A 57,671-nucleotide genomic window follows, 5' to 3' on the forward strand; every position below is an offset into this window, starting at 1 on the left:
GGGGGCACCGTCGAGGTCACGGCCGTAGGCATATCCACCCCAGGTGGTGTAGACCTGGGCGAGATCGTCGTCGGTGCGCCAGCTCTTGGAATCGATGAGCTGCAGCAGGCCCGCGCCGTAGGTCCCCGGTTTCGAACCGAAGATACGGGTGGTGGCGCGGCGTTCGTCACCGTGCCCGGCCAGGTCCGAAAGCGTGTGGGCGCGAACGTAGTTGGATTCCGCGGGTTCGTCGAGCGCGGCGACCAGGCGGACGGCGTCGTCCAGCAGGGCCAGTACGTGCGGGAAGGCATCGCGGAAGAAACCGCTGATCCGGACGGTGACGTCGATCCGCGGCCGCCCCAGTTCCGCGAGGTCGACGACCTCGAGCGAGGTGACGCGACGGCTCGCTTCGTCCCAGACCGGGCGCACACCGAGCAGTGCCAGTACCTCGGCGATATCGTCGCCGGAGGTACGCATCGCCGAGGTACCCCAGACGGAAAGACCCACCGAACGCGGGTATTCGCCGTGATCGGCCAGGTAGCGTTCCAGCAGCGAATCGGCCATGGCCCGCCCGGTTTCCCAGGCCAGTCGCGACGGCACCGCCTTCGGGTCGACCGAATAGAAGTTACGGCCGGTGGGCAGCACATTGATCAGCCCGCGCAGCGGCGACCCGCTGGGCCCGGCGGGAATGAAACCACCGTTGAGAGCATGCAGCACGCGGTCGATCTCGACCTCGGTCCCACGCAGTCGCGGCACCACCTCCGCCGCGGCGAACCGCAGCACGGCAGCCACCGCCTCCCGATCGCCACCGGCGTCACCGAACAGGTCGCCGGAGAACCGTTCGACGAGTTCGTCCACGGCGTCGGGCGACCATTTCGCGGCCTGCAGGGCCACCAGCAGTTCCCGGGCCCGCGATTCCACGGCATCGACCCGTTCCCGCGCTTCGTCGCCGGATTCGCTGAGCCCCAGCGCTTCCCGCAGACCCGGCACCGACATCTCGCCGCCCCACAGCTGCCGGGCGCGCAACATGGCGAGCACCAGATCCACCTCGCTCGCCCCCGCCGGCGCGCGGCCCAGGATATGCAGGCCGTCGCGGATCTGCACATCCTTGATCTCGCACAGCCAGCCGTCGACGTGCAGCAGCATATCGTCGAAGACCTCTTCGTCCGGGCGTTCGGCCAGCCCCAGATCGTGGTCCATTTTCGCGGCCCGCATCAGGGTCCAGATCTGCTGGCGGATGGCGGGCAGCTTCGCCGGGTCCAGCGCGGAGATATTGGCGTGCTCGTCGAGCAACTGTTCGAGCCGGGAGATATCGCCGTAGCTCTCCGCCCGCGCCATCGGTGGAATCAGGTGGTCCACCAGGGTCGCGTGCGCGCGGCGTTTGGCCTGCGTGCCCTCGCCCGGATCGTTCACCAGGAACGGGTAGATCAGCGGTAGATCGCCGAGTGCCGCGTCCGTGCCGCACGCGGCCGACATCCCGAGTGTCTTACCCGGCAGCCATTCCAAGTTGCCGTGTTTACCGATGTGCACCATCGCGTCGGCGCCGAAACCACCCGATTCGATATCGGTGGACAGCCAGCGGTAGGCGGCGAGGTAGTGGTGGCTGGGCGGGAGGTCGGGGTCGTGGTAGATGGCCACCGGGTTCTCGCCGAACCCGCGCGGCGGCTGCACCATCAGCACGATATTGCCGAAGCGCAGGGCCGCGATGACGATTTCGCCGCGCGGATCGGCGGAGGTGTCCACATACAGTTCGCCCGGCGGCGGACCCCACGCCTCGATCACGGCCTCGCGCAGTTCGGCGGGCAGGGTTTCGAACCATGCGGTGTACACCTGCGCGCCGATACGGATGGGGTTGCCTTCCAACTGTTCGGCGGTGAGCCAGTCGGGATCCTGACCGCCGGCGGCGATCAGCGCATGCATGAGCGCGTCGCCGTCGCCTTCGTCGAGGCCGGGCACCGCACCGGCGGCGCCGAGATCGTATCCGGCCGCGCGCAGCTCACCGAGCAGGGCGAGCGTACTGGCCGGGGTGTCCAGGCCGACGGCGTTGCCGATGCGGGCGTGTTTGGTCGGGTAGGCGGAGAGCATGAGCGCCAGCCGTTTCCGTTCGGCCGGGATATACCGCAGCCGAGCGTGCCGGACCGCGATCCCGGCGACCCGGGCGGCGCGCTCCGAGTCGGGTACGTAGGTCGACAGCCCGTCGGCGTCGAACTCCTTGAAGGAGAACGGCACGGTGATGATCCGCCCGTCGAATTCGGGCACTGCGACCTGAGTTGCGACATCCAGCGGGGACAGGCCGTCGTCGTTGTCCTCCCATTGGGCGCGGCCGCCGGTCAGGCACAGGCCCTGCAGTATGGGTACGTCCAGTTCGGCGAGCGCGCCGATATCCCAGGCTTCGTCGTCGCCGCCCGCCGAGGCGGTGGCCGGTTTGGTCCCGCCCGCTGCCAGCACGGTGACCACCAGTGCGTCGGCCTGCCGGAGGGTGTCGAGGAGTTCCGGCTCCGCGGTGCGCAGCGAGGCGCAGTAGATCGGCAGCGGTACCGCGCCGGCGTCCTCGACCGCCGTGCACAGGGCGTCGATATAACCGGTGTTCCCCGCCAGATGCTGGGCCCGGTAATAGACGACGCCGACCGTCGGTTTCCCGGCCACCGGCTCCGGATTTCGGGCGTCCCGTTCCAGCCGGCCCCAACTGGGCAGCTGGACCGGTGGTTCGAACCCGTGACCGGTGAGCAGGACGGTATCGGACAGGAAGTTGTGCAGCTGCCGCAGATTCTGCGGACCGCCGGCCGCCAGGTAGTTGTGCACGTCGGAGGCCACGCCCACCGGAACAGTGGAGCATTCCATGAGTTCGGCGTCGGGCGCCATCTCCCCGCCGACGGCCACCACGGGGAGCCCACTGCCGCGGACCGCGGCCAGCCCGTCCTCCCAGGCCCGTTTCCCGCCGAGGATGCGCACGATCACCAACTCCACGCCGTCGAGCAGGCCGGGTAGATCGTCCACCAGCAGGCGGGCCGGATTCCCCCACCGGTAGTCGGCGCCGCTGGCACGCGCGCTGAGCAGATCGGTGTCGGAGGTGGACAGCAGCAGAATCACAAGAGTGACCTTCCTGGGATGACGCGCCCGTCGGGGTTCGGTGTGCTCGCCGGAGAGGGTCTGGCTGTGTCAGTGGCGCGACCGCACCGGAGTTCCACCGGTTTCCTCGGCACCCGTCGAGCGCTCGCATGGTATCGCGACGGCGGGCCGAGTCCGTCGGCACACCGGGCCGGCGGTCTCGTAGGTCGGGCCGGAGGGTGCCGACGAACCCGCGAAATCCGGTAGCCCAGACAGTTGCCCGGGAGGTAGCCACATGGTTGCCGACAACTGGGTCCACGAATTTAGAGGAATTCGTTGCGGGAAAATTGGACGCTTGCTATGTTGCCTGGGTCACCATCGGCCGCACCGGCCGGGACCGTTCTGGCCGCCCATTCATCGCGGCGGTGAGGGCGTTTTCAACACCACTGAAGGAGTTCACCATGGGTTCCATGGAGGATCTGATCATGGCCCTGATTCCGACTCTCGGCTCGGCCGTGGCGGGCGACGGCCTCTTCGACGTATTCCTGGGCTCCCTCCAGGGCATCATCGCCTGACCGAGCGTCGGCAACCCTCAATTTATCGGAATTCCCACGTGATTTCCGATCGTTCAGCAAGAAAAGGAGAAACGCATGGGCTCCCTCATGGAAATTCTGGGTATGGGCACCGCCAGCGCCGGTGAAATCGGCACGAATCTGGTCAACGCTCTGATCACCATCAGCGGCGGAACGCCGGGCGCCGGCAAGTAGATTCGGCGATCGATTGTGGGGTCCACCCGATTTCTGCGGGTGGACCCCCTCGGCGTGAGCTGGGCGTACCCGAATTCGAACCGATGGACACCCTGCCATCAGGCCGAGGCATATCCCTATTCCCTGCAGGCATGCCCGGACTTGCCGATGGGAAACTCCCGACGACACCGTTAGGCGCAAATGAGTTCCTTCCCGCGGGTCCCCCGGCGAGCGGCTGCGCTGCTCACCGCGGCCGCCTTTCTGACACTCGGCACGGTGGCGAGCACCGCCGCGGACCCGGGCGCGTCCATCGTCTCCCGGACGCCCGGAACCGGACGTTCGGTCGAGCTCACGGTGTATTCCCCCTCGATGCAACGCGATATCGCCCTGCAGGTCCTGCGGCCGGCCGATACCGAAACTCCGGCGCCCACGCTCTACCTGCTGAACGGCGCAGGCGGCGGCGAAGATGCCGCGAGCTGGTCCGCGCAGACCGATCTGGCCGGCTTCTTCGCCGATAAACACGTGAACGTCGTGGTCCCGCTGGAAGGCGCCTTCAGCTATTACACCGATTGGCAACGGCCGGACCCGGGTCTGGCGGAGAATCTCGGAAACAACGGCCGCAATATGTGGGCGACCTTCCTCACCGAGGAACTTCCGCCGGTGATCGATACCGCCTTCGGCACGACCGGCGCGAACGCGATAGCCGGTATATCGATGGCCGCGACCTCGGTCCTCGATCTCACCATCCGCGCACCCGAGCTGTATCGCGCCGCGGCCGCGTACAGCGGCTGCGCGATGACCAGCGATCCGCTGGGGCGGGCTTTCGTCACGCTGGTCGTCAGCCTCGGCGGCGGCGATTCAGAGAACATGTGGGGCCCGGTCGATGGTCCCGGCTGGCGAGAGCACGACCCCTACCTGCACGCAGACCGGCTACCCGATATCCCGATGTACATCTCCAGTGGAACCGGCCTGCCCGGCCGCTACGACACCGCCACCGACCCGCGTCTGCGCGGGGATCAGAAGATGCTGTGGAACCAGCTGCTGGTCGGCGGCGGGATCGAAGCCGCGGCCGACTACTGCACGCGCGCGCTTCAGCGACGCACCCAGGAGCTGGGCCGAACCGATATCGTCTTCGATCTACGACCGGCCGGTACGCATTCCTGGGGGTACTGGGAGGACGATCTGCACCGCTCATGGCCGCTACTGGCCGCGGCGCTGGGTGTCTGATTCCGGACCACCCGGCCGGACATCCGGAAGCCGGCGCCGCCCGTCCTCGTCAGAGGGCGTCGACCAGGTCCCGGAAAGACCGCATCAGGAGTTCCCGGTAACGCTCGGGGTCGGGCATCATCGCCGAATCGGCCTGGAAGGTGATCACCAGTTCGTCGCCTTGCGAGGAGACGAGATGCCGCAGGCCGTCGCCGTCCAGGACCGGCAGCACCCCGAACGCGCGGAGCAGCGGTGCGCCGCGGAAGGCCAAACCCTCGCCGGTCGGCGGAACATTGCTGATAGTGGTGTTGCTAAGCGGGACGGTGTCGACTCCGGCGAACGACCGCTGGGCCCGGGCCCAACCGGCCAGCCGCAGCAGCCACGCCGGCGAGTTCTCCACCCGGGCCGCATACCGCAGAACCGCCGGATCGATGTTGCGGCGGCGTTCCCGGCGAACCGATTCGCGGATCGCGGCCAGCCGCGCCGGTGGGTCGGTGACGTCGGTATGCAGATCGACGGCCATCTGACTGAGTCGGTTCGCCGAGTCCCACTCCGCGATACCGCGCATCGATATGGGCACCATGGCGGCCAGCGATGCCGGCGGCGTCTCCCCCTTCTCGCCGAGGTAGCCGGCCAGCGCGCCGGATACGACGGTCAACATCACATCGTTGACCGTCGTACGCTCCGGGAAGCGGGCGCACGCGGCTTTGACCTCGGATAAGGCCAGTGTCACCTGATCGACCGTGCGGCCGGGACCGGTCGCACGATTGAACCGGGTGGCGGGCCGGGTGGGCAGCGGCTCGTCCAGCAGTCCGGCCGCGGCCCGGGTGCGCACTTCGGTCCGGGCAGCGGCGGCGCGACGCAGGCCGATCGCGAAACAGGCCAGGCGATAGGGAAAGAGCAACGCCGCGCGCACGGCCACGACCGGCGCCCGCCACGGCGCGCCGCCCGCAGCGGCCTCGGCCGTCCGCCCGCCGAACAGTTCCGCTTCCAGTTCACGGGTGGCCACCCCGTCCCCGGCACTGTGGTGGAACTTCAGCACCACTACAGTCGTCGGCCCGGGCGCGCCCGGAACCCCGTGTACTCGGTCGAAGAAGTGAAACTCCCACGGTGGCCGGTCGAGGTCCACCCGGACCGCGGCGATTTCACCGAGTCGGCGCCGGACCGTACCCCAGTCCACACCGGCCGGCTCGACGAGCACATGGTCGGCGATATCGAAGGCCGGGTCCGGAACCCAATAGGGCAGGTCCAAGTCGAACGGCACCCGGCGCAACCGGCGGCGGAACAGGGGGGCGAGCCCGATTCGGTCATGCGCCCAGCGCGCCGCCGCGGCGGTATCGAGCAATTCCGCACCGCGGGAATCGAATACATACACCGCAACGATGGACGAAGGATGCCGGTCGGTTTCGTCGTAGTAGAACACGGCATCGCGTGGCGCCAATTGTTCCGTAACTGCCCGGGTTTCCGCTCCGGCCGTGCCGGCCACGCTGTCCATTCCTGCGCTCATACCTGTTCCTACGGACCGATATCGTGATGGAAAGAATGCCCGCAGGAAAGCAGGCATACCGATCGACACTATCGCGATCACCGGCCGGACCGAGGCGAATCGGATATATTCCGGAACAGCAGAATTCGGACCGGGGAAACAGGTGGCAACAGTCCGCCGGCGGTCGGTTCGCAATTCTGCGCAGGAAATCCTTTCCTTCCCGGCGGAGGACGCCGAGCCCGACCCGATCGACCGGCCCGCGGGCCCGTGCCCACCCGGCACCTCCCCGCAACGACCGGAGCCGGGGAACCTGGCCGGGGCCCGCCTGCGGCCGGGGTGACGGTCCGCGCCGAGCGTCCCGGACAGCGGGGACATAACGCCCTCTATTCTATTGCCGAGTATTAGCTCTGTTCGAAGGTTCGGCATCGGCGCTTCGACGGAGCCGGCCGGCCCGCACGCTGTTCCGGACGCGCGAGCCGGACAAGTCACGGCGACCGCCGAACACCCGGTGCGGACCTCGTATCCTGGTCGGGTCATGTCACGTACCACCGCCGATTCCTGCCCGGGCGTCCTCCGGTTACACGAAGCCGCCGACGGACCACTGGCGCGGGTCCGCATACCCGGCGGCCGGCTGCTGCCCCAGCAGATTCAGGCACTGGCAGCGGCCGCGCACCGGCTCGGCGACGGAAACATCGAACTGACCTCCCGCGGCAATGTGCAGCTGCGCCAGGTACGCGATGCCGCCGAACTCGCCGGCCTCCTGGGCGACGCGGGACTACTGCCGAGCCGGAGCCATGAGCGGGTCCGCAATATCATCGCCTCCCCGCTGTCCGGGCGGATCGGCCCGCATCCCGATATCCGGCCGCTGGTGACGGCGCTCGATACACGGCTGCTCGGCTCCCCACGGCTGGCCGGCCTCCCCGGCCGCGTGCTGTTCACGGTGGACGACGGCCGCGGTGATGTGAGCGGCCTGCGCCCCGATATCGGAATACACGGGCTGGACGACGACCGTTTCGCACTGTTGCTCGCCGGCCGGGACAGCGGGGTCCGGATACCGGCATCCGCGGCGGTCGACACGCTGGTCGCCGCCGCGCACGGCTTCCTGGAGCTCGGGACCGGCCAGTGGCGCCTCCAGGAGATCGACGACGGCGTCGCACGCCTCACCGGCCTACTGGGCTGCTCCCCCGGCACCGAACGTCTGGAAATCGCCGAGGCGGCCGGCCCGCCGATCGGCTGGCTGCCGCAGGACGACGGGCTCGTAGCACTCGGCGCCGGAGTGCGCCTCGGTTCGCTCCCCGCGCGCACCGCCGAATTCCTGGCCGCCATCGAACGCCCGATTCTGCTCACCCCGTGGCGCAGCCTGGTGATCACCGATCTCGAGGAGGGGCCGGCCGAGCAGGCGGTCCGGGTACTCGCGCCGATGGGGTTGCTCTTCGATGCCGACTCACCGTGGCTACAGATCACCGCCTGCGCGGGACAGCCGGGTTGCGCGAAAGCCCATACCGACGTCCGCGCCGATGCCGCGGCCGCGGTCGAAGCGGGCCGCACCACCGCGACCGCAACTGTGGAAGCCCGCGCCGTTTCCGCCGAGGCGGTCGTCACGGCGGGCCGGCAGCACTGGTCCGGCTGCGGCCGGCGCTGCGGCCGGCCGGCCGGACAGATCACCGACGTCACCGCTACGCCGGATGGTTACCAGGTCGGCTTCCCCGCCGACTGAAGCGGGCTCATACGCATCAGAGGTTCCGCCTGCGGCCGCCCCACCGCCGGTCGGCGACGTGAACGCCACGGCTCGGGCCGGGAGACCACCTGCGCGGGAGCCGCCGGCAGGTGGGTGACCCGTACGCGGGACACCCAGCCGCCGACCGGGTTCAGGCTCCGCGGACCCGCTCGATTCCGGCGTAGGCCCGCGGCGCGTAGCGCAGGCGCTCCGGAAGCAGCGGCCAGACGGTCCGCACCGTCGTCGCGAAAAGGCCGAACAGTTTCCGGTCGAGCGGACTCCAGTGCAGGTCGAGGATTTCGCGTGCCCGTTCGGGCATCAGTGCGTTGGCCAGCCAAACGTTGAACGCCATGACCGGCCGCCAGATCACCGACCACACCGGCTCCGGGATACCGGGTACGGCCGGGATCCGGACACTGCCGAGGCGGAGCGCGAAATCGGTGGTCTGGTTGGCTTCCAGCACCTCGTCGATGGTGCGGTTCCAATACTCTTCGAACTCGGCGTAGTCGGCGACCAGCACCCGGTCGGACAGGCCGTACATCCGCCACCAGGTGACGCCCTCGGCGATCAACTGATCCTTTTCTGCGACGGTCAGCGGGGTGCCGAAATGTTCGTTCAGGGCGAGGGTGAGTTCGACGAAGGTGGCGTGGGTCCACCAGTACACGTCGGGGTTCAGCGCGTGGTACCGCTCGCCGCGGGAGTCGGTGCCCTTGAGCGGGCGGTGGTAGTCGCGGACCCGGCCGGCCTGCGCCTCGCCGTCGGCATCGTAGATCATGCCCTGGATCTGCGGCAGGGAGCGGATCAGGCGGTCCCAGGGGTCGGCGAAGAAGTTCGAGTGGTCCTGGAGCGCTGCGCCTACCGCCGGGTGCATGTTCTGCAGGATGCCGGTGCGCCCGAGGAACAGCATGTTCCGCAGGTCACCGGCGTACTTCCAGGTCAGCGAACCGGGTCCGATCGGTGCGCCCACCGGGGCGGACTCGACATCGGTGTTCGGAGCACCCATGGCCGGATCTCCTTCTCTCTCCGAGGTGAAGCTCTGAGATGGATGCTAGTTCACCATTTCATCCTCTCAGGCGATCGGGTGGGGTAAAGCACACCGCTCTCGCCAATCACCGCGTCACGGAGGTCACTTTGTCGTATCGTTGTCCAGACTCTTGTCCATACAGATGTTCATGTGAGTTCGGAGCCATCGTCCGGCGGCGCGGCGGGCCCGGGGCGGCGAGAAAGCGAGTACACGATGAAGACCAAAGGCGCTCTCATCTGGGAATTCAACCAGCCGTGGCAGATCGAGGAGATCGAAATCGGCGACCCGCGTAGACACGAGGTCAAAGTCCAGCTCGAAGCCGCGGGGATGTGCCATTCCGACCACCACCTGGTCACCGGCGGTATCCCGATGATGGGTTTCCCGGTCCTCGGCGGTCACGAGGGCGCGGGCAAGATCATCGAGGTCGGCGAGGCGGTCGAGGACCTCGCGGTGGGCGATCATGTGGTGCTGTCCTTCATCCCGTCCTGCGGTAAATGCCCGTCGTGTCAGGCCGGGCTGCGCAACCTCTGCGATCTGGGCGCGCTGCTGCTCGCGGGCACCTCGGTGACCGACGGCTCGTTCCGGATCCAGGCCCGCGGCCAGGACGTCTATCCGATGGCCCTGCTGGGCACCTTCTCCCCGTACATGGTGGTGCACGAGAGTTCGGTGGTGAAGATCGATCCGTCGATCCCGTTCGAGGTGGCCTGCCTGGTCGGTTGCGGTGTCACCACCGGCTACGGGTCGGCGGTACGCACCGCCGATATCCGGCCCGGCGAGGATGTCGCCGTCATCGGGCTGGGCGGGGTGGGCATCTCGGCGCTACAGGGCGCCGTCCACGCCGGCGCCCGGTACATCTTCGCGGTCGACCCCGTGCCGTGGAAGCGGGAACAGGCGCTGAAATTCGGTGCGACCCACGCCTACGCCACCATCGAGGAGGCCACCGCCGCGTGCGCGGAGATCACCTGGGGCGGTATGGCCAAAAAGGTGATCGTCACCGTGGGTGAGGTACACGGCGAGGATGTCGACAGCTGGATGGGGATCACCGCCAAGGCGGGCACCTGTGTCCTCACCGCCATGGGCAGCCTCACCGAGAACCAGGCCACCCTGAACCTGTCCATGCTCTCGCTGTTGCAGAAGAACCTGCAGGGCACCATCTTCGGCGGCGGCAACCCGCATTACGATATCCCGCATCTGCTGTCGATGTATCAGGTGGGCAAACTGAATCTCGACGATATGGTCACCCGGCAGTATCAGCTCGAGGATATCAACGAGGGTTACCAGGACATGCTCGCCGGGCGCAATATCCGCGGCATCATCCGCTATACCGACGCCGACCGGTGAACGCGACGCCCGCCGGTCGTTACGCGCGCCGCAGGGCGAGCACCGGAATCGTGCGGATACCGCGGGTCTTCTCCTCGTACTCGGCGAATCCCGGGTAGCGGCGGGCCTGTTCGGCATAGATCCGGTCCCGCTCCGTGCCCGATATCTCGGTGACGGTGACCGGATAGGTCTCGGTGCCGCGTTCCACCGTGGCCTGCCCGGCCGCGGTGAGGTTGTGGTACCAGTCCGGGTGGGTCGGCGCACCGGCTTTACTCGCGAATACGTAGATGAGGTCGCCGGGTTTCTGTTCGTCGGGCAGGTACATCGTCGGTGCCACCGATTCCCGCCCGGTTCGGCGGCCGCGATGATGCAGGAGCAGCATCGGCGCCCCCTCGAACGGTCCACCGACGCGTCCCTCGTTCGCGCGGAATTCCGCGATGATCTGTTCGTTCCAGTTGTCGGCCATGTCCCGGATTATGCCGCCGCCCACCCCGCCACGCCCGGCACCGCCGACCTGTGGCGCGCGTCCCGCTACATCCGGCTGTCCGCGGTCGGCGCTTGCCACACTGGGTTTCATGGCGTTCACGAACGATCCCGACGGCGACCGGTTCTTCGCGCTGCGCACCTACCGCACCGACGGTTCCCCGGTGAGCACCCCGATCTGGCTGGCGCCCGCCGGCGGCCGCTGGTACGGGTACACACCGGGCCGGTCCTGGAAAGTCCGGCGGATCCGCGCGCATCCCCGGGTCGACGTCGCACGCTGCACATTCGACGGCACCCCGACGAGCCCCTGGCGTCCCGGCACCGCCCGGATACTGCCCGCGGATCAGGTGCGCACGGCGAAACGGGCGCTGACCGCCAAGTACGGCACCGGGTTCCGGGTCTTCGTCCTCACGACTCTCATCGGCCGCTTCCGGCCCCATGGCGGACAAGCAGTCGGGCTGGAAATCGACGTCCCGGACGGTCTACCGAAGCTGCGGCGCTGAGACCGGGTCGCCTCACCGCAGTCCCGGCGCAGCGTTACTGCTGTACCGCCGTGGCCCGGCGATGGCTGCACGGCACCGGCGACGGCGGCTGCGATCGCGATGCACACCGCAGCCGTGCCGGGACATCCGGCACCGCGGTGAGCCGACGGACCGGTTCACCGCGCAGATGTCGGGCCGAGTTGATATGAATCCCTCGGCGAACCGGACCGACGGGCCGGCATGACGAGAGGCGGCACAACAGCATGATCGGCGACCATCTGGAGGAATTCGGCGGACTGCCGGCCTTCGATTTCCCCGAGCCCGAGCCGAAACCGGTCACGGGGGCATTACCCGCGGCGGCCGCGGTGGCCTGGCGCATCTCCGAAACAGGCTGGGAAGGCGACCGCACCTGGGAAGAGACCTTCACCCGGTTCCTCGATTCCGTGGATACCGCGGCGGTGACGGCGCTGATCGCCGGTAACTGGCCGGACTCCTACGATTCCACGGCCGATGTGGTGATCGAGTCGCTGATCGCGGCCCGGAAGCGGTTGCCCCGGCTGCGCGCGGTCTTCCTCGGCGACATCACTTTCGAGGAGTGCGAGATCTCCTGGATCAAACAAGGACATATCGCACCCCTGCTGGCAGCGTTTCCCGATCTGGCGGAACTCGGTGTGCGTGGTAGCTCAGGCCTGGTGTTCGACAGCGTCCGGCACGAAAACCTGCGGAAACTGACGGTGGAAGCGGGCGGGTTACCGGCCACGGTGGTCCGGGGTATCGCCGCGAGTGAGCTGCCGGCGCTCACCCATCTCGAATTATGGCTGGGCACTGCTGATTACGGCGCCGACGCCGAACCGGCCGATCTGGCACCCGTACTCGGCGGTGAACAGTTCCCGGCCCTGCGGCATCTGGGGTTGCGCAACAGCGAGATCCAGGACCGGATCTGTGCAGCGGTGGGCGCCGCGCCCGTCGTGGCCCGGCTGGAGTCCCTGGACCTCTCGCTGGGTGTCCTCACCGACGAGGGCGCTGCCGCTCTACTCACCGGCCAGCCGCTGACCCATCTGCGCAACCTGGATCTGCACCACAACTATCTCAGCGAGGAGATGGGGGCCCGGCTGCGGGCGGTGCTCGAACCCGCCGGGGTGCAGCTGAACCTGGACCCCGACGATGCGGAGGAGGATTCCGACGGCGACGAGATCTGGCGTTACGTATCGGTCGGCGAATGAATCATGCCGCGACCGCGCGGCTCACACTGTTCCGAGCGATTCCGCCACCGCCAGCAGATCGGCCGGAGTGCCGCCCATGATGCGGGCCGCGTGCTCGGTGATCGCCTCGACCGGCCAGTCCCACCAGCGCGCCCGCAGCAGCGTCTCGACCTCGTCCGGCGCGAAGCGGGTCCGGACGGGGCGGGCGGGATTGCCCGCCACGATCGCGTAGGGCTCGACATCCTTGGTCACCACCGAATGCGCGGCGATCACGGCACCGTCACCGATACGCACGCCGGGCATGATCGTGGCCGACCGGCCGATCCACACATCGTTGCCGATCACCGTATCGGGTGTCGGCTCGATCGCGGTGAAGACCTCGAGCGTGTTCTCCGTCCACGAACCACCGAACATGGTGAACGGGTAGGTGGATGGGCCGGCCATGGGATGGTTGCCGCCGGGCATCAGGAAGGTGGCCCGGGGTGCGATCGCGGTGAACCGGCCGATCACCAGCCGTTGGGGACCGTAGTTGTAGAGGACATTTCCCTGCTGGAACGGCACCCCGCTGCCCTCGTCGTCGAAGTAGGTGAACGCGCCCACCTCGATGAACGGGGAGTCGACCTGATTCGCCAGGAACACCACGTTCGTCAGGTCCGCACGAGTGGACGGATGTAGTTGCATCGGATCGGGCGCGGCCACTATGTCCTCCTGTATCGCACCGAGGCCGGCGCTTGGAGCGCCGGCCGACCGTGCCGACTCTACGGAGCCCGCGCGATAACCGGCCGAACCGGACCGCGAACCCCTGACCGGCCGGCCCCTCCGGCGTCGGTGAGTCCGCGACCCCGGCGTGGTCGAACCCGATCGGGTGATGCCGGGCATCCGCCCGGCCGAGATGCCCGCGCGTGGGAGGACGCAGAACCGGCAACTCAGGAACGGACGCCGGTGCCGGCGCCCCACCCACACCGGCCCGGCCGGCGCGGCCCGGCATAAGGTGTGCCCATGTCCGATACACGCACCGGCTATCTCACCGACGCGGGCGAGATCTATCGCCGATCGTTCTCGATCATTCGCTCCGAGGCCGAACTGGACCGGTTTCCGGCGGATATCGCGCAGGTGGTGGTGCGGATGATCCACGGCTGCGGCCAAGTGGATCTGGCGGGCGATATCGCGTTCACGCCCGGTGTGGTGGCGGCGGCGCGCAGCGCCCTGCGCGGTGGAGCGCCCATCCTGTGCGACGCGAACATGGTGGCGTCGGGCGTCACCCGCACCCGGTTACCCGCCGGCAACGACGTGCTGTGCTGGCTGCGCGATCCCCGGGTTCCCGATCTCGCGGCCCGCCTCGGGACCACCCGCTCCGCGGCGGCGCTGGAGCTGTGGCGCGACCGCCTCGAGGGGGCCGTGGTGGCCATCGGGAACGCGCCGACCGCGCTGTTCCACCTGCTGGACATGGTCGCCGCCGGCGGGCCCGCGCCCGCGGCGGTGCTCGGCATACCGGTGGGTTTCGTCGGCGCCGCCGAATCCAAGGAAGCCCTCACCGAGTGCTCGGGCCTGGAGTATCTGACGGTCCGCGGGCGGCGCGGCGGCAGCGCCATCACCGCCTCGGCCCTGAACGCGATCGCGAGCGAAGCGGAATGACCGTGCGGACCGGAAAACTCTGGGGTGTCGGACTGGGTCCCGGCGACCCCGAACTGGTGACGGTGAAGGCGGCGCGGATCATCGCCGAAGCCGATGTGATCGCGTTCCACAGCGCCCGCCACGGCCGCAGTATCTCGCGGGCGATCGCGGAACCGTATATGCGGCCGGGGCAGCTCGAGGAACACCTGGTGTATCCGGTGACCACCGAGACCACCGACCATCCGGGCGGCTATCAGGGTGCCATCGACGAGTTCTACGCCGCGGCTGCCGAACGGCTGGCCGCACATCTGGCGGCGGGCCGGTCGGTGGCGTTGCTGGCCGCTGGGGATCCGCTGTTCTACAGCTCCTATATGCATATGCATCGGCGGCTGGCCGGCCGGTTCGATGCGGAGATCGTCCCGGGTATCACCTCGGTGAGTGCGGCGACGGCGGCACTGGGGACACCGCTGGTCGAAGGCGAACAGGTGCTCACCGTGCTCCCCGGCACCATGGCGCCCGACGAACTCACCCGCCGGCTCGCCGGCAGCGATGCGGCCGCGATCATGAAACTCGGCCGCACCTATCCGGCCGTCCGCAAGGCGCTCGCCGACTCCGGCCGGCTCGACCGCGCCTACTACGTGGAACGGGCCAGCACCGGCCGCGAACGCATCCTGCCCGCCGGCGATGTGGACGAATCCCAGGTCCCCTATTTCGCGATCACCATCGTGCCGGGGCCGGAACCGACGACGCTGCTGCCCGCCGGGCGAAATCACGAGATAACCGGGGCGGATGGCGGCAACACCGACGGTGCCCCGGCCGTTCGGTCCACTGGGCAGGGTGCCGCGCGACGGCGTGACGGCCACGAGGCGACCACACTCGAACCCGAATCGGGGACGAACGCAGCCTTCGGCACATCCGGGCATCCCGGTTCTGCGCGGCAATCCGGAAGCGGTCCCGGGGAGGTCGTCGTAGTGGGACTCGGTCCGGGCGACACCGCGTGGACCACCCCGGAGGTCACCGCGGCGCTCGCCGCCGCGACCGATCTCGTCGGCTACACCACCTACATCGACCGGGTGCCGGAACGCGCCGGTCAACGCCGCCACGCCAGTGACAACCGGGTGGAATCCGAACGCGCCGCCATGGCGCTGGATCTCGCCGCACGCGGCGGCCGGGTAGTCGTGGTGTCCTCCGGCGATCCCGGGGTGTTCGCCATGGCGGCCGCGGTGCTCGAGGAGTCCGCCGACCCACAGTGGGCCGGGGTGCCGGTACGGGTACTCCCCGGGGTGACCGCGGCGAATGCCGTGGCCAGCCGGGTGGGTGCACCGCTGGGCCATGACTACGCGACCATCTCGCTGTCCGACCGCCTGAAACCGTGGGAGGTGGTGGCGCGCCGGCTGGCGGCCGTCGCGGCCGCCGATATGGCGATCGCTGTCTACAACCCGGCGTCCAGTAAACGCACCTGGCAGGTCGGGGCGATGAAAGACATTCTGCTCGAACACCGCACACCGGAAACCCCGGTCGTTCTGGGGCGCGATGTCGGGGGTCCGCAGGAGTCGGTGCGGGTAGTGCGGCTCGGCGAACTAGACCCCGCCGAAGTGGATATGCGCACCCTGCTGATCATCGGGGCCTCCACCACCGCCGTGGTCGGTGGCGACGCACCGCGGGTTTTCACCGCACGGCGATATCACGGCTGACACCTCGATCCGATAGCATTCCACTATGGAATAAGATCGGGGAAAGGGGATACCGTGGTGAACGGCAATCGGAAGCGGCCGCTGAACTCCACGGCCGCCTCGCTGCTGGGATTCCTGCACGAGGGGCCGATGTCGGGGTGGGATCTGGTGACACTCGCGCAGGAGCGAATCGGCGATTTCTGGACCATCACCCAGAGCCAGGTCTACCGGGAACTGGCGACCATGGACGCGGCGGGTCTGGTGGTGAAGGGGGAAACCGGCGCCCGGGAGCGCACCCCGTATCGGATCACCGAGGCCGGGCGCGCGGAATTCGCCGAATGGATCGCACGCGATCCGAGCGCGGAGACCATCCGATTTCCACTGCTGCTCACCCTGCATTTCGGCGGTCACCTGGACCGCGCGCATCTGGCCGCCATCATCGAAAGCAGTCGTAAGGTGCACCAGGAACGCCTGGACCGCTACCGGACCGAATCAGCCGCGACGATGCCCCCGTTCGCGCGCGCCACCCTCGAGTTCGGGATCGGTTACGAGCGCGCGGTTCTGGACTGGTTCGACCGGCTACCGGAAATCCTGACCTCCTGAGGAACCAACCATCCCATCGCCTGGAAACGTGAACTCCTCGCTCGACAGCTCCGCGGTCGCCCCTCGATCAGTCAGCGCTCGATCAGTCAGCGTCCGATCAGTCAGCGTCGGACCGGGCGGCGATCGGTCGGTCACCGCACGATCAGTCACCGCTCGATCGGTCGGTGCTCGATCAGGCGCCTCTCAGTCAGGCATCGCTCGATCGGGCGGCGATCGTCGGATCGACCAAGGCACACATTGCCATTTGTGAGTGGTTCCCAGCTGGTCCCCGGCCGTGTCCGGCGCCTCAGGCGCCGGTAGCGGTGTTGTCGAGGTCGCGACCGGACAGGTCGCTACCCAACACCCGAGGTCGAATCGGGGTGCCGGCGCGCATACTCGGTCACCCATTGACGTGCCGCGCGCACGGAGGTGACCTCGACGAGCCCGGGAGGCGCCGGCGGCCGGTCGACCATTACCACCGGAATGCCGGCCTCTCGGGCTGCGATCAGTTTGGCCGCAGTGGCCGCACCGCCGCTGTCCTTGGTGACGAGCACCTCGATACGGTGCCGCGCCAGCAACGCGCTTTCCGCCTCCACCGTGAAAGGCCCCCGGGCGAGCAGGATCTCGTGACGCGGCGGCAACGCGACCTCGGGTGGATCGATGGCGCGGACGAGATACCACGGGCGAGTGTATCCGGCGAAGGCGCCGACCCCCTGCCTGCCGATGGTGAGCAGGATCCGGTCGCCGGTATCCGCGGAGACCCGGGCGGCGGCGGCCAGGTCCGGGACCCGCAGCCAGTGGTCGCCGGGATCCGCGGTCCAGCCCGGGCGGTTCAGCCGGACCATGGGCCGCCCCAGCTGCGCGCTCGCGCGGGCGGCATGTGCGGTCATGGTCGCGGCGAACGGATGGGTGGCATCGACAATCAGCTCGATCGCGTTGTCGGTCAACCAGTTCCGCAGGCCCTCGGCCCCGCCGAAACCACCGACCCGGACGGTTCCGCCGGGACGGACCGGATCGGATATGCGACCGGCGAGCGAGGACACGATCTCGAGTCCACGCTCGCCGGCGAGTGCGTGGGCGAGTTCCCGGGCCTCCCCGGTCCCGCCCAGCAGCAGGATTCTCAGGGCTGCCCGCTGAAGTAGGCGATGGCCGAATCCAGCAGCGGCGGCCCACCGGCCACCGCAAGGCCGATACCCGCGCCGATGATGGCGCCCGGGAGCAGGCCGATACCCAGGAACAAGAAGCCGACAGCCGCGCCGATGGCAGCGCCCACGGCCGCCCCCAGCGAGGCGTCCTGCAGTTCGTTCATGAACCACTGCTGGGCACCGATGAATTGGGCCTGCGCCGGCGCACCCGCCACCGGGGTGGCCTGCGGGGTGAGGGTCAGCCGGCTGTTGTCCTCCTCGATGGTGGCGGCAACGGCGACCACTTGATCACCTGTCTGCTGGCTCAGCGGAATACTGGTGAGGCGTTCCCCGGCGGCATTGGTCAGCACGACCGCGTTGTTGGCGGCGTCCATGCTGAACGTGCCCCCGGAGACGGTGGTGATCAGCGATTTTCCGGCCTCGGCGAGGGCCAGGGTGTAGTCGACGCCGCGGTCGTGGCCGGTGACCTCCGAAACCGCGTTCGCCTGCTGTTCGACGGCCGGCGCCGCGGGGGCGGGCGCGGCGTAGCCGGTGCCGGCGGCGATTCCGGTGGCCGCGGCCGCCATGATCGCGGTCGCGGCGAGTTTCTTGTATTTCACTCGGTTTCTCCGATGTTGCGCGCGAGCCCGGTGACCCACGCTCGGAACGCAAATGACATTACTCGCGCTGTCCGATTCGTCCATTCGAATGACGCAGTCACGCAGTCGTAGCGCGTCCTACCGGTCCTTCACAACCGACCACTGGCTCACCGGGAGCTGCGGGCGCCAGGCGGTGAAACGCCCCAGCGGCTCCCCGCGGTAGATCTGGAATCGGCGTAGCTGCCCACCGTGTTCCCCGGACCATGAGACCAGCAATGCCTCCGATTCCGCGGTGACCGCATTGGCCACGAGCCGCCCGCCCGCGCGCAACCGCGTCCAGCATCGATCGAACAGTTCCGGTGTGGTGAGACCGCCGCCGAGGAAAATCGCATCGGGAGTGCCCGGCACGGCGTCGCCGGTGAGTTCGGCCACCGCTTCGCCACGAATCTCGAGTTCGGGCACCCCGAGCGTGGATGCGTTCGCGGCGATCTGATCGCGGCGCCGGTCCAGAATTTCGAATGTCACCGCCCGGCAGGACGGATCGGTACGGCACCATTCGATTGCGATACTGCCCGAACCCCCGCCGATATCCCACAGGGTCTCCCCTGGTCCCGGCGCGAGCGCGGCCAGAGTCAGCGCACGGACCTCCGATTTGGTGAGCTGACCGTCACCGGTATACGCGGAATCGGGCAGCCCGGGCAACCGGGTGCGACGCGGATGTCCGGGTTCACCGGTCACCGCTATCGCGACAAGGTTGAGCGGATCACCGGGCGGTTCCCGCCAATCGGCGGCGTAGCCCGAGACGATCCGTTCGGCCGGACCGCCCAATTGCTCCAGCAACGTCACCGGGGACGGCCCGAAACCGTGCGAGCGCAACAATTCCACGATTTCGGCGGGAGTCCCGGCGTCCGCGCTGAGGACCAGGATTCGCCGGCCGTCGATCAGTTCCGGCAGCAATCGCCGCAGCGGACGGCCGACCGCACTCACAATGCACACCTCGGGAAGCGGCCAGCCGAGCCGGGCGCAGGCCAGCGAGGCCGACGACGGCTGGGGCAGCACCCGCAGCGATTCGGGTCCGAGCAACCGCGCCAAGGTGGTGCCGATGCCGTAGAACATGGGGTCGCCGCTGGCGAGCACTCCGAGCCGGGTTCCGCGCAGATCCGCCAGCAGACCCGGTAGCGCGGGCACCAGCGGCGAGGGCCAGCAGTGCCGTGTGGCGGTGATCTCGTCCGGTAACAGGGCCAGCTGCCGAGCCGACCCCAGCAATACCGCGCATTCCCGCAACGCATCGCGTGAAATCTCGGAAAGCCCCGCCCAGCCGTCCGCGCCGATACCCACCACGGGGACCCGAGGCCCGGCCCACCGTATCGCCGGGCCGGCACTCATACCGCGCCCCGCTGGGCCACTGCGGCGTCACCACGGCCGCGCGGGGCCGAAATCCGCGGTCCCCGGGATACGACGCGGCACCACACCGCCCCGTCACCGGAAGAATCCCGCAGCCACCGGCCGGTGCCCGCGCTCACCGCGGCAGCCGCCGCCAGACTGCCTGGGGCAGCAGGCGCATTCCGAAGAACACCGGGCGCAGAATCCCGGGAATCCAGACCCGGCCCGCACGACGTCCCAGCGCACCCACGACCGCGTCCGCGACCTGATCCGGGGTACTGGAGAACGGCGCCGGGCGCATCCCCTCGGTCATCCGGCCGATCACGAATCCCGGACGAGCGAGCAGCAGATGCACCCCGCTACCGTGCAGCGCATCGGCCAGGCCACTGGCGAAACCGTCCAGCCCGGCCTTGGCCGACCCGTAGACGTAGTTCGCCCGCCGGACCCGGACACCCGCCACCGAACCGAATACGACGAGATGGCCGCTGCCCTGGACGCGGAACTCGTTGGCCAGCACGGTGAGCACGCTGAGCTGCGCAGTGTAATCGGTATGCACCACGGCGAGCGCGTGACCGGGGTCGGCTTCGGCCAGGGCCTGATCCCCCAGTACACCGAATGCCAGGACCGCGACCCCGACCGGACCGTAGTCGGCAACGATCTTGGCCAGCAACGCCGGATGGCTCGCGGTGTCGGCGGCATCGAATTCCACCGGATGCACCGCCGTCGCGCCCGCCGCGGTGAGCGCCGCTGTTTCGGTGTGCAGTTCCTCGCAGCGCCGCGCGGCCAGCACCACCGCCCGGCCGGGGGCCAGCCGCAGCGCCACTTGCAGACCGATTTCGCTGCGTCCGCCCAGCACCAGCACTGTGCCCGGGTCGATCCCTCGTGTACGACGCACAACCATGCGCTCAGTCTGTCATCCGGCGCCGGTCGCGACCCGCACCGGGAGACCCGAGTCCGGTAAATGTCACCCGCTACGGTCCTCGTATGGCAACCCATACCGTCGAACTGTCGCCCGCCGCCGTCGAGTTCCTAACCGAACGGCATCTGGCCACCCTCACCACCCTGCGAGCGGACGGCACCCCGCATGTGGTGCCGGTGGGCTTCACCTGGGACGGCGACGCCGGGCTGGCCCGCGTGATAACCAGTGGCAGTTCGGTGAAGGCCCGCAACGTCGGGCGATCGGGCTACGCCGCGGTCGGTCAGGTCGACGGGCGGCGCTGGCTCACCCTCGAGGGGCCGGCAACGGTGCTGGACGATCCGGCGCAGGTCCGGGAAGCCGAACGCCGCTACGCCGAACGCTATCGCACCCCGCGCGAGAACCCGGCCCGCGTGGTACTCGCCATAGAAGTCCGCCGGGTGTTGTGCGGGGTCGCGTTGCGGGCTGTGTGAGCTCCGCGCTCACCGATCCGACAGCCGCAGTGTCCGGGCCGGACAGGACCGTTGCACCGCGAGGCGACGACCTGATCGAACGCGGGCCCACCACGTGCGGGCCGAATCGTCAGGTGGGCAGGGCGGTGAGGCCGTGCGGCCGCTCGTTCATCGATACGCAGCCGTCCTCGGTGACCACCACGATGTCCTCTATCCGGGCACCCCATTCCCCCGGGAAATAGATCCCCGGTTCGATACTGAAGGCCATACCGGGGCGCAGTTCGAGATCGTTGCCCGCGACGATATACGGCTCCTCGTGTACCGAGAGACCGATCCCGTGGCCGGTGCGGTGCACGAACGCCGCCCCGAACCCGGCGGCCTCCAGTGGTTCGCGGGCCGCCGCGTCCACGGCCGCGGCCCGCACCCCCGGGCGCACGGCGGCGACTGCGGCCGCCTGCGCCCGTTCCAGTTCGGCGCAGCGGGCGGCGACCTCCGGATCGGGTTCGCCGAGCACGTAGGTGCGGGTGGAATCGGAGTAGTAGCCGGGTTCCACCGGGCCGCCGATATCGATGACCACCACATCACCGGCCGCGATTCGCCGGTCCGATACCTCGTGGTGCGGTACGGCGCCGTTGGACCCGCTGCCGACGATGACGAACGCGGCCTCGGTGTGCCCCTCGGCCACGATGGCGTCGGTGATGTCCTTGCCGACCTCGGCTTCGGTGCGCCCCACCCGCAGGAATTCGCCCATCCGGGCATGGACGCGGTCGATGGCGGCACCCGCGCGGCGCAGTGCCGCGATCTCCGCGTCGTCCTTGATCATGCGTAGTTCCCGCAGGACCGGGGTCGCCGAGACGGGCAGCCCGCTGAAGCTGTGCGCCAGCGGCAGCAGATGCAGTGCGGGCATACCGTCGGCGACCGCCACCCGCGACCCGATATGTAGCGCCGACTGCACCAGCTCGTAGGGATCGACGCCATCCACCCAGTCCAGGACCCGCAGGCCCAACTCGTCCACCGCGGATTCGCGCAGCCCGGCAACCTCCAGTTTCGGTACCACCACCGAGGGGGTGGCCTTATCGGAGGTGATAACCAGGCAGGTGAGCCGCTCGAACGATTGGGCGGCCGATCCGATCAGATACCGCAGGTCGGGACCGGGGGTGATGAGCAGTGCGTCCAGATGCGCTTCGCGGATCAACTGTACCGCCCGCTCCAGCCGCTGCTCGTAGATTTCCGCCGCGAACCGTGACTCCGTGTGCGCGCTCATGATCTCGAACTTACCCGCTGTCCGGGAGCGGTACACCGGATCGGTCGGTGGCGCCCGGTAGATTCCGGCGGGTGACTACGACCGAATCCGCACCGCGTCCACTGCTGCTGCTGGACGGAGCGAGTCTGTGGTTCCGGGCATTCCACGCGATCCCGGACAAGATCACCGCACCGGACGGCAGATCGGTGAACGCCCTGCGCGGGTTCACCGATATGGTGGCCGCCCTCATCACCCGGCACCGCCCAGCCCGCCTGGTGGTATGCCTGGATCTGGATTGGCGCCCCCGATTCCGGGTGGATCTTGTGCCGACGTACAAGACGCATCGCCTGGACACCTCCGCGGACGCCGAACCAGGCGCCGAAGTGGTACCCGACCGGTTGACACCGCAGGTCGGGATGATCCTGGAGGTGCTGGCCGCCGCCGGTATCGCCACCGGCGGCGCGGACGGCCTCGAGGCCGACGATGTGCTCGGCACCCTGGCCTCCACCGAACGCACCGCCCCGGTGGTCGTGGTCAGCGGCGATCGTGACCTGCTGCAACTCGTACGCGATACGCCCGCACCACCCGTCCGCGTGCTGTACGCCGGTCGCGGGCTGGCCAAGGCCGAACTCTTCGGGCCCGCCGAGGTCGCGGCCAAATACGGGGTACCGACGGAGAACGCGGGCCCTGCCTATGCCGATATGGCCACCTTGCGCGGCGATTCGTCCGACGGACTGCCCGGCGCAGCGGGGATCGGTGAGAAAACCGCCGCCACCCTGATCAGCCGGTTCGGCTCACTCGAGGCGTTACGCGCCGCCGTGGACGATCCGGCCGCCGAACTCGCCCAGGGCATCCGTGCCAAACTCCGTGCCGCCGCCGGTTATCTCGACGCCGCGGCGCCGGTGGTGCGGGTGGTCCGCGACGCGGATGTGATCTTGTCCCGCCCCGATACCCTGCACCCCATTCCGGCCGATAGCGACGCGCTCCAGGAGCTTGCCACCCGTTACAACGCCGAAAGTCCGATCAAACGACTGATAACGGCGCTCGGCACCTGCGCCTGACCGTCCACGCCGGATGTTCCGGCAGCATCCCGGTACCGGGATGCTGCCGGGCGAACCCACCGCATCGGACCCGGGTCACCGATGCAGCCGCGCCATACCAGGGCGGCCTCCACAGCAATATCGGGGCTCTCGTCACCACTGGCCGCGACAGCGCTCGGGCCGGTTCGGGGATGCGAAGACCATCCGCACCGCCCCGGCGCAACCAGCGGTGGTGCCGAGTTTTACGAGGCCCGGAAAGGTTTCGGTCCGTCCCTGCTGTCCGTGCTCGAGACAATGCGGCGCAGCCGCGAGTATCGAGCGCGGACAGCAGGGACCAAGGGGACCGAAACCCGCGCCGCCGCAGGCGGTGCCGAATAAACAGAACTCAGCTGGGCCGGCCGACTTCGTAGGTGCCGTCTTCCTTGGTGATCTTGATATTGACCTTTTTGTCCTCGCCGCCGACCTTCAGGTCACAGGTGAACGTCGCGTCCACCGCAACCTCCTGTCCCGCCGGGCACCGGACATCCTTGACATCCTCGATGCCGTAGGACTCCTCGAGCACCTTGGCCACCCCGGTCTGTACCGCGGCCTGATCGAGTTCGTCCTTGGCTGTGAGCATCAGGATCGCCACCACCACACCGGCCACGACCACCACACCGGCCAGCACGAGCCCGATGATCAGACCGGTTTTCTTACCGCCGCCACCGGCGGGCTGCTGCTGGGCGCCCCACTGCTGCTGGGCAGGCTGACCCCACTGCCCCGACTGCGCCTGCGGCTGCTGCCCCCACTGCTGTTGTTGTTGCTGGTTGGGGTCGCCCCACTGTTGTTGCGGCTGATTCGGGTCACCCCACTGCTGAGGCGGCGGCTGCTGACCCCACTGCTGCTGCGTCGGCTCGCTCCACTGCTGCTGCGGCTGCTGCGGCTGGGGTTGCGGCTGACTCCACTGTTGCGGCTGCGGCTGCGGCTGCGGCTGCGGCTGCGGCTGCCACTGCTGACCACTCTGGTCGCCACTGCCCCATTGCTGGGTGGGCTGCGCCTGCTGCGGATCGTTCAGGGGCTGTGCGGGTGGCTGGCTCCCCCACTGTGGCGCTGCGCCGGGCGGCTGCTGTCCACCCCAGACCTGGGTGGGATCGTTACGTCCCTCCCCGGGTCCCGGGGTGTCGTTCGGTCCGTACGGCCCACTCATCTGGTTGCCTCCACTCGCATCGTCATACACACGGTAGCCCCCCGCGTGCGGTTGAAATCAAATCACAATCGATGGTCTCACGCTGTGCCTACCGAAGCATGAGCGAGGGCAACGATCGCTTCTCGCATACGGATGCCGAGGCGCCGAAGGCGGAGGCATCGCATTACCGCCGCCCGCTCATGCCGCGTCCACGGCGACGACACCACGCCGGATCGCCCGGACGGCCTTGGCCGCGGTGGCCGCGACCTCGGTATCGTCTGCGGTGCTGTGGATCTGGTCGAGCAGATCGATCACCTGACGGCACCAGCGCACGAAATCGCCGGCCGATAGCGGCGAGCCCTGATCCCCGCCGGCCGTCATCGCGTCCACGAGGGCATCGCCGCGGGCCCATTTGTAGATTCCGTCGACGAAACCGAGATCGGGTTCCCGGGTCGGCACGAGCCGGTGCTCGGCTTCGTCGGTGCGTAGCCGCGACCACTGGGCGATGGTGTCGGCCACCGCCCGGCGGATCGGTGCCGTCGGTCCCGCAGCCCCGAGATATCCGCCCTCGCTTCGTGATTCGAACACCAGAATGGAGACGACGGCCGCCAGCTCGGCCGGCCCCAGACCGCGCCACAGCCCTCGGCGCAGACATTCGGCGACCAGCAGATCGCTTTCGGCGTAGATCCGGGCCAGCCGCCGCCCGTCCGGGGTGACTTCGCCGTCGCGCACGAAGCCGCGCTCGTCCAGCAGGCCGACGATCCGATCGAAGGTGCGGGCCAGCGAGTTCGTGGTCGCGGCGACCTTCTGCCGCATGGCCTCGGTTTCGCGGCGTATCCGGTTGTAGCGCTCGCCCACCCGGGCCAGTTGTTCGCGATCGGGCCGGGAATGCGCGGGATGGGCGCGCAACGCGCGCCGCAATGTCGCGAGTTGCGGATCGTCCACGCCCCGGGCACGTTTATCGCGGCGGCCTCGGCCGGGTGCGGTGATCCCGGTACTGCGCAGTGCCGACGCCAGATCGCGCCGGGTGCGGGCCGTGCGATGGTCGACCCGGCGCGGTAACCGCATCCGGCCCAGCGGTTCGGCGGGCACCGGGAAATCGGCGACCGATACCCGGCCTGCCCATTTGTCCTCGGTGAGCACCAGCGGACGTGGATCCCCCGGTGTGGCATCCGGTTCCAGGATCACTGCCAGACCCGCCCGGCGGCCCGCGCCGATGGCGACCACATCACCGCGCCGGAGTTCGGTCAGCGCGGCCACCCCGGCGGTGCGCCGGTCGTTACGGGTCTGCTGGTTCAGCTGCCGTTCCCGCTGTTTGATCCGTTCGCGCAGGCCGAAGTACTCGAGGAAATCCCCCTCCTCGCCGCCGAGCTGCGCGGCGAGCTTACGCAGCTGGCCCTCGTTGCGCTCGATACCGCGCACGAGACCCACCACCGAACGATCGGCCTGGAACTGCGCGAACGACCGTTCCAGCAGCATCCGCGCCTCCTCGGACCCCAGCCGGTCGATCAGGTTGATCGACATGTTGTAGCCGGGTTTGAAGGAGCTGCGCAACGGATAGGTCCGGGTGGAGGCCAGGCCGGCGACCGCGCTGGTATCGACCTCGGGTTGCCAGAGCACCACCGCATGCCCCTCGACATCGATACCCCGCCGGCCTGCCCGGCCGGTCAGCTGCGTGTACTCGCCCGGCGTGAGTTCGGCGTGCGTTTCGCCGTTGAATTTCACCAGCCGCTCCAGCACGACCGTACGCGCGGGCATATTGATCCCCAGAGCCAGCGTCTCGGTGGCGAACACCGCCCGCACCAGCCCCTTGACGAACAATTCCTCGACCGTGTGCCGGAACGCGGGCAGCATCCCGGCGTGGTGCGCGGCCAGCCCCCGGTGCAGCGCCTCCCGCCACTCCCAGTAGCCGAGCACTTCGAGATCGGCGCGCGGCAGCTCGCCGGTGTGTTTGTCGATGATCGCGTCGACGATCTCCGGGTCGGCGGCACCGCTCAGATTCAGCCCCGACCGCAGACACTGCGCCAGTGCGCCGTCGCAGCCCGCTCGGCTGAAAATAAAGGTGATGGCCGGGAGCAACCCTTCCTCGTCGAGCCGGGCCAGCACCTCCGGCCGGGGCAGCGGGCGGAAGAACCGGCGCGGTCCGCCGCGGCCACGGGGGCCGCCCCAGCTTTCCATCCGGTCGGCGGCCTCGCGCTGTTTGATGTAGCGGACCAGATCGGAATCGACGAGGACACGCTGATCGGAGGATTCGCTGTCGAACAGATCGAACATCCGGCGCCCGACCATCACGTGCTGCCACAGCGGTACCGGCCGGGTCTCGTCCACCACCACCGCGGTATCGCCGCGTACGGTCTCCATCCAGGCGCCGAACTCCTCGGCATTGGAGACCGTCGCGGACAGGCTCACCAGCCGCACCTCGGCCGGCAGATGCAGGATGACCTCTTCCCAGACCGCGCCGCGGAACCGGTCGGCCAGGTAGTGGACCTCGTCCATCACCACGTACGACAGCGCCCGCAGGGCATCCGACGACGCGTAGATCATATTGCGCAGCACCTCGGTGGTCATCACGACCACTTGTGCGTCCGGGTTGATGGACTGATCGCCGGTCAGCAACCCCACCCGGCCCCGGCCGTACCGTTCGGTGAGATCGGCGAACTTCTGGTTCGACAGTGCCTTGATGGGGGTGGTGTAGAAGCATTTCCCGCCGGAGGCCAGGGCCAGATGCACCGCGAACTCGCCGACCACGGTTTTCCCGGCCCCGGTGGGCGCGCACACCAGCACCCCATGGCCGTTCTCCAGGGCGGTACAGGCTTGGCGCTGAAACGGGTCCAGCTCGAATGTCAGCTCGGCGGCGAACCTGGACAGTTCGGCGGTCAGCGACGCGTTCGGTGTCACGTGTCCGAGACTAATGGAGGATTACGACACCGGTCGCGCCGATAAAATCCGCCGGTCGCTCACGACGCCATCCGGGAGTCTCAGAGTGTGTCCGAATAGTCCGGTGCCGAACCGGTGGACCGGCCGGGGGCGGGAACCGGGTCCGCCGCGGTGATCGGCGCGGCCGGATCGACCGGGGCGGGCGCACCGATCTGCGATGCCTGCTCGTCGTCGAGGGCACCCAGTTCCTGTTCGGCACGTCTGGCGCGCCGCTTGTCGTTGATCCGCGCGAATTGCACCGCCACCTCGAACAGCACGGTCAACGCCAGAGCCAGGGCCAGCATCGAGAACGGATCCTGCGGGGTGACGATGGCCGCGAAGACGAACAGGCCGAAGATGATGCCGCGCCGCCACGCCTTCAACCGCTCGTAGGGGAGGATCCCGATCAGGTTGAGGCCGATGATGAGCAACGGCGTTTCGAAACTGACCCCGAAGATGATCAGCAACTGGATGATGAAACCGAAGTACTGCGAGCCGCTCAGGGCGGTGATCTGCACATTGTCGCCGATGCTGAGCAGAAAGCTCAGGGCATGCGCGATAACCCAGTACGCGAGGACCGCACCGACGACGAACAGCACCGACCCCGAGGCCACGAAGCCGATCCCGTATTTCCGTTCCTTCGGGTAGAGGCCCGGCGTGATGAACGCCCACAGCTGATAGAGCCAGATCGGGCAGGCCAGCACCACTCCGGCCGTCATACCGACCTTCAACCGGAGCATGAACTGCTCGAACGGCCCGGTCGCCAGCAGCCGGCACTCCCCGTCCGGGGACAACGCGGCCCGCGCCGAATCGGGCAGATCGCAGTACGGCCCCCGCAGGATCTCGCCGAGGCTGTCCATCCCGAGGAACGAATTCGCGTACCAGAGAAAACCGAATACGGTGGTGACGACGATGGCCGCGAGGGAGATCAGCAGCCGGGTGCGCAGTTCCCGGAGATGCTCGACCAGCGACATGGTGCCATCGGGATTGGTGCGCCGTTTGCTGCGCCGGGGGTCGAACGGAATTCGCATATGTGTGGATGCCCTCGTATCAGCGTGCCTCGCTCCGCTCGGCCTGCGGCACTGTACCGACCCCGGCGCTCACTGCGCGGGGTGGATTCGGTGCCCGGTCGGCAGCGCCGGGTGGACAGCCGTCACAACCGGTCCCGGATGTTTCCAGGACCACGGAGACGGGCCTCAGAGCGTTTTCGACTCACTCCGGGTCTCGGTGGCCGATGTGTTCGCCTCCCGGCCCGACGGCAGTTCCGGAGCGGGCGCGGCGACACCGGTGCTCGCGGACTTGCTGTCGTTGTGCATCTCGCTCACCTCGCTCTTGAAGATCCGCAGCGACCGGCCGAGCCCGCGGGCCGCCTCGGGCATCCGCTTCGCGCCGAAGAACACCAAGAACACCGCCGCGACGATCACCCAGTGCCAGATGCTCATAGAGCCCATTGTGGAAACCTCCCAAGACTATGGTCTCTCCGATGCTACCTGCCGTAATGCCGGCACCGAACCGGAGCGGGGGCACTCACAGCCACTTCACACCCGTTGTCAACCGCTGTTCACCGCCGCGCCGCTTCCGCGGCACACTCGCGGGCGGCGTGGAGCCGACCGGTTCAGGCCGATTCGTCCAGTCCTGCGCCGTGATATGCCGCCAGTGCGGCCTCGGAACGTTCCCGGACGGCCGCCACCAATTCCGGCGGACCGAGAACCGTCACCCCGGACCCGAACCCGAGTGCCAGCCGCGCCATCCAGTCCAGAGTCGCGAACCGCATCGTCGCCTCCAGACTGCCGTCCGGATGCACCGCCATCCGGTGCATCGGATACTGGTCCAGCACCCAGCCGTAATCGGGGGCGATCAGCAACCGGGCCAGCGGTACCGCCGGGTCGTCCTGGAACAGATCCAACCCGGCATCGGTCGCCCGCGCCTCCTGCGGGGGTCGCGCCGGTTCGGTGAGTTCTTCGGCCGATTCGATCCGGTCGAACCGGAACAGTCGCACGCCCTCGGCCTCCCGGCACCAGCCCTGGAGATAGCTGTTGTCATCGACCGCGACGATACGGATGGGATCCACCACCCGCGTCGACACCATGTCACGGCTGGCCGAGTAGTACTCGAGCTGTAACGCCCGGCCCGCCGCCACCGCGGACCGGACGGTGGTGACCGCGGGGGCCTCCTCGGGAGGCCCGGCCGAGGCCGCCGCCGGCACCCCACCGGAGATCGCCGCCTCGAGTTTCGCGATCGCCGCATGAGCCGCGGTCGGATCCACCATGCCGGGCAGATCGACGATCGACCGCAACGCCACGAGCACCGCGGTCGCCTCGATGGACGTCAGCCGCAGCGGACGCTCGATACCGGCAGTGAAGGTGACCTGCACGCTCTCTTCGGAAAACGACAGATCGATCAGATCGCCGGGCCCATAGCCGGGCAGACCACACATCCACAGCTGGTTCAGATCGGCCATGAGCTGTTTGGTGGTGACCCCCAGATCCGCGGCCGCCTCCGCGGCACTGATACCCGGATTGGCCACGAAGTACGGCACCATGTTCAGCAGACGCGACAGCCGCGCCGACAAACGGGTACTCACAACACCACCTCGGTCCGATCGAACACCGAGCGCAATCGCGCCACCACATCCGCACGCAGGTCCGCGGGCTCGAGAACCAGCGCGTCCGGACCCAAACCGGTGATCAGGCGAGCCAGCCAGTGCTGCGACCGGATCGGCACCTCCAGCACACTGCCCGGCCGGCCGCCGATACCGCGGCTGCCGACGACCTCACCGATCCGGCGCAGCTCCCGGCCGCGCCCCTGCGCCACCCAGATCGTCGCGGAACCGGTGACGGGCGCGGTCCCGGTGACCTGCGCGACGATGCCCCGCAGATCGGTACCGGCCGGCGCCTTCACCGCATTGCGCGGACCGTACGGGGTGATCTCGTCGCCGATCCGAGACAACCGGAAGGTCCGCACGGCCTCGCGGTCTCGATCGTGCCCCACCAGATACCAGCGGCCGCGCAGGGTGACCACGCCCCACGGTTCGACATCACGCATCAGATACGGCGCGTTACTCGCCCCGCGGTGCTCGAACCGCACCGCCTGACCGGCATCGATGGCCGCCAGCAGCTTGCCCAGCACCGGCTCGGATCCCCGGGTCCGCGCCGGCACCGCGGGCATCGCGGCGAACGCGGTATCGGTTTCCACATGGATCCCGGCGGCCCGCAACTTCAACAACGCGCCGGCAGCAGCCGACGCGAGTTCCGGCGACTCCCACATCTGCAGCGCGACCGCCACCGCAGCCGATTCCTCGCTGGTCAGGTCGATATCGGGTAACTCATAGGCATCCCGGTTGATCCGGTAACCCTCTACCGCGGAGAACCGGCCCGAGGCCCCCACCTCCAGCGGAATGCCCAGATCGCGGAGCTCGTTCTTGTCCCGCTCGAACATCCGGCTGAACGCCTCGTCGCTGGCGCACTCCTCGTACCCCGCAACGCTGTCCCGGATCCGCTCCGCAGTCAGGAACTGCCGGGTCGACAGTAGCGCGATGACCAGATTCATCAGGCGCTCGACCTTGGATATCGCCACCCGACACAGAGTAATGGAGGGCCGTCACGCCGCGCAGACACACCATGACCGAATGCGCCCGAACGTAGGCCCAGGCCGACGACTACATCGAGGCGATGAGCCGGTCCACGCGTTCGTCGACCGAACGGAACGGGTCCTTGCAGAGCACGGTGCGCTGGGCCTGATCGTTCAGCTTCAGGTGCACCCAGTCGACAGTGAAATCGCGGCCCGCAGCCTGCGCCGCGGTGATGAAATCGCCGCGCAGTTTGGCGCGGGTCGTCTGCGGTGGAGTGTCCACGGCGGCATCGACCGCATCGTCCTCGGTGATCCGTTTGGCCAGACCTTTGCGCTGCAGCAGATCGAACACGCCACGACCGCGTTTGATGTCGTGGTAGGCCAGGTCCAGCTGCGCGATTTTCGGGTCGGACAGTTCCATGCCGTACCGCTCCTGGTAGCGCTGGAACAGTTTACGTTTGATCACCCAGTCGATCTCGGTATCGACCTTGGCGAAATCCTGGGACTCCACCGCGTCCAAGGTGCGGCCCCACAGATCCACGACCTGGTCCACCTGCGGATCCCGCTCGCGGTTACGCAGGTGTTCCACGGCGCGGGCGTAGTACTCGCGCTGGATATCGAGGGCACTGGCCTGCCGCCCGCCGGCCAGCCGCACCGGGCGGCGGCCGGTGAGATCGTGGCTGACCTCGCGGATGGCGCGAATCGGGTTGTCGAGCGCGAAGTCGCGGAACGACACACCGGCCTCGATCATCTCCAGCACCAGTGCGGCCGTACCGACCTTCAGCATGGTGGTGGTCTCGGCCATATTCGAATCGCCCACGATCACATGCAGCCGCCGGTACTTCTCGGCATCGGCATGCGGCTCGTCCCGAGTGTTGATGATGGGACGCGACCGGGTGGTCGCCGAGGAAACCCCTTCCCAGATGTGCTCGGCCCGCTGCGACAGGCAGTACGTGGCCGCCTTCGGCGTCTGCAACACCTTCCCGGCGCCGCAGATCAACTGCCGGGTGACCAGGAACGGCAACAGCACATCGGAGATCCGGGAGAACTCACCGGCGCGTACGACCAGGAAGTTCTCATGGCAACCGTAGGAGTTGCCGGCCGAATCGGTGTTGTTCTTGAACAGGTAGATATCTCCGCCGATACCCTCCTCCGCGAGGCGCTGCTCGGCGTCGATGAGCAGTTCCTCCAGCACTCGCTCCCCGGCCCGGTCGTGGGTGACCAACTGGACCAGGCTGTCGCATTCGGCGGTGGCGTACTCCGGATGCGAACCGACGTCGAGGTAGAGCCGGGCGCCGTTGCGGAGGAACACATTGGAACTACGCCCCCACGACACCACCCGGCGGAACAGATACCGGGCCACCTCGTCGGGGCTGAGCCTGCGGTGCCCGTGAAAGGTGCACGTCACACCGAATTCGGTCTCGATCCCCATAATTCGTCGCTGCACACTATCGAGATTACAGCGCGGAATGATTCCTGCGGGCGAGTGCGAAAAACGTAATGATTTTGGAGGGTCTGTGTTTTTCGGCGGTGCCTGCGACGCCGCGGTCTCACCCGTTCGAGGGCCTCGCTGGACTCGGTCTCCGGCGTGGCTTCGCCGGGACATCAGCACACCGGGTCCCGGCATCGGGATCGTTGTGCCGACTGCGTCGCTCCGGCCCGCACGAATACCCGGTAGGCCCCCACGTCGCACCGGGTAGCCGGAACCGGCGGGCCGCCTGCCGAGACCGCGGTTTCTGAGGAGGTCGAGCGAACCGGGCCATGCCGTGACGCCGACAAGAGCTCTGGTTCTCCCGCGAATGCTGCCGGGCATCAAGGTGCCGACCCGGCCGGGAGATACAGGTGACCCACCACGTCGGACACCGTTCTGCGCGGCCGGTCCGGTTCTTGCGCCGCGAGATCACGCGGAACCGGTACGCACCGGGTCCGGTGCGTACCGGGCGGCATCGCCTACCGGCTATTTCTCGCTGCTCGCCTGCTCCCCGTCGCTCGACGGGGAGAGCAGACGCTCGAGTGCGGCCTTGCTGATCCGGCGGAATGCCCGCCGGGGCCGGGCGTGTTCGAGAGTGGCCACCTCGAGGGAGTCGACGCCGAGCGTCCGCTTCTCCTTGTCCGCGCCCTCGGTCACCTGTAGCGCCTCGACCGCGACCCGGATCGCGCCCGGCAGGTCCAGGCCCGGCCGGTAGGACTCCTTCAGGGCGGTGACGATGGGTTCGGTCGTACCGCCCATCACCACATAATCGCGTTCGTCGACGATCGAACCGTCGAAGGTGATCCGGTAGAGCACCGATTCCGGTTCCTGACCGGGGTAGCTCACCTCGGCGACGCAGATCTCCACCTCGAACGGTTTGAGCTGGTCGGTGAAGATCGACCCGAGTGTTTGCGCGTAGGCATTGGCGAGCGCCCGGCCGGTGACGTCGCGCCGGTCGTACTGGTAGCCCCGCAGATCGGCCTGCAGGATACCGCCGCGGCGCAGGCTCTCGAATTCGTTGTACTTACCGACCGCCGCGAACCCGGTGCGGTCGTAGAGTTCGCTCACCTTGTGCAGAGTGGCCGACGGGTTCTCCGCCACGAACACCACACCGTCGGCGTAGGAGAGCACCACAACGCTGCGACCCCGGCCGATACCTTTGCGCGCGAGCTCGGTCTTGTCGCGCATGATCTGTTCGGCGGACGCATACAGCGGCATCGTCATGCCCGTGCGCTCCCTTCTTCGGCGGCCTGGCGGTCGGCGGCGATACCGCGGGCGATCTCCTCGAGCCGGGATTCGGCCACCTCGACCGCACCCTCCTCATCGATGAGGATTGCGGTCGGATAGATACCGCGCAGCAGATCGGGCCCGCCGGTGGCGGTGTCGTCGTCCGCGGCGTCCACCAGGGATTCGATCGCGATCCGCAATGCCCGATCGGCGTCGATTCCCTTGGCGTACAGCTTCTTCAACGATGTCCGGGCGAACATCGAACCGGAGCCGACGGCGGTGAAACCGAACCGCTCCTCACTGCGCCCGCCGACCACGTCGTAGGACACGATCCGCCCGGCCCGGTCCGGATCCGTGGCCTGTTGATCGAAACCGACCAGCAGCGGCACCACGGCCAGCCCCTGCATGGCGGCCGGGAGATTGTCGCGCACCATTTTCGACAGTTTGTTGGCCTTGCCGTCGAAGGTGAGCGAAACGCCCTCGATCTTCTCGTAGTGCTCGAGTTCCACCGCGAACAACCGCACCAGCTCGATGGCCATACCCACGGTGCCGGCGATACCGGTCGCCGAGTAGGTATCGGTGATGTGGACCTTCTCCACATCACGACCGGCCAGCAGGTTGCCCTGGGTGGAGCGCCGGTCACCGGCGATCAGCACCCCGCCGCGGTAGGACACCGCGACCACGGTCGTTCCGTGCGGTGCGATATCCCCCGCGGCACCGCCGCCGGGGATCCCGGCGGCGGTGGGCTGGCCCAGCGTGTCGAATCTGTTGCCGGGCAACAGATCCGGCGCGTGCTGGCGCAGATGTTCGGAAAAGGATGACAGGGCGTACCCCAGATGGAGACGCAAGGGGTCACCTGCGGTCACTGGCCACCTTTCTGCACGTAGGCGCGAACGAAGTCTTCGGCGTTCTCTTCGAGCACATCGTCGATCTCGTCGAGCAGGTCGTCGGTGTCCTCCGCCAGCTTCTCGCGCCGCTCCTGACCGGCGGCGTCTACGCCGTCGACGCCTTCGTCATCGTCGCCGCCCCCGGCGCGTTTGGTCTGCTCTTGTGCCATCGCAGCCGACCTCCTCTGTTTTCCACCGACCGGCGCTCGTACGCACCGGACGAATCGTGAGCAGCCTGGTGTGCTCGTTCTTCAACACTACCCAGCCGGGCCGACACGTAGTCGGATTACGTCCCACCTCGACGACGGAAACCCCGCGCGCCGACCGGGCCCGATACTCAGGCGGTGAGCTTCTGCACCAGGTCAGCGGCGGTATCGACGCCGTCGAGCAGATCGCCCACATGAGCCTTCGTTCCACGCCGGGGTTCGAGGGTCGGAATCCGCACGAGCGAATCGCCGCCCAGATCGAAGATCACCGAGTCCCAGCTGGCCGCCGCGATATCGGCGCCGAAACGACGCAGGCATTCACCGCGGAAATAGGCCCGGGTATCGGTGGGCGGATTGGTCATGGCGTCCAGCACCTGCTGTTCGGTGACCAACCGCTTCATCGAGCCGCGGGCCACGAGCCGGTTGTACAGCCCCTTGTCAAGGCGGACATCGGAATACTGCAGATCCATCAGATGTAGTTTGGGGGCGGCCCAGCCCAGCCCCTCCCGGCTGCGCATCCCCTCCAGCAGGCGCAGTTTGGCGGGCCAGTCGAGCAGGTCGGAGCACTCCATCGGATCGCGTTCGAGCTTGTCCAGGATCATCGACCAGTTCTCGAGGATATCGCGTACGCGCGGATCGTCGTTGCCCTGTTCCTCGACGAATTTGGCGACCCGTTCGTGGTAGAGCCGCTGGATCGCCAGGCCGGTGAGTTCGCGGCCGTCGGCCAGTGCGACCTTCGCCCGCAGTGTGGGGTCGTGGCTGATGGTGTGCACCGCGGTGACCGGGCGGGCCAGCTGCATATCCGAGAGGTCCGCGCCGGATTCGACGAGGTCGAGTACGAGCGCGGTGGTGCCGACCTTCAGGTATGTCGACATCTCGGCCAGATTGGCGTCACCGATGATGACGTGCAACCGGCGATACTTGTCGGCGTCGGCGTGCGGTTCGTCGCGAGTATTGATGATGCCGCGCTTGAGCGTGGTCTCCAGGCCGACCTCGACCTCGATGTAGTCCGACCGCTGCGATAGCTGGAACCCGGGATTGTCCCCGGATTGACCGACCCCGACGCGACCCGAACCGCAGATCACCTGCCGGGAGACGAAGAACGGCGTGAGCCCGAGAATAACCGCGTTGAACGGGGTCTCCCGGCTCATCAGATAGTTCTCGTGGGTGCCGTAGGAGGCGCCCTTGCCGTCGACGTTGTTTTTGTACAACTGCATCCGGGGCGCGCCGGGCACGCTGGAGGCATGCCGCGCGGCGGCCTCCATCACCCGCTCCCCGGCCTTGTCCCAGATCACCGCGTCCATGGGGTCGGTGACCTCGGGGGCGGAGTATTCGGGGTGGGCGTGGTCGACGTAGAGCCGGGCGCCGTTGGTCAGGATCATATTCGCCGCCCCCACCTCGTCGGCATCGATCACCGGGGCAGGGCCGTTCATCCGGCTCAGGTCGAAACCGCGGGCGTCGCGCAGCGGTGATTCCACCTCGTAGTCCCACCGGGTGCGCTTGGCGCGGGGCACGCCCTCGGCCGCGGCGTACGCCAGTACCGCCTGGGTAGAGGTGAGGATCGGGTTGGCCGACGGTTCGGTAGGTGTGGATATCCCGTACTCGACCTCGATACCGATGATGCGCTGCATACCATCGAGCCTAGGCGACGATTCGCGATCGGCAGGCGATCGGCGCCCGGCCCGCCCCGGCGAATCATCCCCCGAGTCGTACTTACGGTGGATGCCGGATCCGGCGGCTGTCCCCATGCTCGGGATATGACCAGTACCGCAGCCGATTCCGCGCCGGCCGGATCACCGACACACCCCGCCCGTCTGGTGGCGCTCGACGTGCTGCGCGGGATCGCCATCCTCGGCACCCTCGGCACCAATATCTGGATTCTCACCGACCCGGAGGGCATGGTCGGTTACCTGAACCGGCTCGTCACCGCACCGGAGGACGGCTGGATGTGGGCGGAGAAGGTGCTCCAGCAACTCGTCCAAGGGAAGTTCCTCGGGTTGCTGACCGTGATGTTCGGAATCGGCCTGGCCATCCAGCAGGCTTCGGCGCAGCGGGGTGGCCGGCGTTGGCCCGGCGGATACCCGTGGCGGGCGGCATTGCTGTTCGTCGACGGCCTGCTCAATTTCCTGCTGATCGCGGAATTCGACGTGCTCATGGGGTATGCGGTGACGGCGCTGATCGTCGCGTTCCTGCTCGCCCGCGGCCCGCGGACCCAGGGGCGCTGGCTGATCGGCATGCTGTGCCTGCACCTGACGTTGATCGCTTTGTACGCCCTGAGCCTCACCGTGGCCGGGTCCACGGACGGTTCCACCGCCGAGGCGCTGTCCCCCAACCCCTACTCCGACGGCTCGTTCTGGGATCTGGTGCTGTTCCGGATCGAGAACGCCGGCCTGTTCCGGTTCGAACCGGTGCTGATCCTTCCGCTGTCGATCGCGTTGTTCCTGCTCGGCGCCCGGCTGTTCCACGCGGGCGTCTTCGCGCCCGGTGGTGCCCGGTTGCGGCGACGGTTGCTGGTACTCGGTTTCGGTGTCGCCGCGCCCGTCGACCTGCTGCTCGGCGTGTTCGGCGGGGGCGACTGGGTGCTGGTGACCCGGTACGCGGTCGCGCCGCTGGTTTCGCTGGCGATCCTGGCCTTGGTCGCCGAGTTCTATGTGCGCCGGCCCGCCACCGGGTTCACCGGCCGGCGGTTGTCGGAGATCGGCCGTGCCGCGCTCAGCTGCTACATCCTGCAGAACCTGGTGGCCGCGATCATCTGCTACGGCTGGGGCTTCGGTCTGGCCGCGCGATTCACGCCGGACGCCCGGGTGCCGTTCACCATCGCCACCTATCTGGCGGTCGTCCTGGTGGTTGCCCTCTTCGCGCACTTCTGGCTGCGCCGGTTCGAACGCGGTCCGGTGGAATGGCTCTGGCATGCCAGTTACCGGCGTCTGGCGGGATCGTAGCCGGACACTACCCGCCAAAAAATTGCCTATAGGGAAATATTGCCTGCTGGGCACTTTTCTGCGACACTGGGTGCATGGCCACCGAACCACACCCGGGCCTGCGGGAACGGAAAAAGCGCGACACCCGCAAGGCACTCAGCGATGCCGCACTGGAGCTGATGTTCGAACGTGGCATCGACAATGTGGTCCGGGAGGACATCGCCGAACGCGCCGGGGTCTCGGTACGCACCTTCAACAACTACTTCGCCGGGAAATTCGAGGCCCTGGCCTACCGGCATATAGAACGCCTCCGGCGCAGCGCCGCTCTGCTACTCACCCGCCCGGCGGGCGAACCCTTGTGGACCGCGCTCACCGAGGCTCTCGTCGAACCGCTGCGCCAAGACGGGGCCGGAGGCCCGCCCACCCCAGCGATGCTCACCGAAACCCGGAAACTCCAGGCTGCAGCACCCGATATGCAGGCCGCCGCGGCGAAAGCGATCGGCGACGAACTGATCATCGCGATCGCCCGGCGCACCGGCACCGAACCCACCGACCTCTACCCGAAGCTCGTCGCGGCCACAGTCAATGCCGCCTACCTCGTCGCGCTCGACACCTACTCCCATTCCGACCCCCCGGCCCCGGTCACGACCGTCCTGCGCGAAGTGCTGAAGCAACTCTCCGAAGGTCTCCCCGCACCGGCGGGCTGACCTCGAGTGCATCCCGCGCCGCCGGCCTGTGCCCCTCGGTGACGACCGGACGAACGCCGCCTGATCGCACTCGCCACCGAGGGCGTCCCGACGTGCCTACGGCGTCCCCCTGCCCACACAATTCCGCCCTGCCCACACCGTTTCAACCTGCCCACACCGTTCAACGCGCACGCAGCGTCCCGACCTGCACGGTATTCGGACCTGCACACGGCATTCCGGTCCGCCCACGGTGTTTCGGCCCGCCCACACCGTCACGACCGGACCGCGAGAAGGCCGGCGCCACAGCGAGCGTCGGCGAACAACGTGCCACTACAGCGCTGCCACCCGGTATCCGGGAACCGCAGAGTCCTCACGCCGGTAGCCGACGACACTCCCCTGCCCGGGCCACCCGCACCCCACCTCCCTACGTTGCGCTCCCCACACCGTCCGAGGTCCCGTCTGCTCTAACCATCCGCACGTGCCCCACACCGCCCGCACACGCACACGCACACGCACACGCACACGCACACGCACACGCACACGCACACGCACACGCACACGCACACGGAGTAGTCGTGCCGCCCTGACCGCATTCCGGGCACTCGGACCGCGCGACGAAACCCCGAACCGAGAAGGAGACCCACGAATGCCCGACACCAGAATCCACGAACCCGAGCACGACGCGATCATCGCCGGTGCCGGACCGAACGGGTTGATGCTGGCCTGTGAACTCGCCCTCGGCGGGATCCGGCCGGTCGTTCTCGACCCGCTGCCCGGACCGAGCGCAGAACCGAAGGCGAACGGGCTCATCGGCCAGGTGGTGCGCCTGCTCGATATGCGCGGGCTGTACCCGGCGTTCGCCACGGAACTCGCCCGGCTCGGCTTCCCCGTGGAGCCCGAAACTCCGGAACCCGCGCCGCGCTATATCTTCGCCGGGATGGCGCTGGAACTCGCGGACGTGCCGGACAACCCCCTCTACGGTCTACCCGTGCCGCAACCGGTTCTGGTTCGGCTGCTCGCCGACCGCGCCCGCGAACTCGGTGCCGATATCCGCTGGGGGCATGCCCTCGACGATTTCACCGAATCGGACGAGGCGGTCTCGGCGACGGTAACTCGTTGCGGCGGTGGTGGTTACCGGGCCACCGCCCGGATCCTCGTGGCGGCGGACGGGGGCCGCAGCCCGGTCCGCAAGAAGCTCGGGATCGGTTTCTCCGGGATCACCGCCGGCAACCATATCGGCCGGTTGGGCCACGCCGAGATCCCGGCCGAACTCCGCACGGCCGACGGCGGGCTGGAGATCCCCGGCGCCGGATACCTCCATTTCGGGCACAACCGGATCGAGAGCGGTGGTTTGTTCGCATTCGCCGAATTGATCCCGGGCAAACCGCTGGTGAGCGTGCATGAGCACAATGCCGCACCGGTCGCGCCCGATACCCCGATGACCTTCGACGAACTACGGGACAGCGTGCGCCGCGTCCTCGGCGCCGATCTGCCGATGCGGCCACCGGCAGGTCCGGAACCACATGCGTTGCGGCGAATCGTCGACCAGAACACCCGCCTCGCCGATCACTACCGGAAAGGCCGGGTTCTCCTGCTCGGCGATGCGGCCCATGTCCATTCGGCCATCGGCGGCCCCGGACTGAACCTGGGTTTGCAGGATGCCGTCAATCTGGGGTGGAAACTGGCCTCGTACCTGCGCGGAACGGCGCCGCACGGACTACTCGACACCTATGAGAGCGAACGGCGGCCGGTCGCCGAACGCGTCGTCATGCACAGCCTCTCCCAGACTGCGCTGCTGGCGCCCGGCCCGGAGGTGACCGCGCTGCGCGAACTGTTCGCCGAATTACTCGAGCTCCCGCAGGTAGCAGGGCATATCGGGCATCTGCTCGCCGGTTCCGATGTGCGCTACGACGTAGGTGACAGCCATCCGCTCGCGGGTCGGCTGGTTCCCGATCTCGTCCTGGAAACCGCGGACGGCCCGCGGCGGATCGCCGATCTGCTGCACAAGGCCCGTCCCCTGCTGGTGGATCTCGGATCCGGGGCCGCCGCGACCGCAGCCGACCGGGACGGCCTCGCAGTCGTCACCGCCACCAGCTCCGATACCGACGCGACCGCGCTGCTTATCCGGCCCGACGGCTATATCGCATGGGCCACAGATGATTCCAGCACGGGCCTGCAGGCCGCCCTGGACCGCTGGTTCGGTCCGACGCGACCAGCTTCGCCGCACGTCATTTGACGATACGGACCCGGCCGATCACCAGCGGGCAGGCCGCGAACGGGCCGCCCGGCACGCCACGGGGCCGGAATTCCCGCGGATGGAGGCGGACTACGAATCCGCCTATCCGCCGCCGACGCCGCCGGCCTGGATGGCCGGCGACGAGATCGGCGCGTAAGCGACCGTCCCGGAACGGAGCGTGCCCGGGCCCCGAGCGACGAGTTCGGATCATGCAGCAGCCTGCGTACTGGTATTCGAGGCACACGCATCGGTCGCGGGTCCCGGACACTGCCCGGCCCCCGGTGGCGGGGCTCGCATCCGGTCCGCCGGGTGAATCAGCGCACGCCGCGACCCCGTCGAGTTGTCCGACACACTGCGGCGATCCGGCTGTACATGCCGCCCGGCTGCCACGATGATCCTGATCGGACTCCGGCCGGCCGCACGTCCCGCGGACGGTCGCACTGATCCGGAGGGAGTACGGGATGCAGCCGAACGGCACCGGCGAATCGGACACCGGCAGCGCGGGCGCGGTGCCGGCGGGCACCGGCCGGACCCGCCGCCGCACCGCGTTACGGGCATGGCTGGGCCCCGTTCTGGTGATCACCGCACTGATGGCCCTGCTCACGACCATGTACCTGGGCTATGTGATCGACCCGGAGAAGAACCTGCACGATTTCCCGGTCGCGCTGGTGAACCAGGACGACGGCGAAATCCGCGATGGCACACCCGTCAATATCGGTGACCAGATCACCGAAGCACTCACCGAGCAGATTCCGGCGGACAAGATCGACCTGCGGGTCACCGGGATCGCGGAAGCGCAGCGACTGCTGCGCAACGGCGAAGTCTACGGCGCGATCGTGCTGCCCAGCGATCTGTCGAAGCGGTTGTCCATACTCGGGGCCGGTTCGGTGGTCCCCGGGGATATCGCCCGTCCGGCGATCACCGTGATCACCAATCCCCGCACCGGCACCTACGCCACCCAGATCCTGCAGATCGTGACCGGTCGGGCACTGACACAGGTCGATGCCGAGGTGGGCAAGCAGCTCACCGCCACCGTCCAAGCCGAACTGGATTCCGCGCCCGCCGGCGGCACCGAACTCAGCGGCGCCGCACGTCTCGTCCTGGCCGACCCGATCGACGTGATCACCGAGCCCTACCGCCCGCTGCCGGACGGCACCGGCCAAGGCCTGTCGGCGTTCTTCTACACGCTGCTGGTGGTCCTGGCCGGTTTCACCGGGGCCATGATCGTGCACACCATGGTCGATTCGGCGCTCGGCTTCATACCCACCGAGTACGGCCCCTGGTTCTTCCACCATCCCACCGCACCCCATTCCCGATTCCGCACCCTCTTGCTGAAATGGGGAGTGATCGCGGTGGCCGCGCCGATCGTCTCCGGCGTCTTCCTCGGAATCGGGCATCTGCTCGATATGCCGATCACCCACGGGCCGGCGCTGTTCCTGTTCAGCACGCTGGCGATCGTGGCGGTCGGGGTGACCGCGCTCTCGATTGTGGCGACGTTCGGCTCGGCCGGACTGCTGATCAATCTGGTGCTGTTCATCGTTCTCGGCCTGCCCTCCGCCGGGGCCACGATCCCGCTGGAGGCGACGCCGCGATACATGGCATGGCTGGCGGCGTTCGAGCCGATGCACCAGATCTATCTCGGCGTGCGGGCGATTCTGTACTTCGAGCTCGGCACCGGACTCGCTCGCGGGGTCTGGATGAGTCTGGCCGGACTGGCGACAGGGCTCGTCCTGGGCGCGGTCACCACCGTCGTCTATGACCGGAAGGGTTTGGAGCGGCGCAGCCGCTAGCGGCTCCTTGTGGCAGCCGCTAGCGGCTTTGCCGGTGAGCTCATGGCAGCGCAGTGCCGGGCATGCGGGCGCGACACTGCGCAATATCGGTCAAGCGGACCGGTGCGCCGACCCGCCAGACTCTATCCGTGACCACCCGACGTGACCGACTCCGCGAACTACTGGATGCCGTTCTCGACGAGGACAACACGACCCTCGGCCGGATGGCCGCGGGTGTCTACTCGTCGCCGTTCCACTTCGCCCGGCAGTTCAGCCGGGGCACCGGTGAATCACCGGTGAGCCTGCGGCGCCGCGTACTCCTGGAACGTGCCTGCTGGCAGCTCGGGACGGGCGCCACGGTGACCGAGGTGGCCTTCGCCGCCGGATACGACACGGTGGAGGGGTTCAGCCGGGCATTCACCCGCGCATTCGGTCATCCACCGAGCGCGACCCCACCACCGACCGGACGGGCGCCGCGCTGGCTACCAGCGGTGAACGGTATCCATTTCCATCCCCCCATGTCGCTGTGGGTCGAGGGGGAACCGAAGGGACGTGCCGCTATGGACCCGACCGCGCTGCTGCTGCACCACGATCTCGACGACACCCGGCTGCTGTTGAAAGCGGCGACGGGGTTGAGCGAGGAGCAGTATCGGCGTTCCCGCGTGGGTGCGGCGACCGTTCTGCCGTGGGACGGGCCCGAGGAGTCCGTCGCCGCCGTGCTGGACCATCTGATCCGGACCAAGGAATCGTGGCTGGCCTCGATCGACGGCGCCGATACGCCCGATCACGGCAGCGACGATATTCCGGCGCTGGCGGCCCGGCTCGACGAGGTGGGACCGCGCTGGCTGGACGCGGTCCGCGAGATCGACCGCCGCGGCGGCTGGGGCGACACCCTGATCGACGCACTGTGCGACCCGCCGGAGAGCTTCGTACTCGGCAGCGTGATCGCCCATGTGCTCACCTACTCCGCGTATCGCCGCCAGCAGGTGCGGTACTGGATACGCGATGACGCACCGGATGACGACACGGTCGGCTGGGGCGATCCGATCGAATGGCTACGAAAGCGAGACTGAATTGACCACCCCGCGCACCGTCTTCAACACGGCGACCAGCTTGGACGGCTATATCGCCACAGCGGATCATTCGCTGGACTGGCTGCTGTCCCGCGAATCCGACGAAGCCGGGCCCATGGGTTTTCCCGAGTTCCTCGCCCGAGTCGGCGCGATCGTCATGGGCGCCAACACGTATCAATGGATACTCGACAATCAGGGCGCGCAACCGTGGCCTTACGAGGTGCCGTGCTGGGTATGCACCCACCGCGACTTCCCGGCGCGCACCGACGCCGATATCCGCTTCACCTGTGCGGAAATACCCGAACTGCACCGGACGATGACCGATATGGCGAACGGCCGAGATCTCTGGATCGTCGGCGGCGGCGAGCTCGCCGGTACCTTCGCCGATTACGGATTGCTGGACGAGATCATCGTGTCCGTCGCCCCGGTCACACTGGGCGCCGGCGCACCGTTGCTGCCGCGCGAACTGGAACTGCGAGTGACCGAGGTGGCCGTGAACGGCGAATTCGCCTGCCTCCGGTATGGAGTGGTCGGCGACCACAGCTGACCCGGACCGCACCGCGCGGCGCAATCGTTTCGGCACGACCCGTCGCGGCGGTGCGGTGTATGTGGAGCCCGGTGCCGGACCACAGCAGCGCGGCGCCGCTGTCCGGTCCGGCCACGTCCAGCCGGTAACCCCGCGATTCCGGCCGGCGGATCTGGATCGCCGCACCGGCGACGGGGATTCTCGGCGCGCCGGCGCTGGCTTCAGCTGGACGAGACGGATGCTGTCCACGAGGCGAAGGCGCGGGGGTTGCGGGTCTGCAGCAACACCCGGCCGGGGCCGGTGAAATCGAAGACCAGTCCTTCGCCCGATTTCAGCGATTGCAGGGAGCGCCCGGGGACGGCACGACGGATAGTGAACTGCATCGAGAGGTCGTAGGCCACCACATGCCCGGTATCGATGCTGACCTGCTCCCCGGAAGCCAGATCGATGGTATCGATGGCGCCGAAAACCGCCACCACCACGTCACCCTGCCCCTCCGCACGGAGTCCGAAGCCGCCCTCGCCACCGAAGAGATTCGCGAAACCGCCCCACTGACTCTCCACCCGCACTCCGGCCGAATGCGCGACCCAGCCGCCCCGGTTGATGAAGTACGGCCGGTCCGCGGCAATGGGCAGCGCGAGCATATCGCCGGGCAGCGTCGGCGCCAGGTCTACCCAGCCACCGCCTGCGGGTGCGGTGAAGGTGGAGACGAAGAACGATTCGCCGGACATTATCGAGCGTTTGAGCCCGGCCAGGATTCCGCCCTCGGCCCGGGCTTCCAGCGTCATTCCGGCCGAATGCGCCACCATAGCACCGGCTTCCACCCGAACCGGCTCCCCGCCCGCCAGCACACAACGCGCCACGGTGGACGAGGGGTTGTGCCGCAGTTCAACTTTCATGAGCCGACACTACCGCCCGCGTATGACACCGGCCGCAGTTCGGTACGTGCCCGCACCACGCACCCGGGTGCCGCGTTCACCGAGGTTCGCGCGGGATCCGGCGGACGCTCAGTAGCCGATCGCTTCCGGTGCCGAGTCGAGAAGGGGACAGGTCACAGCGCGCCTACAGTCGCTGCGCCGAACACCGGATTCCCCGCCGCCGCCCGAATGTGCCGAACCGATAGGAGCGGATCGGGTCAACCCCGGCAAACCGGCGTGAGTTCAATCCAGCGAACGCAGGGCATCCTCGTCACGGGCCACGACCGCACTGCCCGCGGCGGTGAACACGATCGGGCGCTGGATCAACCGGGGATGTTCCGCAAGTGCGGCAATCCAGCGCTCGCGGTCCGCCGCGGTACGCCCCCAGCCGGACATACCCAGTTCCTTGGCGATGTCCTCGCCCATGCGGGTGATATCCCAGGGTTCGGCGCCGAGCCGGTCCAGGACGTCCCGCAACTCCTCGGCACTGGGCGGAGCGTCCAGGTACCGGCGGACCGTATAGGCGGTACCGGCGGCATCCAGATGCGCCAGCGCGGCGCGGCTCTTGGTGCAGCGGGGGTTGTGCCAGATCTCGGTTTCCGGAGTACTCATACAATGAGCGTAGCCTTCGCGTTCGCCCATGGAAGCACTCCGACCGGCGTGAATGTGCCCGAAGTACGACCCGATCCCACCCTGCTGCCGATATTGCGGGCACCTCGACGGCCGGGACGGTCACATATGCTTCCACTCGGGCCATACCCGCGCCCAGGTATCCCGCGGCTGTGCGCATTTCCACAACGTCACGTCCCGGGTGTCGCCGGGAACGCCGAGGCGGCTGTCGACCCGGCCCAGCGGCTCGAGTACCGCGAACTGTGCCCGCAGCCGGCCGGTATCGCCGCCTACGCAGACCATGGTGGTGGCGGTGTCGGGTGGCGCACCGAAGTAGCCGAATCCGCGGGCCGGGCTGTAGACGGGCGGTAGCCGGTCGCCCGCGAGATGGTCCAGGGCACCGGCCTGCCAGTAGCTGCCGGTGATCACGGCGGACTGCTCGCGTTCCCGGGCGGGCAGCGATTCGTACGCCGCAACGACACCGGCGGCCAGTTCCGGCCAGCCGAACTCACCGTAGAGCCCGAGTTGCACGGCGGCCGCGGCATCGTTTTCCGGCGGCGGAATATCCTCGGCCGGCTGCCACGGCGTGGACCCCAGCACTACGAGTACAGAGACAGCGGTCAGCACCGCCCCGGACCCGATGAGCAGGCGCCGGCGCACCGGCGACGACACTCGGGCGGCCGACTCCGAGACCGCCACCGCGCCCGCCGCGAATACCGCGCCATACATTCCGGCCACGTAGTACACCCGGCCCCCGGTGACCACGAAGATCACGAAGAGCAGCACCGTGACGACCCCTAGGAAACGGTACGGCCGCAGCTTCGGGTGCCGCAGCAGGGCCCAGATTCCGTAGCACAGCAGGACCGCACCCAGCGCACCCGCGATGAGCACCGCCAACGGAACGAACCCGACCATCCCACCGGTGTACTGCTGTTCCCGGCGCACCGCGGCGGTCAGCGCGAGCTGTGGCCATCCGTGCTCGGCCTGCCACAGGAGTGTGGGGATGGTTGCACAGACTACCAGCACCCCACCCAGCCAGAGCAGCGGCCGGCGCAGCAGGTCACGGGGCCCGACGACCGCCACACCGACGGCCAGCGCCAGCCAGAAGAACGGCACAAGCCATTTGACCTGCATATCGATGGCCGTGACGGCGGCCGCGGCCGGCAACAGCCCGTCCCGCCTGGTCCGCACCCAGCGCACGACAAGCCAGGTGATGAGCACCCATAGCGCGCTGTCCAGGGCATTGGTGGACAGGTTCTTCGCCTGCAAGAGCAGAAAGGGAGAGGTGGCGTAAGCCGCGGCAGTGAGTAGCTGAGCACCGCGGCCGCCACCGAGTTCGCGCGCGATCTGCGCACTGACCACGATAGCGAGGACGGCCGCGACGATCGCCGGTAATCGCAGCGCCACCAGAGACCCGGGCGCGAGCCCGTCCATCAGCCACGCGAGGAAGGGCAGAACCGGGCCCTGATCGGCATACCCCCAGGACAGGCGCCGACCGGCCGCCAGAAAGTACAGCTCGTCGCCGAAATAGCCGTAGCGAGTCGCCGAGAGCAGCAGAACGACCGCCGAAGCGGCGGCCACACCGAGCACCGCGACAGTGGCGAAGGCGGGTACGGTCCCGGTCTCGCGAAGGGGCGGATCCGCGGTGCGGGTGGTGGTCATGGGGACTCCTGAGAGTGGACGTTGCCCGCGGAGGATATCCGGGCCACCGCGCCGCAGCCGTCGGCCTCCTGGATGATTCCGGGGCGCATATCGCACACGCGATATCCACCTTCAGGACTATCGCCGGTTGCACCGGAACCGTTCGACCGCAAAAGAATCAGGGCCGCGCCCCATGAGGAGCGCGGCCCTGACAGCAGTGCCGTTACAGGTACTGACCGGTGTTCGACTCGGTATCGATCGCCCGGCTGGCGCTGGCGTTCTTTCCGGTCACCAGCGTGCGGATGTAGACGATCCGCTCGCCCTTCTTACCCGAGATGCGGGCCCAGTCATCGGGATTCGTGGTGTTGGGCAGGTCCTCGTTCTCGGAGAACTCGTCCACGATCGAATCGTAGAGATGCTGAATCCGCAGCCCCGGGTTACCGGTGTCCAGAACCGATTTGATGGCGTACTTCTTGGATCGGTCCACGATGTTCTGGATCATGGCGCCGGAGTTGAAGTCCTTGAAGTACAGAACCTCCTTGTCACCGTTGGCGTAGGTGACCTCCAGGAAGCGGTTGTCCTCGCTTTCGGCGTACATCCGGTCCACCACCCGCTCGATCATCGCGCGGATGCAGGCCACCTTGTCGCCCTTGAACTCGGCCAGATCGTCGGCGTGCAGCGGCAGATGTTCGGTGAGGTACTTGGAGAAGATGTCCTGCGCGGATTCGGCGTCCGGGCGTTCGATCTTGATCTTCACGTCCAGGCGGCCGGGCCGCAGGATGGCCGGGTCGATCATATCCTCGCGGTTGGAGGCGCCGATGACGATGACGTTCTCCAGCCCTTCCACACCGTCGATCTCACTGAGCAACTGCGGCACCACGGTGGTCTCCACATCGGAGGAGACACCGGATCCGCGGGTACGGAAGATCGAATCCATCTCGTCGAAGAACACGATCACCGGGGTGCCCTCGGACGCCTTCTCCCGGGCCCGCTGGAAGATGATCCGGATATGGCGCTCGGTTTCGCCGACGAACTTGTTCAGCAGTTCGGGACCTTTGATGTTCAGGAAGTACGACTTCGCTTCCTTGGCATCCTCGCCCCGTGCCTCGGCGATCTTCTTGGCCAGCGAATTGGCCACCGCCTTGGCGATCAGCGTCTTACCGCAGCCGGGCGGGCCATAGAGCAGGACCCCCTTGGGCGGCCGCAACGCGTACTCGCGGAACAGGTCCTTGTGCAGGAACGGCAGCTCGACCGCGTCGCGGATCTGCTCGATCTGCCGGCCCAGGCCACCGATATCGTTGTAGCCGACATCGGGCACCTCCTCCAGGACCAGATCTTCGACCTCGGCCTTGGGGATGCGCTCGAACGCGAAACCGGCCTTGGTATCGACCAGCAGGGAATCCCCCGGCCGCAGCTTGCGGATCGGGGAATCCGGATCCTCCAGATCGTCGGCCTCGGCGAGCTTGGACAGCGGACCGGACAGCCAGACCACCCGCTCCTCGTCGGCATGCCCGACGACCAGGGCGCGGCGGCCCCCGTCGAGGACTTCGCGCAGGGTGCCGATCTCACCGATGGAATCGAACGTGCCCGCCTCCACGACCGTCAGCGCCTCGTTCAGCCGGACGGTCTGACCGTAGGCGAGGGTGGACGTGTCGATATTCGGCGAGCAAGTCAAGCGCATCTTGCGGCCGGAGGTGAACACGTCGACGGTCTGATCCTCGTAGACACCGATCAGAATCCCGTAACCGCTGGGCGGCTGACCGAGCCGGTCGACCTCCTCACGCAACGCGACGAGTTGCTGCCGCGCTTCCTTCAGGGTATCCATCAGTTTGGTGTTGCGAATGGTCAGCGAATCGATACGGGCTTCCAATTCCCGTGAGCGATCCGGTGAGTCGGCGAGTTGCCTCCGGAGTGCAGCCGCTTCGGCGCGTACTGCCTCGAGTTCTCTCCAGGCCGCCGAATCCGAATTCTCGATGGGGCTCATGTGCTGCTCCTCCCAGTCCCGGTCTATCAACGCTACCGGGCGCGACCCGTTTGCGCTGTCCGACATGATTTCGTGGTGATCACATCTGGCCCGCGACCATCATGCTGGTCAGACCATGTTAGCCTGCCCTAACCCTCGACCGGTGGGGTTCCCCACCGACTAGCCGAAAGGTTGCCAGCTATGCACCTTCCCGCACGGACACTCCGGCTGTCCCGCGTCGCGGTGGCGACGGCCGCGGCCTGCACACTGGCGCTGGGAATCACTGCCTGCGGATCCGACGACGACACCGGCACCACCGCAACCTCCAGCGTCGCGGCCACCACCAGCGCGTCGGAACACGACCCCGGCGACGACGACCGGCACGGCGATTCCGCGGACGCACCCACCGCGCAGAGCCTACAGTCCATCCTCGAACAGATCACAAATCCGGACGTCACCGTGGACGAGAAGGTGAACCTCATCGTCGACGGCGAGGAACGGCGCGGCCAGCTCGAACAGCTCAACGCCGCCCTGCAGAACTACCGCGGGCTCAGCTACACGGTCGCCGATATCACCGTGGACGGCGATACGGCCACCGGCCAGACCACCATCACCAGTCCCCGGGGTGGCAGTGCGCCGCCGGCGCCGTTCACCTGGGAAGAGGACGACGGCGCCTGGAAGCTCTCCGACGCCGGTGCGTGCCAACTGCTCGAATTCGCGCAGCTTTCTTGCACGCCGTAATCACACGAACGACGCGGTCCGCGGTGGAACACCACCGCGGACCGCCTCGTTTTCACGCACAGACCGGGCCGTTCAGCCCTTGGACGGCCGCCGTTGCGGCTTCGGGGTGACCACGCCTTCGGCCAGCCGCCGGGCGCTCACCAGGAAGGCCGTATGGCCCTGCATCCGGTGCTCGGGCCGCACCGCCAGACCCACCACGTGCCAGCCGCGCACCATCGACTCCCACGACCGCGGTTCGGTCCAGCATTGCTGTTCCCGCAGCGCTTCCACGATCTTCGACAGCTGCGTGACGGTCGCGACGTAGACCATCAACACTCCGCCGGGCACCAGGGCCTGCGATACGGCCGGTAGGGCGTCCCACGGCGCCAGCATGTCCAAGATCACCCGGTCCACCGGTTCACCCGCGTAATCGGCCACATCGGCGACGGTGAGCTCCCAGTTCGCCGGCCGTTCCCCGAAGAACCGTTCCACGTTGCGGACCGCATGCTCGGCGTGGTCCTCGCGGATCTCATAGGACACCACGGATCCCTCGGGCCCCACCGCGCGCAGCAACGAGCAGGTCAGCGCCCCGGAGCCGGCACCCGCCTCGAGCACCCGGGCGCCCGGGAAGATATCGCCCTCGTGCACTATCTGAGCGGCGTCCTTCGGGTAGATCACCGCCGCCCCGCGCGGCATGGACATCACGTAGTCGGTCAGCAGCGGGCGCAGCGCCAGATACGGGGTGCCGTTGTTGGAGTGCGCGAGTGTGCCCTCCTCGGCGCCGATCAGATCGTCGTGGGCAATGGCACCGCGATGGGTGTGGAACTGCTTTCCCGGCTCCAGCAGCACCGTGTACAGCCTGCCCTTGGCATCGGTCAGCTGTACCCGGTCGCCGACGACGAATGGCCCGGTCCGTCTGGCCGTCATGTATCTCCGTTCCCGTGATCTCCGCTGCGCGTATTCGCGCGCGGCACCGTGTCGGTGCCGACGGATAGCCTGCCAGGTATGTCAGCGCCCCCGAGCACACCCCCGGCGAGTTCCGATCCGGCGGCTCCGCCCCGGCCCGCCCGGCCCGCGCTTTCGCCCTCGCGCGCAGCCGATTTCAAACAATGCCCCCTCAAGTACCGCCTGCGGGCGATAGACCGGATTCCCGAGCCGCCCACCCGACAGGCGGTACGCGGAACGGTGGTGCACGCGGTGCTGGAGGATCTGTATGCGCTACCGGCCGCCGAGCGGGAGCCCGAGCGGGCGATGGAACTGGCCGGCCCCGCGTGGGAGCGCGTACTCACGGCGGAACCGGCGGCGGCGCAACTGGTCGACGGTGACGGTGCACTCGAACGATTCCTCGACGAGGTTCGCGCCCTGGTCCGCACGTACTACCGCCTGGAGGACCCGCGGCGTTTCGAGCCGGAATCCTGCGAAACCCGGCTCGAGGTCGATCTCGCCGACGGCGTCCCACTGCGCGGATTCGTCGACCGGATCGATGTGGCGCCCACCGGAGAACTCCGGGTGGTGGATTACAAGACCGGCCGCGCCCCCGGTCCCACCCGGGAGATGCGGGCGCTGTTCCAGTTGAAGTTCTACGCCCTGATGCTGCTGCGGTTACGGTCCGTGGTGCCCGCCCAGTTGCGCCTGGTGTACCTCGCCGACGCCCAGCTGCTCACCTATGCCCCGGACGAACAGGAACTGGTCCGCTTCGAACGCACCCTCACGGCACTGTGGGAAGCGATATCCGTGGCCGCCGAAACCGGAGATTTTCCGCCGAATCCGGGTTGGCTGTGTGATTACTGCGCCTACAAAAAATTGTGCCCGGCGTTCGAGGGAGCCCCGCCCCCCTATCCGGGCCGGCCCGCCGACGGCGAATCCGCCGCCGAGACCTTCGCCGAATCGGTATCGGACTGAGTCCTTTCGGTGGCGACCGTTCCGTGGTTTCCGAGCCCCCACTCGCCTTGTCCGCACGCAAGCCACCGCCGATGGCAACACGCAGAGAACGCATACCGACTCCATCGCAACAACCGGCGGAGCGAGTCTTACGCGGCCCTGACAGGTTTCGGCCCGTCCCCGCTGTCCGTGCTCGAGACAATGCGGCGCAGCCGCGAGGATCGAGCGCGGACAGCGGGGACCTGGTGGCCGAAACCTGCGGCGCCGTAGGCGCCGCAAATAGACTCAGAAGGCGCGGCAGGAACGGATATCGGTCGCCAGGATTGCGCGGGCGCCGATCTCGGCCAGCTGGTCCATCAGCACATTGCCTTGTTTACGCGGCACCATGGCACGGACCGCAACCCAGTCCGGGTCGGCCAGCGGCGCGATGGTGGGTGATTCCAGGCCGGGGGTGAGTTGCGCGGCACGCTCCAGCAGGCTCTTCGGGCAGTCGTAGTCCAGCATCAGGTACTGCTGGGCGAACACCACACCCTTTACCCGGGCGATGAGCTGGTTACGTGCCCGGTCGTCCCGATCGGCTTCGGCCTGTTCGATGAGTACCGCTTCGGAATCGCACAGCGACTCCCCGAACGCCACCAGGTTGTGCTGGCGCAGGGTGCGCCCGGAACCCACTACATCGGCGATGGCGTCGGCGACGCCGAGCTGGATCGAGATCTCGACCGCACCGTCGAGCCGGATCACCTCCGCCTCGATTCCGCGGCGGGCCAGATCGGACAAAACCAGGTTCGGATACGAGGTGGCGATCCGCTTGTCCTGCAGGTCCTGCACCGTCCAGTCCCGGCCCTGCGGGGCGGCGTAGCGGAAGGTGGAACCGCCGAATCCGAGCGAGAGCCGCTCGGCTACCGGCGCACCGGAGTCCAGGGCCAGATCGCGGCCGGTGATACCGAGGTCCAGTTCCCCGGACCCGACGTAGATGGCGATGTCCTTGGGCCGCAGGAAGAAGAACTCGACCTGGTTGGCCGGGTCGAGGACGGTGAGGTCACGCGAATCGGTGCGTTTGCGATAACCGGCCTCGGTGAGGATGGCGGTGGCGGATTCGGAGAGTGCGCCCTTGTTGGGTACTGCGACGCGCAGCATGCTGATGGGTCCTTTCGATTCGGGGAACGGCCGGGGCGTCTACAGATGTCGGTAGACGTCCTCCAGCCGCAGCCCGCGGCCCACCATCAGGACCTGCACCCAGTACAGGAGCTGCGATATCTCCTCGGCGAGCGCCTCGTCGCCTTCGTGTTCGGCGGCCAGCCACACCTCGCCGGCCTCCTCCAGCACCTTCTTGCCCTGGGTATGGACGCCCGCGTCCAGTGCGGCGACGGTACCCGACCCGGCGGGACGGGTGGCTGCGCGATCCTGGAGCTCGGCGAACAGGGCCTCGAAAGTCTTCACGGCAGGTCATTGTTTCAGACCATCCCCGCGCCCTTGTCCCCGAGTGCGCACCGCTGTGCCGTAGCACTCATCGGGCCGGTTCCGCGGGGCATCGGCCGCCGAGCCGGACCGCCACCGGCAACCCGGGCCCGCGCCCTCGGTACTGTGAAGATGCGAGGAGGTGGCTGCCGACGGTGGACAAGAACATGGCACAGGCCCGGCAGGAGCGCCGGCAGCTGATCGTGGCCGCGGCGTCCGGTTTGTTCGCCGCCTGCGGTTACCGAGCGGCGAGTATGGACGAGATCGCCTGCCGGTCAGGTGTCAGCAAACCTGTCCTGTACAACTCGTTCAGCAGCAAACTGGAGCTCTACCTGGCAGTACTGCACGAAGCACTGCAGGTGCTGGGCGACACGGTCGCCGCGGCACTCGCACCCGCCGAAGGCATGCGATCGATCGTCTCGGCGATGGTGGCCGCGATATTCGATTTCGCCGATACCCATCCCCGTAGCGCTGCCCTGCTGGCGGGCGCCGCGGTGGTCGATGAGCCGTCGGCGCAGCGGGTGGCCCATCAGGCCACGACAATCTGCACGGACACCCTCCTGCAGACGCTGGCCCCGTTTCCGCTGGCGCGGGCGGAGCGAAGGTGGTTGATCACGGCGGAGGTGGTCGCCATCGCGCAGTCGTGCGCGCGGTACTGGGTGCTCACCGGAAAGCCGCTTCCCCGGCACGAGGCCGTGGCCACCACCGCCGGCCTGTGCTGGGCCGGGCTGTCCGGCGTCCAGCAGGCGCCGAAACTCCCGAAACCCACCGATACGAAGTTGCCGGTGTCCGACGCGCGGATGTAGGCACGGCAACCATTCACGGCGATGCCGGCACCGCCCTGCCCGGGCGTAGTGGCACCGACCGACCCCTGCCATCGGCCTTGCCCGATAACGGTCGGCTCGGTCTGCGGGTAGTCGCATGCGACTACCCGCAGACCGACATGCGCCGACCGCGTGGCGCTACTGCTGTGCGAGCAACGCCTCCAGTTCGGCGACCGCGGTGCGGAGGTGACCGGCGAAGGCATGCATCTCATCGGCCACCGCGGCCGGGGTGGCCAGGTAGAGGTTCCAGCGGTCCGGCAGCAGGACGTAGGCGATACCGATGCATTTCGGGCTGGTGGAGCCGAAGCCGAAGTACCGGATGTTCACCGACGGCGCCGAACTGGTGCTGAGATAATCGTCGCGCATGATCGTCCAGCCGGGGCTGCGGTACAGCGGGATGGGGTCGGTGACGCCGAGTTCGGGGCCGCGCCGCCGCTGGATCCATTCGAGCTCCCACAGATGCTGTTCCGGCGCCGCACCGGACTGGCACTGTTTGGCCCGGGCCACATGGGCGCCGGCGGCGGTACGGGCGGCGGCGAGTTTCGCGGCGGTATCGGCGGCCGGATCCTGCATGGTGTCGACGAAGGCGATCATCTCCGGGGTGATCACCCGCATGGCCTCGGTGCGACCGTTGCGGTACTGCCGGGTCGCGATGGATTCGTAGGTGGCTCCGGTGAGACCTTTGCTGCGGCGGTGGGCCAGCTGGTAGCTCAGCTGGGCGAAGGCGTCCGGCGAGATACCGAGCTGTTTGGCGCGGGCGGTGCCGAAATCGTCGAAGGACACCGTGGTGGTGGCGTTGTCGGCGGCGTACTGCGCGAAGGCCGCACCGGCGGCGGTGACCGCGGCGCGCTGCTCGTCGGTCAGCCGGAATTCGATCGGCTCGACCGGCGGCAGCCCCTGCTCCCGCGCCCCGGACCGGGCCGTATGCTCGGTCACCGGTGTTTCCAGCAGGGCGTCGACGAAGGACAGCACGGTCGTCCCGTCCAGCCCGCAGTGCTCGATATTGATTCCGGCCTGGCCGTCGGCGAACACGATGAACGACACCGATTTGTCGAACCAGCGGTTGGCGCTGTCACCGTGCAGGAGGGTGTCACTGGCATGGTGCTCGTCGCGGGGCGCGAAATCCTCGAGGCAGACGCAGAACAGCGCCGTTTCGATCGTGTCGAGCGCGGCGGCGTTGTGCGGATCGGTGAGCAGTTCGGCGCGGGCACGCGCCCAGTCGGCCCGGGCCGCGGTGGTCAGCTGCCCCACCGAGGTTCCGGCGGGCGCGGCTTCGGTGGCGGATTTCAGGATGGCGCACAGGCCGCCGACCAGGTCGCCGAAGGCATACGGGATGCCGTCGGCGCCGAGCACATCCATCCGGAACATAGTGCCCCGGTGCAGCACCAGGATATGGCGGGCGTCGGAGGGGCCCGGCCACTCCTCGGTGTAGGGCACCCGAACGGTGTCCTGTTCGATGCCGGGGATACGGGTTTCGGAGAACAGGTACTTGTTCTGCCACATCGACAGCCGCTGCCCGCGCTGGGTGACCGGTGCGATCTCCTCCCGGTCCAATGCCAGTTTGTAGTCGACGGCGGCCGCGACGAGCGCCGCGGCGCGGTCCGCCTGGCCCGCCGCGGTGGAGGCGGCCAGCGCGGTATCGTCGCGGAACAGGAAGAAGAAGTTGGCGTTCAACGCGATCCGGTCGCGCCGGCCCAGATACCGCGAGGGCCAGAACCGGTCCAGCCAGCTGCCGACGCCGGGGGTTCGGTCGTATTCGCGCAGGGCTTCGTGCAGAACCCGGCCGGCGCCGTCGGGACGCAGCAGATCGGCTACGGCCTCCTCGGTGGCCGCCAGTTCCTCGGCGGTCAGCAGGGGGGTACACCACTGCACGAAGCGGGCGCAGCTGTCCTCCAGGGTGGGCAGCGGGACCCTGGGCAGTTGGTCTTCGGCGGCAAAGGTGCGTTCGGTCAAGTCGTCTCTCCGGTTCGGGTCGGTGCTGCTCGGCGGTGGGGTGGTCGCGGTGGTTTCACCGGTCCCGGTAGGTCACGAAACCGGCCGGGACACATAGAGATTGGCATACAGGCTGCCTTCGGACTCCAGGCCGGTGGGATCGATGCCGTTGGTGGTGAGGGTGTCCAGTACCTGCTCGCGTTCGGCGTCGGAGGCGAATCGGCGCTGAGTGAAGTCGCCCGGCATCCGCCGGGTGCGGTACCCCAGGGCGTCCAGTTCCGCCTCGATCGGCCCGAAACCGTACATACGTAACACGAAGTGTGCCATCCAGGGCCGGCGGTCCGGGTCGGCGGTCGCTATCCGGACGAGTGTCTTCTCGGTGACATAGCCGATACAGCCGGTGGAGATCACCAGATCGGCCGTGGCGAGGATCGCGCGCTGCTCGTCGGTGGGATCGGCCGCCTCGAGGTCGGCGTGTACAACAGAGTCCAGCAGTCCTGCCGCCCGGGCGTAGTCCAGAGCCGGTGCGGAGGCGTCCATTCCGATGAACCGTACGCCCGGTAGCGCAGTGGCCGCGCGGACGCGGTCCCGATCGCGGGCGATGAGATCACCGGTACCGAGCACCGATTCGGTGTAGGAGCCGGCCAGCTGGGTGAGACCGGTGTCCAGACGGAGCAGGGCGGCGTTCACCCCGTAGGAACATCCGATGTCCAGTACGGTAGGAGCGACCCCCACCACCGACAGGTACTCCGATATCTGCTCGCGCAGATACGGTTTCGCCAGCTCCGGGATGCGGTAGCCCAGTTCGGACATGCGCGCGTAGTAGTCGCGGGGGTCGGGCCTCGAGTAGATATCGTCGAAGGATGCTTTCCCGGTGGTGTGCAACGGCACTGGCACGTTGTATTCCTCTCGGTAGGGCGGTACCCACTCGATCGGGTCCCTGATCAATCCAGCAGCCGGTCGCCGCGGACGGCATCGGCCGCCGCGTGATGATCCGGCAGCACCCGCCCGAAGAGCTGGCGGGTGCGCTCCACGGTGCCGATGACACCGGGGCGGTCACTGTAGGCGAAGATCGCCGTATGCCGAGGGGTCGCGCCCTGCACCGGTGATACCCGGTGCAGTGAGTACCTTCCTTGGAAAAGCTGCAGGTCGCCGGGACGTAGCGTCAGGCGCCGGACGAGACCGTCACCGGCGCCGGTGAGCACGGCGTGCACATCGGCGAGGTTCTCGGTGCGCGGGGAACGGATGTTCGGGCAGTACTCGAACACACCCCCGGACTCCGGCGCCGCCGTGAGCATGCTGACGGTGAACTCGTTGGTGTCGAAATGCCATGGGTGGGAATTGCCCGGTGCCACGACGTTCAGTACGAGACCGGCCAGTGGATCGGCGAATTCGTGCAGCCGCGGCCGGCCGAAGCACGCCGCGAGGAACCGCTGGAACGCGGTATCGGTGTAGAGCTGGTGGATCAGGGCGCCGGCCGGAATCCGGTCCCGGGGGACGAAGGCGTTACCGCGTTCGAAGATGAGCCGGCCGGGATGGTCCGCGGGCAGTTCGGTATCGAGCGGGATGTTGTACGCGTTCACCCGTTCGGTGCGGTAGTAGGCGTGCGGCGCCATCCGTTTTCCCTGCTCTGCGAGCAGGCTGTGTAGCTCGGGCCTGATGAACTCACGCAGAACGGTGCAGCCGTCCTCCGCGAGATCGGCGCGCGCAGCCGCGACAGCGGCGTGCCACCCGGGTGTCTCGGGCTCCGCGAG

The 57,671-nt window shown here is 68.1% G+C and carries 50 protein-coding genes (2 of these 50 cut by a window edge); 19 read left to right on the forward strand and 31 right to left on the reverse strand.

Going from position 1 to position 57,671, the window contains the following annotated elements:
- Window positions 1-3,069, reverse strand: partial view of a cobaltochelatase subunit CobN gene (gene cobN / locus IU448_RS05105; RefSeq protein WP_195054292.1) — the 5' portion only. It extends 564 nt beyond the left edge of the window; only the first 3,069 of its 3,633 coding nucleotides appear in the window; the start codon lies at window positions 3,067-3,069; the stop codon falls past the left edge of the window.
- A 905-nt stretch (window positions 3,070-3,974) separates the two neighbouring features.
- Between cobN and IU448_RS05110 the strand changes: the two genes are divergently transcribed.
- The gene (locus IU448_RS05110; RefSeq protein WP_195054293.1) at window positions 3,975-5,000 is read left to right on the forward strand and encodes an alpha/beta hydrolase; all 1,026 of its coding nucleotides are present in this window, start codon (window positions 3,975-3,977) and stop codon (window positions 4,998-5,000) included.
- Window positions 5,001-5,049: 49 nt separating this feature from the next.
- Here the strand turns inward: IU448_RS05110 and IU448_RS05115 are convergent, their stop codons facing one another.
- Window positions 5,050-6,486, reverse strand: coding sequence for a wax ester/triacylglycerol synthase family O-acyltransferase (locus IU448_RS05115; protein WP_228812026.1), 1,437 nt, complete (start codon window positions 6,484-6,486; stop codon window positions 5,050-5,052).
- A 514-nt stretch (window positions 6,487-7,000) separates the two neighbouring features.
- Between IU448_RS05115 and cobG the strand changes: the two genes are divergently transcribed.
- On the forward strand, window positions 7,001-8,182 hold the full coding sequence (gene cobG, locus IU448_RS05120) for a precorrin-3B synthase (RefSeq protein ID WP_195054294.1): 1,182 nt from the start codon (window positions 7,001-7,003) through the stop codon (window positions 8,180-8,182).
- 151 nt (window positions 8,183-8,333) lie between these two features.
- Here the strand turns inward: cobG and IU448_RS05125 are convergent, their stop codons facing one another.
- On the reverse strand, window positions 8,334-9,185 hold the full coding sequence (locus IU448_RS05125) for an oxygenase MpaB family protein (protein WP_195054295.1): 852 nt from the start codon (window positions 9,183-9,185) through the stop codon (window positions 8,334-8,336).
- A gap of 234 nt (window positions 9,186-9,419) precedes the next feature.
- On the opposite strand from IU448_RS05125, the gene IU448_RS05130 reads away from it, so the two are divergent.
- Window positions 9,420-10,547: an NDMA-dependent alcohol dehydrogenase gene (locus IU448_RS05130; protein ID WP_195055041.1), complete on the forward strand. Its 1,128-nt coding sequence runs from the start codon at window positions 9,420-9,422 to the stop codon at window positions 10,545-10,547.
- Between the two features lie 19 nt (window positions 10,548-10,566).
- Here the strand turns inward: IU448_RS05130 and IU448_RS05135 are convergent, their stop codons facing one another.
- Complete coding sequence (locus tag IU448_RS05135; RefSeq protein ID WP_195054296.1) at window positions 10,567-10,992, reverse strand: nitroreductase family deazaflavin-dependent oxidoreductase; 426 nt, start codon at window positions 10,990-10,992, stop codon at window positions 10,567-10,569.
- Window positions 10,993-11,101: 109 nt separating this feature from the next.
- On the opposite strand from IU448_RS05135, the gene IU448_RS05140 reads away from it, so the two are divergent.
- Together IU448_RS05140 and IU448_RS05145 are read left to right on the forward strand one after the other, a co-directional pair.
- The gene (locus IU448_RS05140) at window positions 11,102-11,512 is read left to right on the forward strand and encodes a PPOX class F420-dependent oxidoreductase (protein WP_195054297.1); all 411 of its coding nucleotides are present in this window, start codon (window positions 11,102-11,104) and stop codon (window positions 11,510-11,512) included.
- A gap of 242 nt (window positions 11,513-11,754) precedes the next feature.
- Window positions 11,755-12,714: an STM4015 family protein gene (locus tag IU448_RS05145; RefSeq protein ID WP_195054298.1), complete on the forward strand. Its 960-nt coding sequence runs from the start codon at window positions 11,755-11,757 to the stop codon at window positions 12,712-12,714.
- 21 nt (window positions 12,715-12,735) lie between these two features.
- Here the strand turns inward: IU448_RS05145 and IU448_RS29535 are convergent, their stop codons facing one another.
- Window positions 12,736-13,392 (reverse strand): CatB-related O-acetyltransferase, encoded by a 657-nt coding sequence (locus IU448_RS29535; protein WP_324188511.1) that lies wholly within the window; start codon window positions 13,390-13,392, stop codon window positions 12,736-12,738.
- 300 nt (window positions 13,393-13,692) lie between these two features.
- Between IU448_RS29535 and IU448_RS05155 the strand changes: the two genes are divergently transcribed.
- The 3 genes from IU448_RS05155 (at window position 13,693) to IU448_RS05165 (ending at window position 16,583) form a co-directional block, all read left to right on the forward strand.
- A complete protein-coding gene (locus IU448_RS05155) occupies window positions 13,693-14,328 on the forward strand; it encodes a precorrin-8X methylmutase (RefSeq protein WP_195054299.1) in 636 nt (211 codons plus the stop codon).
- On the forward strand, window positions 14,325-16,001 hold the full coding sequence (locus tag IU448_RS05160; protein ID WP_195054300.1) for a precorrin-2 C(20)-methyltransferase: 1,677 nt from the start codon (window positions 14,325-14,327) through the stop codon (window positions 15,999-16,001). The genes IU448_RS05155 and IU448_RS05160 overlap by 4 nt, the downstream gene beginning before the upstream one ends.
- Before the next feature lie 129 nt (window positions 16,002-16,130).
- Window positions 16,131-16,583 (forward strand): PadR family transcriptional regulator, encoded by a 453-nt coding sequence (locus tag IU448_RS05165; protein ID WP_228812272.1) that lies wholly within the window; start codon window positions 16,131-16,133, stop codon window positions 16,581-16,583.
- 332 nt (window positions 16,584-16,915) lie between these two features.
- Here IU448_RS05165 and IU448_RS05170 read toward each other — a convergent pair whose 3' ends face one another.
- The 4 genes from IU448_RS05170 to IU448_RS05185 form a co-directional block, all read right to left on the reverse strand.
- Window positions 16,916-17,686: a cobalt-precorrin-6A reductase gene (locus IU448_RS05170; RefSeq protein WP_195055043.1), complete on the reverse strand. Its 771-nt coding sequence runs from the start codon at window positions 17,684-17,686 to the stop codon at window positions 16,916-16,918.
- Complete coding sequence (locus tag IU448_RS05175) at window positions 17,683-18,306, reverse strand: hypothetical protein (RefSeq protein ID WP_195054302.1); 624 nt, start codon at window positions 18,304-18,306, stop codon at window positions 17,683-17,685. Before IU448_RS05175 ends, IU448_RS05170 begins: the two co-directional genes overlap by 4 nt.
- A gap of 117 nt (window positions 18,307-18,423) precedes the next feature.
- Entirely contained in the window at window positions 18,424-19,671 is a 1,248-nt protein-coding gene (gene cbiE, locus IU448_RS05180) for a precorrin-6y C5,15-methyltransferase (decarboxylating) subunit CbiE (protein WP_195054303.1), read from the reverse strand.
- A 133-nt stretch (window positions 19,672-19,804) separates the two neighbouring features.
- Window positions 19,805-20,569, reverse strand: a complete 765-nt coding sequence (locus IU448_RS05185) for an SDR family NAD(P)-dependent oxidoreductase (RefSeq protein WP_195054304.1) — start codon at window positions 20,567-20,569, stop codon at window positions 19,805-19,807.
- An 83-nt stretch (window positions 20,570-20,652) separates the two neighbouring features.
- Between IU448_RS05185 and IU448_RS05190 the strand changes: the two genes are divergently transcribed.
- Window positions 20,653-21,057, forward strand: a complete 405-nt coding sequence (locus tag IU448_RS05190) for a pyridoxamine 5'-phosphate oxidase family protein (protein ID WP_195054305.1) — start codon at window positions 20,653-20,655, stop codon at window positions 21,055-21,057.
- Window positions 21,058-21,166: 109 nt separating this feature from the next.
- Here IU448_RS05190 and IU448_RS05195 read toward each other — a convergent pair whose 3' ends face one another.
- The gene (locus tag IU448_RS05195; RefSeq protein ID WP_195054306.1) at window positions 21,167-22,300 is read right to left on the reverse strand and encodes a M24 family metallopeptidase; all 1,134 of its coding nucleotides are present in this window, start codon (window positions 22,298-22,300) and stop codon (window positions 21,167-21,169) included.
- Window positions 22,301-22,371: 71 nt separating this feature from the next.
- Here IU448_RS05195 and IU448_RS05200 point away from each other — a divergent pair, with 71 nt between their 5' ends.
- Window positions 22,372-23,340 carry a 5'-3' exonuclease gene (locus IU448_RS05200; protein WP_195054307.1) on the forward strand — a complete coding sequence of 323 codons (969 nt, stop codon included), beginning with the start codon at window positions 22,372-22,374 and terminating at the stop codon, window positions 23,338-23,340.
- A 364-nt stretch (window positions 23,341-23,704) separates the two neighbouring features.
- Here the strand turns inward: IU448_RS05200 and IU448_RS05205 are convergent, their stop codons facing one another.
- From IU448_RS05205 to dop, 11 genes are all read right to left on the reverse strand, one after another.
- Complete coding sequence (locus IU448_RS05205; RefSeq protein WP_195054308.1) at window positions 23,705-24,505, reverse strand: DUF4333 domain-containing protein; 801 nt, start codon at window positions 24,503-24,505, stop codon at window positions 23,705-23,707.
- A 177-nt stretch (window positions 24,506-24,682) separates the two neighbouring features.
- On the reverse strand, window positions 24,683-27,382 hold the full coding sequence (locus IU448_RS05210; protein WP_195054309.1) for a DEAD/DEAH box helicase: 2,700 nt from the start codon (window positions 27,380-27,382) through the stop codon (window positions 24,683-24,685).
- An 80-nt stretch (window positions 27,383-27,462) separates the two neighbouring features.
- Entirely contained in the window at window positions 27,463-28,431 is a 969-nt protein-coding gene (gene tatC, locus IU448_RS05215) for a twin-arginine translocase subunit TatC (RefSeq protein ID WP_195054310.1), read from the reverse strand.
- A gap of 165 nt (window positions 28,432-28,596) precedes the next feature.
- Window positions 28,597-28,851, reverse strand: coding sequence for a Sec-independent protein translocase subunit TatA (tatA, locus tag IU448_RS05220; protein WP_195054311.1), 255 nt, complete (start codon window positions 28,849-28,851; stop codon window positions 28,597-28,599).
- Between the two features lie 164 nt (window positions 28,852-29,015).
- Window positions 29,016-29,984 (reverse strand): helix-turn-helix transcriptional regulator, encoded by a 969-nt coding sequence (locus IU448_RS05225; RefSeq protein ID WP_195054312.1) that lies wholly within the window; start codon window positions 29,982-29,984, stop codon window positions 29,016-29,018.
- Window positions 29,981-30,976 carry a helix-turn-helix transcriptional regulator gene (locus tag IU448_RS05230; RefSeq protein ID WP_195054313.1) on the reverse strand — a complete coding sequence of 332 codons (996 nt, stop codon included), beginning with the start codon at window positions 30,974-30,976 and terminating at the stop codon, window positions 29,981-29,983. The genes IU448_RS05225 and IU448_RS05230 overlap by 4 nt, the downstream gene beginning before the upstream one ends.
- Before the next feature lie 82 nt (window positions 30,977-31,058).
- Window positions 31,059-32,417 (reverse strand): Pup--protein ligase, encoded by a 1,359-nt coding sequence (pafA, locus tag IU448_RS05235; RefSeq protein ID WP_195054314.1) that lies wholly within the window; start codon window positions 32,415-32,417, stop codon window positions 31,059-31,061.
- A 510-nt stretch (window positions 32,418-32,927) separates the two neighbouring features.
- On the reverse strand, window positions 32,928-33,665 hold the full coding sequence (prcA, locus tag IU448_RS05240; protein WP_195054315.1) for a proteasome subunit alpha: 738 nt from the start codon (window positions 33,663-33,665) through the stop codon (window positions 32,928-32,930).
- Window positions 33,662-34,534, reverse strand: coding sequence for a proteasome subunit beta (prcB, locus tag IU448_RS05245; RefSeq protein ID WP_195054316.1), 873 nt, complete (start codon window positions 34,532-34,534; stop codon window positions 33,662-33,664). The genes prcA and prcB overlap by 4 nt, the downstream gene beginning before the upstream one ends.
- Window positions 34,531-34,725, reverse strand: coding sequence for a ubiquitin-like protein Pup (locus IU448_RS05250; RefSeq protein WP_030521323.1), 195 nt, complete (start codon window positions 34,723-34,725; stop codon window positions 34,531-34,533). The genes prcB and IU448_RS05250 overlap by 4 nt, the downstream gene beginning before the upstream one ends.
- Before the next feature lie 167 nt (window positions 34,726-34,892).
- Complete coding sequence (gene dop, locus IU448_RS05255; protein ID WP_195054317.1) at window positions 34,893-36,392, reverse strand: depupylase/deamidase Dop; 1,500 nt, start codon at window positions 36,390-36,392, stop codon at window positions 34,893-34,895.
- Between the two features lie 126 nt (window positions 36,393-36,518).
- On the opposite strand from dop, the gene IU448_RS05260 reads away from it, so the two are divergent.
- From IU448_RS05260 to IU448_RS05285, 6 genes are all read left to right on the forward strand, one after another.
- Window positions 36,519-37,703, forward strand: a complete 1,185-nt coding sequence (locus tag IU448_RS05260; RefSeq protein ID WP_195054318.1) for a DUF418 domain-containing protein — start codon at window positions 36,519-36,521, stop codon at window positions 37,701-37,703.
- Between the two features lie 74 nt (window positions 37,704-37,777).
- On the forward strand, window positions 37,778-38,389 hold the full coding sequence (locus IU448_RS05265) for a TetR/AcrR family transcriptional regulator (RefSeq protein WP_195054319.1): 612 nt from the start codon (window positions 37,778-37,780) through the stop codon (window positions 38,387-38,389).
- Between the two features lie 625 nt (window positions 38,390-39,014).
- On the forward strand, window positions 39,015-40,604 hold the full coding sequence (locus tag IU448_RS05270; RefSeq protein WP_195054320.1) for an FAD-dependent monooxygenase: 1,590 nt from the start codon (window positions 39,015-39,017) through the stop codon (window positions 40,602-40,604).
- Window positions 40,605-41,065: 461 nt separating this feature from the next.
- The gene (locus tag IU448_RS05275; protein WP_195054321.1) at window positions 41,066-42,394 is read left to right on the forward strand and encodes a DUF3533 domain-containing protein; all 1,329 of its coding nucleotides are present in this window, start codon (window positions 41,066-41,068) and stop codon (window positions 42,392-42,394) included.
- Between the two features lie 128 nt (window positions 42,395-42,522).
- Entirely contained in the window at window positions 42,523-43,446 is a 924-nt protein-coding gene (locus tag IU448_RS05280; protein ID WP_280458252.1) for a helix-turn-helix domain-containing protein, read from the forward strand.
- A gap of 1 nt (window position 43,447) precedes the next feature.
- Window positions 43,448-43,993 carry a dihydrofolate reductase family protein gene (locus IU448_RS05285; protein ID WP_228812027.1) on the forward strand — a complete coding sequence of 182 codons (546 nt, stop codon included), beginning with the start codon at window positions 43,448-43,450 and terminating at the stop codon, window positions 43,991-43,993.
- A gap of 200 nt (window positions 43,994-44,193) precedes the next feature.
- On the opposite strand, the gene IU448_RS05290 is transcribed toward IU448_RS05285, so the two are convergent.
- The 4 genes from IU448_RS05290 to arc all read right to left on the reverse strand — a co-directional run bounded on the left by IU448_RS05290 (window position 44,194) and on the right by arc (window position 49,123).
- Window positions 44,194-44,871, reverse strand: coding sequence for a TIGR00266 family protein (locus IU448_RS05290; protein ID WP_195054323.1), 678 nt, complete (start codon window positions 44,869-44,871; stop codon window positions 44,194-44,196).
- 261 nt (window positions 44,872-45,132) lie between these two features.
- Window positions 45,133-45,501 carry an arsenate reductase family protein gene (locus tag IU448_RS05295; RefSeq protein WP_195054324.1) on the reverse strand — a complete coding sequence of 123 codons (369 nt, stop codon included), beginning with the start codon at window positions 45,499-45,501 and terminating at the stop codon, window positions 45,133-45,135.
- A 120-nt stretch (window positions 45,502-45,621) separates the two neighbouring features.
- Window positions 45,622-47,160 (reverse strand): ArnT family glycosyltransferase, encoded by a 1,539-nt coding sequence (locus tag IU448_RS05300; protein ID WP_195054325.1) that lies wholly within the window; start codon window positions 47,158-47,160, stop codon window positions 45,622-45,624.
- 202 nt (window positions 47,161-47,362) lie between these two features.
- The gene (gene arc, locus IU448_RS05305; protein WP_195054326.1) at window positions 47,363-49,123 is read right to left on the reverse strand and encodes a proteasome ATPase; all 1,761 of its coding nucleotides are present in this window, start codon (window positions 49,121-49,123) and stop codon (window positions 47,363-47,365) included.
- 180 nt (window positions 49,124-49,303) lie between these two features.
- On the opposite strand from arc, the gene IU448_RS05310 reads away from it, so the two are divergent.
- Complete coding sequence (locus IU448_RS05310) at window positions 49,304-49,843, forward strand: nuclear transport factor 2 family protein (RefSeq protein ID WP_195054327.1); 540 nt, start codon at window positions 49,304-49,306, stop codon at window positions 49,841-49,843.
- Between the two features lie 72 nt (window positions 49,844-49,915).
- Here IU448_RS05310 and IU448_RS05315 read toward each other — a convergent pair whose 3' ends face one another.
- Window positions 49,916-50,749 carry a tRNA (adenine-N1)-methyltransferase gene (locus tag IU448_RS05315; RefSeq protein ID WP_195054328.1) on the reverse strand — a complete coding sequence of 278 codons (834 nt, stop codon included), beginning with the start codon at window positions 50,747-50,749 and terminating at the stop codon, window positions 49,916-49,918.
- Window positions 50,750-50,827: 78 nt separating this feature from the next.
- Here IU448_RS05315 and IU448_RS05320 point away from each other — a divergent pair, with 78 nt between their 5' ends.
- Window positions 50,828-51,724 carry a RecB family exonuclease gene (locus IU448_RS05320; RefSeq protein WP_195054329.1) on the forward strand — a complete coding sequence of 299 codons (897 nt, stop codon included), beginning with the start codon at window positions 50,828-50,830 and terminating at the stop codon, window positions 51,722-51,724.
- Between the two features lie 264 nt (window positions 51,725-51,988).
- Here the strand turns inward: IU448_RS05320 and hisG are convergent, their stop codons facing one another.
- Both hisG and IU448_RS05330 read right to left on the reverse strand, forming a co-directional pair.
- The gene (gene hisG, locus IU448_RS05325) at window positions 51,989-52,840 is read right to left on the reverse strand and encodes an ATP phosphoribosyltransferase (RefSeq protein WP_195054330.1); all 852 of its coding nucleotides are present in this window, start codon (window positions 52,838-52,840) and stop codon (window positions 51,989-51,991) included.
- Window positions 52,841-52,879: 39 nt separating this feature from the next.
- Window positions 52,880-53,143: a phosphoribosyl-ATP diphosphatase gene (locus tag IU448_RS05330; RefSeq protein ID WP_030521337.1), complete on the reverse strand. Its 264-nt coding sequence runs from the start codon at window positions 53,141-53,143 to the stop codon at window positions 52,880-52,882.
- Window positions 53,144-53,316: 173 nt separating this feature from the next.
- Here IU448_RS05330 and IU448_RS05335 point away from each other — a divergent pair, with 173 nt between their 5' ends.
- Window positions 53,317-53,967: a TetR/AcrR family transcriptional regulator gene (locus IU448_RS05335; RefSeq protein WP_195054331.1), complete on the forward strand. Its 651-nt coding sequence runs from the start codon at window positions 53,317-53,319 to the stop codon at window positions 53,965-53,967.
- Window positions 53,968-54,123: 156 nt separating this feature from the next.
- On the opposite strand, the gene IU448_RS05340 is transcribed toward IU448_RS05335, so the two are convergent.
- The 3 genes from IU448_RS05340 to IU448_RS05350 all read right to left on the reverse strand — a co-directional run.
- Window positions 54,124-55,938: a choline/carnitine O-acyltransferase gene (locus tag IU448_RS05340; RefSeq protein ID WP_195054332.1), complete on the reverse strand. Its 1,815-nt coding sequence runs from the start codon at window positions 55,936-55,938 to the stop codon at window positions 54,124-54,126.
- 72 nt (window positions 55,939-56,010) lie between these two features.
- Window positions 56,011-56,814: a class I SAM-dependent methyltransferase gene (locus IU448_RS05345; protein ID WP_195054333.1), complete on the reverse strand. Its 804-nt coding sequence runs from the start codon at window positions 56,812-56,814 to the stop codon at window positions 56,011-56,013.
- 47 nt (window positions 56,815-56,861) lie between these two features.
- A protein-coding gene (locus tag IU448_RS05350; protein ID WP_195054334.1) for an arpA protein crosses the window boundary here: on the reverse strand, window positions 56,862-57,671 show its 3' portion. The gene runs 51 nt beyond the window's last position; only the last 810 of its 861 coding nucleotides appear in the window; the start codon falls outside the window, past its right edge; its stop codon occupies window positions 56,862-56,864.

The organism is Nocardia flavorosea (assembly GCF_015477805.1).
GTDB classification, from domain to species: domain Bacteria; phylum Actinomycetota; class Actinomycetes; order Mycobacteriales; family Mycobacteriaceae; genus Nocardia; species Nocardia flavorosea_A.

Coding starts and splice junctions, on each gene's coding strand:
- arc (WP_195054326.1), bottom strand. CDS start 49,123: ATGAGCCCCATCGAGAATTCGGATTCGGCGGCCTGGAGAGAACTCGAG.
- IU448_RS05125 (WP_195054295.1), bottom strand. CDS start 9,185: ATGGGTGCTCCGAACACCGATGTCGAGTCCGCCCCGGTGGGCGCACCG.
- cbiE (WP_195054303.1), bottom strand. CDS start 19,671: ATGAGTGCCGGCCCGGCGATACGGTGGGCCGGGCCTCGGGTCCCCGTG.
- IU448_RS05315 (WP_195054328.1), bottom strand. CDS start 50,749: ATGACGGCCAGACGGACCGGGCCATTCGTCGTCGGCGACCGGGTACAG.
- IU448_RS05290 (WP_195054323.1), bottom strand. CDS start 44,871: ATGAAAGTTGAACTGCGGCACAACCCCTCGTCCACCGTGGCGCGTTGT.
- IU448_RS05195 (WP_195054306.1), bottom strand. CDS start 22,300: ATGAGCGCGCACACGGAGTCACGGTTCGCGGCGGAAATCTACGAGCAG.
- IU448_RS05270 (WP_195054320.1), top strand. CDS start 39,015: ATGCCCGACACCAGAATCCACGAACCCGAGCACGACGCGATCATCGCC.
- IU448_RS05140 (WP_195054297.1), top strand. CDS start 11,102: ATGGCGTTCACGAACGATCCCGACGGCGACCGGTTCTTCGCGCTGCGC.
- IU448_RS05155 (WP_195054299.1), top strand. CDS start 13,693: ATGTCCGATACACGCACCGGCTATCTCACCGACGCGGGCGAGATCTAT.
- IU448_RS05310 (WP_195054327.1), top strand. CDS start 49,304: ATGCACCTTCCCGCACGGACACTCCGGCTGTCCCGCGTCGCGGTGGCG.
- IU448_RS05295 (WP_195054324.1), bottom strand. CDS start 45,501: ATGAGTACTCCGGAAACCGAGATCTGGCACAACCCCCGCTGCACCAAG.
- IU448_RS05145 (WP_195054298.1), top strand. CDS start 11,755: ATGATCGGCGACCATCTGGAGGAATTCGGCGGACTGCCGGCCTTCGAT.
- IU448_RS05320 (WP_195054329.1), top strand. CDS start 50,828: ATGTCAGCGCCCCCGAGCACACCCCCGGCGAGTTCCGATCCGGCGGCT.
- tatC (WP_195054310.1), bottom strand. CDS start 28,431: ATGCGAATTCCGTTCGACCCCCGGCGCAGCAAACGGCGCACCAATCCC.
- hisG (WP_195054330.1), bottom strand. CDS start 52,840: ATGCTGCGCGTCGCAGTACCCAACAAGGGCGCACTCTCCGAATCCGCC.
- IU448_RS05300 (WP_195054325.1), bottom strand. CDS start 47,160: ATGACCACCACCCGCACCGCGGATCCGCCCCTTCGCGAGACCGGGACC.
- IU448_RS05250 (WP_030521323.1), bottom strand. CDS start 34,725: ATGGCACAAGAGCAGACCAAACGCGCCGGGGGCGGCGACGATGACGAA.
- IU448_RS05190 (WP_195054305.1), top strand. CDS start 20,653: ATGGCAACCCATACCGTCGAACTGTCGCCCGCCGCCGTCGAGTTCCTA.
- tatA (WP_195054311.1), bottom strand. CDS start 28,851: ATGGGCTCTATGAGCATCTGGCACTGGGTGATCGTCGCGGCGGTGTTC.
- IU448_RS05115 (WP_228812026.1), bottom strand. CDS start 6,486: ATGAGCGCAGGAATGGACAGCGTGGCCGGCACGGCCGGAGCGGAAACC.
- IU448_RS05265 (WP_195054319.1), top strand. CDS start 37,778: ATGGCCACCGAACCACACCCGGGCCTGCGGGAACGGAAAAAGCGCGAC.
- cobG (WP_195054294.1), top strand. CDS start 7,001: ATGTCACGTACCACCGCCGATTCCTGCCCGGGCGTCCTCCGGTTACAC.
- IU448_RS05185 (WP_195054304.1), bottom strand. CDS start 20,569: ATGGTTGTGCGTCGTACACGAGGGATCGACCCGGGCACAGTGCTGGTG.
- IU448_RS05135 (WP_195054296.1), bottom strand. CDS start 10,992: ATGGCCGACAACTGGAACGAACAGATCATCGCGGAATTCCGCGCGAAC.
- IU448_RS05205 (WP_195054308.1), bottom strand. CDS start 24,505: ATGAGTGGGCCGTACGGACCGAACGACACCCCGGGACCCGGGGAGGGA.
- IU448_RS05130 (WP_195055041.1), top strand. CDS start 9,420: ATGAAGACCAAAGGCGCTCTCATCTGGGAATTCAACCAGCCGTGGCAG.
- IU448_RS05160 (WP_195054300.1), top strand. CDS start 14,325: ATGACCGTGCGGACCGGAAAACTCTGGGGTGTCGGACTGGGTCCCGGC.
- dop (WP_195054317.1), bottom strand. CDS start 36,392: ATGCAGCGCATCATCGGTATCGAGGTCGAGTACGGGATATCCACACCT.
- IU448_RS05275 (WP_195054321.1), top strand. CDS start 41,066: ATGCAGCCGAACGGCACCGGCGAATCGGACACCGGCAGCGCGGGCGCG.
- IU448_RS05260 (WP_195054318.1), top strand. CDS start 36,519: ATGACCAGTACCGCAGCCGATTCCGCGCCGGCCGGATCACCGACACAC.
- IU448_RS05165 (WP_228812272.1), top strand. CDS start 16,131: ATGTCGGGGTGGGATCTGGTGACACTCGCGCAGGAGCGAATCGGCGAT.
- prcA (WP_195054315.1), bottom strand. CDS start 33,665: ATGACGATGCCGCTGTATGCGTCCGCCGAACAGATCATGCGCGACAAG.
- IU448_RS05110 (WP_195054293.1), top strand. CDS start 3,975: ATGAGTTCCTTCCCGCGGGTCCCCCGGCGAGCGGCTGCGCTGCTCACC.